Annotated in this window: 55 protein-coding genes, 1 pseudogene and 1 riboswitch (1 of these 57 cut by a window edge); of the genes and pseudogenes, 38 read left to right on the forward strand and 18 right to left on the reverse strand. The window is 69.1% G+C overall.

Going from position 1 to position 57,671, the window contains the following annotated elements:
* The 11 genes from MSZK_RS00465 to MSZK_RS00515 all read left to right on the forward strand — a co-directional run.
* Positions 1-1,084: ABC transporter ATP-binding protein (locus tag MSZK_RS00465; protein ID WP_142389818.1), on the forward strand; the 1,084-nt coding region annotated here is incomplete at its 5' end.
* Positions 1,084-1,953 (forward strand): ABC transporter permease, encoded by an 870-nt coding sequence (locus MSZK_RS00470; protein ID WP_099243708.1) that lies wholly within the window; start codon positions 1,084-1,086, stop codon positions 1,951-1,953. The genes MSZK_RS00465 and MSZK_RS00470, both read left to right, overlap by 1 nt.
* A 12-nt stretch (positions 1,954-1,965) precedes the next feature.
* Positions 1,966-2,970 carry an ABC transporter permease gene (locus MSZK_RS00475; RefSeq protein ID WP_099243710.1) on the forward strand — a complete coding sequence of 335 codons (1,005 nt, stop codon included), beginning with the start codon at positions 1,966-1,968 and terminating at the stop codon, positions 2,968-2,970.
* Positions 2,971-3,612 carry a cysteine hydrolase family protein gene (locus tag MSZK_RS00480; protein ID WP_099243712.1) on the forward strand — a complete coding sequence of 214 codons (642 nt, stop codon included), beginning with the start codon at positions 2,971-2,973 and terminating at the stop codon, positions 3,610-3,612.
* Entirely contained in the window at positions 3,609-5,189 is a 1,581-nt protein-coding gene (locus MSZK_RS00485) for an ABC transporter substrate-binding protein (RefSeq protein ID WP_099243714.1), read from the forward strand. Before MSZK_RS00480 ends, MSZK_RS00485 begins: the two co-directional genes overlap by 4 nt.
* Positions 5,190-5,194: 5 nt before the next feature.
* Positions 5,195-6,028 carry an N-acyl homoserine lactonase family protein gene (locus MSZK_RS00490; protein WP_099243716.1) on the forward strand — a complete coding sequence of 278 codons (834 nt, stop codon included), beginning with the start codon at positions 5,195-5,197 and terminating at the stop codon, positions 6,026-6,028.
* Positions 6,025-7,365, forward strand: a complete 1,341-nt coding sequence (gene allB, locus MSZK_RS00495) for an allantoinase AllB (RefSeq protein WP_099243718.1) — start codon at positions 6,025-6,027, stop codon at positions 7,363-7,365. The genes MSZK_RS00490 and allB overlap by 4 nt, the downstream gene beginning before the upstream one ends.
* Positions 7,362-8,108 carry an aspartate/glutamate racemase family protein gene (locus MSZK_RS00500; protein ID WP_099243720.1) on the forward strand — a complete coding sequence of 249 codons (747 nt, stop codon included), beginning with the start codon at positions 7,362-7,364 and terminating at the stop codon, positions 8,106-8,108. Before allB ends, MSZK_RS00500 begins: the two co-directional genes overlap by 4 nt.
* Positions 8,105-9,130, forward strand: coding sequence for an allantoicase (locus tag MSZK_RS00505; protein ID WP_099243722.1), 1,026 nt, complete (start codon positions 8,105-8,107; stop codon positions 9,128-9,130). Before MSZK_RS00500 ends, MSZK_RS00505 begins: the two co-directional genes overlap by 4 nt.
* Positions 9,112-9,699, forward strand: a complete 588-nt coding sequence (locus MSZK_RS00510) for a hypothetical protein (RefSeq protein ID WP_233211047.1) — start codon at positions 9,112-9,114, stop codon at positions 9,697-9,699. The genes MSZK_RS00505 and MSZK_RS00510 overlap by 19 nt, the downstream gene beginning before the upstream one ends.
* On the forward strand, positions 9,696-10,727 hold the full coding sequence (locus MSZK_RS00515) for an isopenicillin N synthase family oxygenase (protein ID WP_099243724.1): 1,032 nt from the start codon (positions 9,696-9,698) through the stop codon (positions 10,725-10,727). The genes MSZK_RS00510 and MSZK_RS00515 overlap by 4 nt, the downstream gene beginning before the upstream one ends.
* Before the next feature lie 106 nt (positions 10,728-10,833).
* Here MSZK_RS00515 and MSZK_RS00520 read toward each other — a convergent pair whose 3' ends face one another.
* Genes MSZK_RS00520 through malQ form a run of 4 tightly spaced genes read right to left on the reverse strand, consistent with a single transcriptional unit; the run spans position 10,834 to position 14,815 of the window.
* Entirely contained in the window at positions 10,834-11,289 is a 456-nt protein-coding gene (locus MSZK_RS00520; protein WP_099243726.1) for a nuclear transport factor 2 family protein, read from the reverse strand.
* Entirely contained in the window at positions 11,286-12,167 is an 882-nt protein-coding gene (locus MSZK_RS00525) for an LLM class F420-dependent oxidoreductase (RefSeq protein ID WP_099243728.1), read from the reverse strand. Before MSZK_RS00525 ends, MSZK_RS00520 begins: the two co-directional genes overlap by 4 nt.
* A gap of 9 nt (positions 12,168-12,176) precedes the next feature.
* The gene (locus MSZK_RS00530; protein ID WP_099243730.1) at positions 12,177-12,671 is read right to left on the reverse strand and encodes an NUDIX domain-containing protein; all 495 of its coding nucleotides are present in this window, start codon (positions 12,669-12,671) and stop codon (positions 12,177-12,179) included.
* Positions 12,672-12,673: 2 nt separating this feature from the next.
* A complete protein-coding gene (gene malQ / locus MSZK_RS00535; RefSeq protein WP_371411264.1) occupies positions 12,674-14,815 on the reverse strand; it encodes a 4-alpha-glucanotransferase in 2,142 nt (713 codons plus the stop codon).
* A gap of 30 nt (positions 14,816-14,845) precedes the next feature.
* Here malQ and MSZK_RS00540 point away from each other — a divergent pair.
* Positions 14,846-16,043: pseudogene (locus MSZK_RS00540) on the forward strand (MFS transporter).
* Here MSZK_RS00540 and MSZK_RS00545 read toward each other — a convergent pair.
* Positions 16,012-16,335: a multidrug efflux SMR transporter gene (locus MSZK_RS00545; protein WP_099243732.1), complete on the reverse strand. Its 324-nt coding sequence runs from the start codon at positions 16,333-16,335 to the stop codon at positions 16,012-16,014. The pseudogene MSZK_RS00540 and the gene MSZK_RS00545 overlap by 32 nt on opposite strands.
* Positions 16,335-16,670, reverse strand: coding sequence for a multidrug efflux SMR transporter (locus tag MSZK_RS00550; RefSeq protein ID WP_099243838.1), 336 nt, complete (start codon positions 16,668-16,670; stop codon positions 16,335-16,337). Before MSZK_RS00550 ends, MSZK_RS00545 begins: the two co-directional genes overlap by 1 nt.
* Before the next feature lie 161 nt (positions 16,671-16,831).
* Between MSZK_RS00550 and MSZK_RS00555 the strand changes: the two genes are divergently transcribed.
* The 6 genes from MSZK_RS00555 (at position 16,832) to MSZK_RS00580 (ending at position 23,318) form a co-directional block, all read left to right on the forward strand.
* A complete protein-coding gene (locus MSZK_RS00555; protein ID WP_099243734.1) occupies positions 16,832-18,373 on the forward strand; it encodes a carboxylesterase/lipase family protein in 1,542 nt (513 codons plus the stop codon).
* Between the two features lie 137 nt (positions 18,374-18,510).
* Positions 18,511-19,389, forward strand: a complete 879-nt coding sequence (locus tag MSZK_RS00560) for a sterol desaturase family protein (protein ID WP_099243840.1) — start codon at positions 18,511-18,513, stop codon at positions 19,387-19,389.
* A 33-nt stretch (positions 19,390-19,422) separates the two neighbouring features.
* On the forward strand, positions 19,423-19,905 hold the full coding sequence (locus MSZK_RS00565) for a cation:proton antiporter regulatory subunit (protein WP_099243736.1): 483 nt from the start codon (positions 19,423-19,425) through the stop codon (positions 19,903-19,905).
* Positions 19,906-19,910: 5 nt separating this feature from the next.
* Entirely contained in the window at positions 19,911-21,035 is a 1,125-nt protein-coding gene (locus tag MSZK_RS00570) for a cation:proton antiporter (RefSeq protein WP_099243738.1), read from the forward strand.
* A gap of 28 nt (positions 21,036-21,063) precedes the next feature.
* Positions 21,064-22,470, forward strand: a complete 1,407-nt coding sequence (locus MSZK_RS00575; RefSeq protein ID WP_099243740.1) for an FAD-binding oxidoreductase — start codon at positions 21,064-21,066, stop codon at positions 22,468-22,470.
* 152 nt (positions 22,471-22,622) lie between these two features.
* Positions 22,623-23,318 carry a hypothetical protein gene (locus tag MSZK_RS00580; protein WP_099243742.1) on the forward strand — a complete coding sequence of 232 codons (696 nt, stop codon included), beginning with the start codon at positions 22,623-22,625 and terminating at the stop codon, positions 23,316-23,318.
* Here the strand turns inward: MSZK_RS00580 and MSZK_RS00585 are convergent.
* Complete coding sequence (locus tag MSZK_RS00585) at positions 23,315-23,752, reverse strand: nitroreductase family deazaflavin-dependent oxidoreductase (RefSeq protein ID WP_099243744.1); 438 nt, start codon at positions 23,750-23,752, stop codon at positions 23,315-23,317. The two genes, MSZK_RS00580 and MSZK_RS00585, sit on opposite strands and share 4 nt — an antisense overlap.
* A 107-nt stretch (positions 23,753-23,859) precedes the next feature.
* Between MSZK_RS00585 and MSZK_RS00590 the strand changes: the two genes are divergently transcribed.
* From MSZK_RS00590 to MSZK_RS00600, 3 genes are read left to right on the forward strand one after another with little or no spacing between them, the layout of a single operon-like run.
* Positions 23,860-24,552, forward strand: coding sequence for a TetR/AcrR family transcriptional regulator (locus tag MSZK_RS00590; RefSeq protein WP_199203131.1), 693 nt, complete (start codon positions 23,860-23,862; stop codon positions 24,550-24,552).
* Between the two features lie 45 nt (positions 24,553-24,597).
* Positions 24,598-25,089 carry a VOC family protein gene (locus MSZK_RS00595; protein ID WP_099243748.1) on the forward strand — a complete coding sequence of 164 codons (492 nt, stop codon included), beginning with the start codon at positions 24,598-24,600 and terminating at the stop codon, positions 25,087-25,089.
* Positions 25,086-26,555 carry an FAD-binding protein gene (locus tag MSZK_RS00600; RefSeq protein ID WP_099243750.1) on the forward strand — a complete coding sequence of 490 codons (1,470 nt, stop codon included), beginning with the start codon at positions 25,086-25,088 and terminating at the stop codon, positions 26,553-26,555. The genes MSZK_RS00595 and MSZK_RS00600 overlap by 4 nt, the downstream gene beginning before the upstream one ends.
* A gap of 36 nt (positions 26,556-26,591) precedes the next feature.
* Here the strand turns inward: MSZK_RS00600 and MSZK_RS00605 are convergent, their stop codons facing one another.
* Both MSZK_RS00605 and MSZK_RS00610 read right to left on the reverse strand, forming a co-directional pair.
* Positions 26,592-28,484 (reverse strand): ABC transporter ATP-binding protein/permease, encoded by a 1,893-nt coding sequence (locus MSZK_RS00605; protein WP_199203132.1) that lies wholly within the window; start codon positions 28,482-28,484, stop codon positions 26,592-26,594.
* 34 nt (positions 28,485-28,518) lie between these two features.
* A complete protein-coding gene (locus MSZK_RS00610) occupies positions 28,519-30,225 on the reverse strand; it encodes an FAD-dependent monooxygenase (protein ID WP_099243753.1) in 1,707 nt (568 codons plus the stop codon).
* Between the two features lie 128 nt (positions 30,226-30,353).
* On the opposite strand from MSZK_RS00610, the gene secA2 reads away from it, so the two are divergent.
* The 12 genes from secA2 to MSZK_RS00670 all read left to right on the forward strand — a co-directional run bounded on the left by secA2 (position 30,354) and on the right by MSZK_RS00670 (position 42,495).
* On the forward strand, positions 30,354-32,624 hold the full coding sequence (gene secA2 / locus MSZK_RS00615; protein WP_233211051.1) for an accessory Sec system translocase SecA2: 2,271 nt from the start codon (positions 30,354-30,356) through the stop codon (positions 32,622-32,624).
* Between the two features lie 9 nt (positions 32,625-32,633).
* Positions 32,634-33,233: a CDP-alcohol phosphatidyltransferase family protein gene (locus MSZK_RS00620; protein WP_099243755.1), complete on the forward strand. Its 600-nt coding sequence runs from the start codon at positions 32,634-32,636 to the stop codon at positions 33,231-33,233.
* The gene (locus tag MSZK_RS00625; protein WP_099243757.1) at positions 33,220-34,134 is read left to right on the forward strand and encodes a DUF881 domain-containing protein; all 915 of its coding nucleotides are present in this window, start codon (positions 33,220-33,222) and stop codon (positions 34,132-34,134) included. The genes MSZK_RS00620 and MSZK_RS00625 overlap by 14 nt, the downstream gene beginning before the upstream one ends.
* A gap of 13 nt (positions 34,135-34,147) precedes the next feature.
* Positions 34,148-34,480 carry a small basic family protein gene (locus MSZK_RS00630; RefSeq protein ID WP_099243759.1) on the forward strand — a complete coding sequence of 111 codons (333 nt, stop codon included), beginning with the start codon at positions 34,148-34,150 and terminating at the stop codon, positions 34,478-34,480.
* A gap of 1 nt (position 34,481) precedes the next feature.
* Positions 34,482-35,276, forward strand: a complete 795-nt coding sequence (locus tag MSZK_RS00635) for a DUF881 domain-containing protein (protein ID WP_099243761.1) — start codon at positions 34,482-34,484, stop codon at positions 35,274-35,276.
* Between the two features lie 37 nt (positions 35,277-35,313).
* The gene (gene gcvH, locus MSZK_RS00640) at positions 35,314-35,709 is read left to right on the forward strand and encodes a glycine cleavage system protein GcvH (RefSeq protein WP_099243763.1); all 396 of its coding nucleotides are present in this window, start codon (positions 35,314-35,316) and stop codon (positions 35,707-35,709) included.
* 157 nt (positions 35,710-35,866) lie between these two features.
* Complete coding sequence (gene garA / locus MSZK_RS00645; RefSeq protein ID WP_199203134.1) at positions 35,867-36,352, forward strand: glycogen accumulation regulator GarA; 486 nt, start codon at positions 35,867-35,869, stop codon at positions 36,350-36,352.
* Positions 36,352-37,080: a MerR family transcriptional regulator gene (locus MSZK_RS00650; RefSeq protein WP_099243767.1), complete on the forward strand. Its 729-nt coding sequence runs from the start codon at positions 36,352-36,354 to the stop codon at positions 37,078-37,080. Before garA ends, MSZK_RS00650 begins: the two co-directional genes overlap by 1 nt.
* 48 nt (positions 37,081-37,128) lie before the next feature.
* Positions 37,129-37,623, forward strand: a complete 495-nt coding sequence (locus MSZK_RS00655) for a bifunctional nuclease family protein (RefSeq protein ID WP_099243769.1) — start codon at positions 37,129-37,131, stop codon at positions 37,621-37,623.
* Positions 37,624-37,863: 240 nt separating this feature from the next.
* The gene (locus tag MSZK_RS00660; protein WP_099243771.1) at positions 37,864-38,505 is read left to right on the forward strand and encodes a MerR family transcriptional regulator; all 642 of its coding nucleotides are present in this window, start codon (positions 37,864-37,866) and stop codon (positions 38,503-38,505) included.
* Positions 38,506-38,519: 14 nt separating this feature from the next.
* Positions 38,520-38,617, forward strand: a riboswitch (glycine riboswitch).
* Positions 38,618-38,775: 158 nt separating this feature from the next.
* Positions 38,776-41,616, forward strand: coding sequence for an aminomethyl-transferring glycine dehydrogenase (gcvP, locus tag MSZK_RS00665; protein ID WP_099243773.1), 2,841 nt, complete (start codon positions 38,776-38,778; stop codon positions 41,614-41,616).
* Between the two features lie 12 nt (positions 41,617-41,628).
* Positions 41,629-42,495 (forward strand): alpha/beta fold hydrolase, encoded by an 867-nt coding sequence (locus tag MSZK_RS00670; protein ID WP_233211048.1) that lies wholly within the window; start codon positions 41,629-41,631, stop codon positions 42,493-42,495.
* Here the strand turns inward: MSZK_RS00670 and MSZK_RS00675 are convergent.
* The 9 genes from MSZK_RS00675 to MSZK_RS00715 form a co-directional block, all read right to left on the reverse strand.
* A complete protein-coding gene (locus MSZK_RS00675) occupies positions 42,492-44,363 on the reverse strand; it encodes a substrate-binding domain-containing protein (protein WP_099243777.1) in 1,872 nt (623 codons plus the stop codon). The genes MSZK_RS00670 and MSZK_RS00675 overlap by 4 nt on opposite strands.
* A 50-nt stretch (positions 44,364-44,413) precedes the next feature.
* Positions 44,414-46,609, reverse strand: coding sequence for a malate synthase G (locus tag MSZK_RS00680; RefSeq protein ID WP_099243779.1), 2,196 nt, complete (start codon positions 46,607-46,609; stop codon positions 44,414-44,416).
* A 20-nt stretch (positions 46,610-46,629) separates the two neighbouring features.
* On the reverse strand, positions 46,630-47,553 hold the full coding sequence (locus tag MSZK_RS00685; protein ID WP_099243781.1) for a 3-methyladenine DNA glycosylase: 924 nt from the start codon (positions 47,551-47,553) through the stop codon (positions 46,630-46,632).
* Positions 47,546-48,610 (reverse strand): hemolysin family protein, encoded by a 1,065-nt coding sequence (locus MSZK_RS00690; RefSeq protein ID WP_099243784.1) that lies wholly within the window; start codon positions 48,608-48,610, stop codon positions 47,546-47,548. The genes MSZK_RS00685 and MSZK_RS00690 overlap by 8 nt, the downstream gene beginning before the upstream one ends.
* Entirely contained in the window at positions 48,610-49,971 is a 1,362-nt protein-coding gene (locus MSZK_RS00695) for a hemolysin family protein (protein WP_099243786.1), read from the reverse strand. The genes MSZK_RS00690 and MSZK_RS00695 overlap by 1 nt, the downstream gene beginning before the upstream one ends.
* Positions 49,972-50,161: 190 nt before the next feature.
* Positions 50,162-51,598: a GuaB1 family IMP dehydrogenase-related protein gene (locus tag MSZK_RS00700; RefSeq protein WP_099243788.1), complete on the reverse strand. Its 1,437-nt coding sequence runs from the start codon at positions 51,596-51,598 to the stop codon at positions 50,162-50,164.
* Positions 51,599-51,621: 23 nt separating this feature from the next.
* Positions 51,622-53,076 carry an NADP-dependent phosphogluconate dehydrogenase gene (gene gndA, locus MSZK_RS00705; protein ID WP_099243790.1) on the reverse strand — a complete coding sequence of 485 codons (1,455 nt, stop codon included), beginning with the start codon at positions 53,074-53,076 and terminating at the stop codon, positions 51,622-51,624.
* Positions 53,077-53,135: 59 nt separating this feature from the next.
* Positions 53,136-54,062, reverse strand: coding sequence for a M56 family metallopeptidase (locus MSZK_RS00710; protein ID WP_099243792.1), 927 nt, complete (start codon positions 54,060-54,062; stop codon positions 53,136-53,138).
* 14 nt (positions 54,063-54,076) lie between these two features.
* Entirely contained in the window at positions 54,077-54,493 is a 417-nt protein-coding gene (locus MSZK_RS00715) for a BlaI/MecI/CopY family transcriptional regulator (protein ID WP_099243794.1), read from the reverse strand.
* Positions 54,494-54,734: 241 nt separating this feature from the next.
* Here MSZK_RS00715 and MSZK_RS00720 point away from each other — a divergent pair, with 241 nt between their 5' ends.
* The 5 genes from MSZK_RS00720 to MSZK_RS00740 all read left to right on the forward strand — a co-directional run.
* Positions 54,735-55,451, forward strand: a complete 717-nt coding sequence (locus MSZK_RS00720) for an iron reductase (protein WP_099243796.1) — start codon at positions 54,735-54,737, stop codon at positions 55,449-55,451.
* 174 nt (positions 55,452-55,625) lie between these two features.
* A complete protein-coding gene (locus MSZK_RS00725; RefSeq protein ID WP_099243798.1) occupies positions 55,626-56,054 on the forward strand; it encodes a PaaI family thioesterase in 429 nt (142 codons plus the stop codon).
* Between the two features lie 50 nt (positions 56,055-56,104).
* Positions 56,105-56,407, forward strand: coding sequence for an urease subunit gamma (locus tag MSZK_RS00730; protein WP_099243801.1), 303 nt, complete (start codon positions 56,105-56,107; stop codon positions 56,405-56,407).
* A 16-nt stretch (positions 56,408-56,423) separates the two neighbouring features.
* On the forward strand, positions 56,424-56,738 hold the full coding sequence (locus MSZK_RS00735) for an urease subunit beta (RefSeq protein WP_099243844.1): 315 nt from the start codon (positions 56,424-56,426) through the stop codon (positions 56,736-56,738).
* Positions 56,735-57,671: the 5' portion of an urease subunit alpha gene (locus MSZK_RS00740; RefSeq protein WP_099243803.1), read on the forward strand. Its footprint extends 785 nt past the window's final position; only the first 937 of its 1,722 coding nucleotides appear in the window; its start codon is at positions 56,735-56,737; the stop codon falls past the right edge of the window. Before MSZK_RS00735 ends, MSZK_RS00740 begins: the two co-directional genes overlap by 4 nt.

Genomic DNA, 57,671 nt, shown 5'->3' on the forward strand with positions numbered 1-57,671 from the left:
ATGTTCTGTCACGCCACCGGATCCCGTGGCGGTCGCGACCGGCCGGGTCAGCGCGTGCATCATCGCGCCCGAGGAGATGCGCGCAGAATTGTCCGCCGTCGTCGCCGCCGAGACCGAGCCGTTCGCCGACCGTGCCGAGATCGACCGTGCGCAACCCGCCGCCGTCGACGCCCGCACCGTCACCAAGGCGTTCGCCGTGCGCCGGCGCTGGCTCGACCGCTCGGGTAACCAACAGAGCAAACTGCAGGCGCTGCGCGGTGTGTCGCTGACCGTCGCGCACGGTGAATCGGTGGCCCTGGTCGGCGAGAGCGGATCGGGCAAGTCGACCCTGCTGCGGATCATCGCCGGGCTGGAGAAGCCGACCACCGGCGAGGTGGAGCTGGCCGGGACCGAACGCCCGCAGATGGTCTTCCAGGATGCCGGCGCCTCGCTGACCCCGTGGCTGTCGGTCGGGGAACTGATCGGGGAGCGCCTGCGTGGCACGTCGATGTCGCGGGCCGAACGCAAGGACGCCGTCGCCGCCGTGCTCGAGCGGGTCGGGCTGCCACAGGACGTGGTCAAGTCGCGGGCCGGACAGCTCTCCGGTGGTCAGCGGCAGCGGGTGTCACTGGCCCGCGCCACGGTGATCCCGCCGCAGGTGCTGCTGTGCGACGAGCCGACCAGTGCACTCGACGTCTCCCTGGCCGCCTCGGTGCTCAACCTGATCGGCGAACTGCGCCGCAGCCTGGACATGTCGGTGGTGTTCGTGACGCACGACCTGTCGGTCGCGCGGGTGGTCGCCGACCGGATCGCGGTGATGTACCTGGGCCGCATCGTCGAAATCGGTCCCGCCGAGGATGTCATCGGCCGACCGACCCACCCCTACACGCAGGCGCTGGTCGACGCGATCCCCGATCTGGGCCGCGACTGCCGCGTGCTGGCCGGTGAACCGGCCAGCCCGTTGTCCCCGCCGACCGGCTGCGCGTTCCACCCCCGGTGCCCGATCGCGATCGACACGTGCAGCGACATCGACCTCGACGTGCGCCTGGAAGGTATCCCGGGCAGCCCGCACCAGGTCGCCTGCCTGGAACGAAAGGCACGCTGATGGCCATCGCGATTCCCGCCCCTGCGCTGCTGCGTGGCCGCGAGAAGCGGCTGGCGGCACTGCCGAAAGACCGTGCCCTGATCCTGAACTGGCTCGGAGTCTCGCTGATCGTGCTGGTGACCCTGATTGCGATCGCCGTCCCGATCCTGGCCCCGCACGATCCACTGGTCCCGGTCGGCATGCCGCTGCAGGCCCCGGGCAAGGACGGCTTTCTGCTCGGCACCGACAGCGTCGGGCGCGACATCCTCAGCCGGGTGCTGTTCGGTGCGCGGTCCAGTTGGTTCGCCGCGCTGGTGGTGGTCGCCGTCGGGCTGCTGATCGGCGGCGTGATCGGGCTGATCGCCGGGGCGACCGGAGGCTGGCTGGACGCCACCCTGATGCGCATCACCGACGGCTTCCTGTCGCTGCCCGCGCCGGTTCTCGCGATCGCGGTGGTCGCTGCGCTGGGGCCCGGCTTCGTGCACACCCTGATCGCCGTGTCGATCGTGTGGTGGCCGTTCTACGCCAGGCTGGTGCGCGGTGAGATCGCCCGGCTGGCGGCCCGTCCGCACGTCGAGGCCGCGCGGCTGGCCGGAGTGGGACCGATCCGGGTCGCGGTGCGCCACCTGCTGCCCGGGGCGGTGCCCAACGCGCTGGTGGCGGCGAGTCTCGACCTCGGAACGCTCATCCTGACCCTGGCCGCGCTGTCGTTCCTCGGGCTCGGTCAGGCCGCCCCGGCCCCCGAACTCGGTGCCGACGCCGCCCGCAACCTCAGCTACTTCCTGCAGCAGTGGTGGATTCCGGTGATGCCCGGCGTCGGGGTCCTGGTTCTGGCGGTGATCGGCAACATCGCCGGCGACAGCCTGCGCAACCTGATGAAGACGAGCTAGGAGGCCGATCCGATGAAAACCTTCATAGCCTCCCGGCTGGCGGCGACGGTGGCGATCCTGATCGCGCTGACCGCAGTCATGTTTGTGCTGCAACATGTTTCGCCGCTGGATCCGGTCAAGGCCCAGATGGGCGCCCAGGCCTCGGCCTCGGCGGTCGCCGCCCGGCGCGAAGCGCTCGGCCTCAACGATCCGATCTTCACCCAGTTCTGGAACTACCTCACCGCAGCAGTCCAGGGTGACCTCGGCACGTCCTACCGGACCCGCCATCCCGTCGCCTCCGACCTCGGCAGCTTCCTGCCGGCCACGCTGGAATTGGCGCTCTACGGTCTCGTGATCGCCCTGCTGCTGGCCGTGCTGCTGGCGTTCAGCACCACGCTGAAGTGGCGGGGGTCCGCGGTGCTGCGCGGCATCCTGTTCACCGGCGCCTCCGCCCCGATGTTCCTGCTCGGCATCCTCGGGCTGATCGTGTTCTATCAGAAGCTGGGTTGGGTACCGGCCAACGGCCGCACCGGGATCAGCAACCCGCCGACCGGGCCCACCGGCCTGTTGACGATCGACGGGCTGCTCAGTGGGCGCCTCGACGTCGTCACCGACGCACTGCACCACCTCGTCCTGCCCGCCCTGGTGATCGCGCTGGGCCCGGCGGTGGCGATCGGGCGGGTGCTGCGCTCGAGCCTGCTGACCGACATGGACAGCGACTATGCCCGGACAGCACGGGCAAAAGGCTTGTCGGAGACCCGGATCGTAGCCGGTCACGTGTTGCGCAACTGCGTCGGCTCCGCTCTGTCGATGACCGGCTTGCAGATCGGCCTGATGTTCTCCGGCGTCCTGGTCGTCGAGCAGGTGTTCGGCTGGCCGGGCATCGGCCAGTACATCGCCCAGAGCATCCCGGTCGCCGACTTCCCGGCGATCGCCGGAGTGACGCTGATGCTCGGCGCGCTCTACGTCTTCATCAACACGGCCGTGGATCTTCTCCAGGCCGCTGCAGACCCCCGCATCGCAGTTACAGGAGGATAGGTGCCGAAACAGCCACTGATCGTGGGCAATCCGGTTCTGGTTGTCGTCGATATGCAGGAGAGCGGCGGCATGCCCGCCGAGGAGATGGGCATCGCCCACATGCCTGGCTATGACGAACGGATCGAGGTGGCCGAGCGGTTGATCGGCGCCGCCCGCGACGCGGGGATCCCGATCGTGTTCTTCCAGGAGGTGCACCGTCCCAGCGGCGTGGACTTCGGCCGCGAACTCGACGGCACAGAAGGGGTGCACTGCATCGACGGCAAGCCCGGCACCCCGCTGCATCCGCGGCTGCTGCCCGAGCTCGACGGGCCCAACCACGAATTCCACATCGTCAAACGGCGCTACTCCGGTTTCATCGGAACGGAATTCGAGATCGTGCTGTCCGGCCTGAAGGCCTCGACACTGATCCTCGTCGGCGGCCTGACCAACGTGTGCGTGCACTACACGTTCGCCGACGCCCACCAGCGGGACTTCTACGTGCGGGTGGTGTCCGACTGCGTCGGCGGCTCGTCCGTCGACGCCCATCTGGCCGCCCTGGACGCCATGGAATACCTGCAAGCCGGCGCGGTGCGCACCAGCGATGAGATCCTCGCCGCCTTCACCTCACTGACCACCCCCGTCCTCGAAGGAGCCGCCCGATGAAGAAACTCCGTACGATCCTCGCGATCGGCGCCACCGCCGCACTCACCGTAACCGCCTGCGGCGGATCCAATTCGGGCGGCGGAAGCACCCCCAACGCGGCCCCGACCGACAAGGTCCTGCACCTGTCCTTCCTCCAGGATCCGGGCCAGCCGCCGGACCCGGACATCTACTACGCCGGTCAGGGCCTGCTGCTCACCACGAACACCTACGAAGGCCTGCTGCAGTACAAGGGCGGTACCGACAAGGCGGAGCTCCAGCCGCTGCTGGCCACCGAGTGGAAGGCATCGCCGGACAACAAGGTGTTCACCTTCAAGCTGCGCGAGGGGGTGAAATTCCACGACGGGACGCCCTTCACCTCGGCGGCGGTCAAGGCGTCCTTCGACCGCCGGGCTGCGGTGAACCAGGGGCCCGCCTACATGGTCTCCGACGTCGAATCGGTCACCACCCAGGGCGATTACGACGTCACCGTCACGCTCAAGGCGCCGAATTCGGCGTTCCTGGATTACCTGGCCTGCCCATACGGTCCGCGGATGATGAGTCCTGAGGGCCTGCAGAAGAACGGCGGCACTGACCACGCGCAGAGTTATCTGACCACCCACGACCTGGGCACCGGCCCGTACACGCTGACCGCCGCCGAGGTCGGCTCGAAGTACCAGCTGACCGCATTCGGCGACTACTGGGGCGCCAAGCCGTACTTCGAGAAGGTCGAACTGCCGGTGATCACCGATGTCTCGGCGCAGCAGCTGCAGTTCAACAACGGTCAGCTCGCCGCGATCCTGCACGACCTGCCGTCCTCGGCGGTGCAGTCCTATCTGGACAACAAGTCGTTCGCGAATTACTCACTGCCGACCATGATGTCGAACTTCGTCTACATCAATCCCAAGAAGGGGATGATGACCGACGCGAAGAACCGCAACGCCGTCATGCAGGCCATCGATGTCGACGAATTGGTCAAGCAGACCTACTTCGGCCGCGGCAAGAAGGCCGAGCAGATCTACCCGGCGAACATGATGGCCGCTGAATACGGCAAGCAGTCGGTGACCCATGATCCGTCCGTGCTGACTCAGATCGCGGCGGGCCTGCCCGCGGACCAGAAGTCCGTCACCATCGGTTACGACTCGTCGAACCCCGACAACCAGTTGATTTCCAACCTGGTCCAGACGCAGCTGGCGGCGGCGGGACTCAATGCCAAGGTTCAGGCCTACCCGACTTCGGAGATCTATGGGTGGGTCGGCGGCGATGGGCAGGCGGCACCGGAGATCATGACCTATCTCGGATGGCCCGACGCGCCGGCGCCCTACACCTGGGGGCACATCTCCTGGGATGCCGACGGTGGCCTGAACTTCTTCGGCTGCTCGGCCCCGCCGATCACCGACGCGTTGGCCAAGGGGCTACCCACCGGTGACCTCGCGGACTTCTCCACCGCCGGCGAGGAAGCGGTCAAGACCGGTTGCTGGCTGAACATCGCAAATGTCAACGACTTCATGGTGGCTCAGCCCTGGCTCAAGGGTGTCGAGCAGGCGCACGTGGTGACCGACCCGAACACGCTGCGACTGGCCGCGCTGTCGGTAGGCTGAGCCGAATGGTCCTGGGAGACGGGAAAGTTCGCCGGATTGTCCTGCTGACCCTGGGCTGGGAGGAGTTGCCCAAGTCGGTCTCGGTCTACGGTTCGCCACCGGAACTGCGGATGCGTGAACCCGTGCCCGGCGTGCTGCTGCAGACCGACGGCGGCTGGGTGTTGCTCGACACCGGGTTCAACACCGCACTGATCCGCGATCCGGCGCTGTACCGGCGGTTCTTTCCGACCGTCGAGTACATCCCCGTGCTCCCAGGACCCGGCGAACCGATCGAGGAGTCGTTGCACGACATCGGCATCGACGTCGACGACATCCACCTCGTGGCGCTGTCGCACCTGCATCACGACCACGCCGGCGGGGTGAAGTTGTTCGCCGGCAAGGTCCCGATTCATGCGCAGCGTCGCGAGCTGGAGTACGGGTTGTCGAATCATCCTGAGCCGGAACGCAACGCGATCAACCGGATCGATTTCGACGACCCGAACATCGACTGGGTGCTCGCCGACGGTGAAGCCCAGATCGCACCCGGAATCACCGCGATCCCGACCTACGGGCACACCCCGGGGCATCAGAGCTTCGTGGTGGAACTCGATCCGACCGTCGGCGGCGGGGGTTTCGTGTTCGCCTTCGACGCCGCCGACCTGACCGAGAACATCGAGCACGAGCTGCCGATCGGCGGGTTCATCGACGTCGACCCGGCCGACACCGTGGAGCCGATCCGGCGGTTGAAGAGGTTGGCCACCGACAAGGGGTACGAACTGGTGCCCGGCCATGATCCGCACGTCTGGCCGGAGCTGACGCACCGGCTCGAGGAGCGATTCGGACCGGTGCGGCCGCGGTGAGCCGACCCGCTGTCGACCACGTCATTCGCGCCGAGCGCGCGGTGATCGACGGTGTGGTCCGCCCGGCCGCCATCGGACTGTCCGAGGGCATGATCCGGGTGGTCGGGGACCTCGGCACCGATCTGGACTGCACCCGGCAGACCACGCTGGAACCCGGGGTCGTGCTGCTGCCCGGCCTGGTGGACACCCACGTGCACGTCGACGAACCGGGCACCGACTGGGAGGGTTTCGCCACGGCCACCGCGGCGGCGCTGGCCGGCGGTATCACCACCGTGGTGGACATGCCGCTGGACAGCGACCCGGTGACGACCACGCCGGGCGCGCTGGACCTCAAACGATCCGCGGCCGCTGGGCAGTGCCGCGTCGACACCGGGTTCTGGGGCGGCATCGTGCCGGACAACCTGGACTCGATCTGTGAGCTGGCCGGGGTGCTGGGATTCAAGTGCTTCCTGTCCGAATCCGGCAATCCGAACTTCCCCCCGCTGGACCCCGACCAGTTCCGCACCGCGATGAGCGTTGTCGCCGAACTCGATTCGGTGCTGCTGGTGCACGCCGAGAGTGCCCGCGTGCTGGCCGGTTGCCCACCCCCGGCGGGCCGAACCTACAGCGGTTTCCTGCAATCGCGGCCCGACACCGTGGAGTTGGACGCGGTGAAGATCGTGCTCGACGCGGTCGCCGACACCGGCGGGCGGGCCCACATCGTGCACGTGTCCAGCGCGGCGGTGCTGCCGATGATCGCCGACGCCAAGCGTGCCGGGCTGCCGGTCACCGCCGAAACCTGTCCGCACTACCTGACATTCGCCGCCGAGGACATTCCGGACGGCGCCACCGAGTTCGCCGCCTGCCCACCCATCCGCGGTACGGACAACCAGGCACTACTGTGGGCGGGGCTGGCCGACGGCACTCTGGACATGGTCGTGTCCGACCATTCGCCGTGCGCGCAGGAGCACAAGGACCCCGGCGGCGGCGACTTCGGCCGCGCGTTCGGCGGGATCAGCTCGCTGCAGATCGCGTTGCCCGCGCTGTGGACCGAGGCTGCGGCCCGCGGGTTCGGCCTGCCGGACGTGTGCCGGTGGATGGCGCAGGCGCCCGCCGACCTCGCGGGGTGCGGCGACCGCGGGAGGATCGCGCCCGGCCTGCTGGCCGACTTCTGCGTGTTCGATCCGGATACGACATGGGTGGTCCGGGGCAGCGACCTGCACCACCGTCATCCACTCACCCCTTACGAGGGGCGCACCCTGCGCGGAACGGTGCGCCAGACGTGGCGCGGCGGCCGGGTGGCCGACGAGCACAGCCGCGGCCGGTTGCTGGCGGCCGGGATACGGGAGCCGGCGTGAAGATCCTGGTGCTCAACCCCAACACATCGGCGACGATGTCCGCCGAGATCGACGCCGCCGCCCGCCGCGCTGCGGCGCCCGGTACCGAGATCACCACCACGCAGCCAACTTTCGGCGCGGTGGCGATCGACTCCGCGGCGGAGAGCTACCTGTCCGCGGTCGGTGTGATGGACGTGGTCGCCACCCGTCTGGCCGCCGGGACCTTCGACGCCGATGCCGTCGTGCTGGCCGGATTCGGCGAACACGGCAAGGACGCCCTGCAGGAGATGCTCACGGTGCCGGTTCTCGACATCGCCGAATCGGCGGCTCACGTGGCGCACCTGATCGGCCGACGGTTCTCGGTGGTGACGACGCTGGCCCGCTCGATCGCCCCGATCTCCGACCGGCTGCTGCTGGCCGGGTTGTCGGCGCACTGCGCGTCGGTGCGAGCCTGCGGGCTGGGGACCGCGGAGGTGGACGCCGACCCGGGCGCCGCGGTGAAAGCGATCGTCGCCGAGGCCGAACGCGCGGTGACCCAGGACGGCGCCGATGTGATCTGTCTGGGTTGCGCCGGGATGGCAGGAGTGACCGGGGCGATCACCGAGGCGCTGGGGGTTCCCGCCGTCGACGGGGTGGCAGCCGCGGTGGGCCTGGCGCAGATGCTCGTCGGCCTTGGCCTGTCCACCAGCAAGGCCGGGGTCTTCGCGCCGGGACCGGACAACGCGCGCACACAGTGGCCGCTGTCGCAGGCGCTGAGCCGATGACCCTGCCCCGGGACGCCGGCCTGGACCTGGCCTGCCGCGCGGTCGGCGGCAGTGTGGTGGCGGCCAGCGACGAATCGTTCGGGTTCAAGGAACGGCTGATCGAGGCGGCCGAGCCGAACTTCGTACCGGGCACGTTCGACCTGCGCGGTGAGGTGGTGGACGGCTGGGAGACCCGCAGGCACTCACCGCGCGGCGACTGGGTGATCGTGCGGCTCGGGGTACCCGGGCGGGTGCGCAGCATCGACGTCGACACCCGGTTCTTCACCGGCAACCATCCCACCGGCGCCACCGTGTTCGGTGCCACGCTGGCGGCCACCGACGACCCCTGCGACCCGGCCGTCGACTGGCGGGTGCTGGCCGCCCCCACACCGCTGAAAGCCGACGCGCACAACCCGATCGCGGTCAGCGACCCACGCCGCTACACCCACCTGCGACTGGTGATCGCCTCCGACGGCGGGGTGGCGCGGCTGCGGGCGTACGGCGATCCGGTGCCGGATCCGGCGCTCTGGTCGGGGGTCACCGTCGAGGTCTCCGGTGCCGAACAGGGCGGGCGCGTCGAACATTGCAGCGACACGTTCTACTCCGACGCCCGGGCGGTGATCGCCGCCGACCGGCCGCACAACATGGGGGCCGGCTGGGAAGCCCGGCGCCGGCGCGACATCGGGCCCGACACCCACGATGCGGTGACGATCTCGTTCCTGGTGCCGACCGACCTGGACCGCGTCGAGATCGACACCTCGTACTTCGTATTCAACGCCTCACGCGAGGTGTGTGTGCGCGGCACCCGCGACCGGCCGAGCCCCGGGCGGCCTTGGTGGGCGCTGTCTTTCGACGAGATCGTGTTGCCCCGCACCCAGCTCCTCCCGGACGCCAGGCAGGTGTTCGTGGTGGCGGCCGAGCAGATCACCGCGATCCGGGTGCAGGCCTATCCGGACGGCGGTATCGCCCGGGTGCGTGCGCTGGGCCGGCCCACCGAGGCCGGGCTGGCTCAGCTGCGCGAGATGTGGACGGCCGCACTGTGATTCCACAGATCGCCGACTGCCACGGGCTGTGGCGGCGGACCCTACTGATCGAGGCCGACGGGTCCCGCGACACCGAGGCCGACGTGCAATGGCTACAGGGCATCTCGATGTTCGTCGATGTGCGCGGGCCGGGTGCGGGCTTCGCCGGGCGGCTCGGCCAACACGACGACGTCTTCGAGTGGACCAGGCTGGTCGATCTGCAGCCACCCGGGCTACCCGATGCCGGACGGATGAGCTGGGCCGGCGACCTGCTGATCGAAGTCGGCGTGCACGCCGACTACACCGAGCACTGGCAGCGCGAAGCCGCTGCGGCCCTGCCGTGCTGGGGGCTGCTGCTGACGTCGGCTGTGCTTGTGCGCGTGGGGAATCGCTTCGGTTGGGCCTGGCGCAGGGGCGACGAGGCGGACGTATCGATTGGCAAGATCGATGGAACCGACTGGGGGATAACGGTTTCTGCAGATATATCGCGGGTGGGGGAGACGCTGCGGCCCGAGCTGGCCGTAGGACGGCTACGAGTCGACGACGTCGTCTGGGACGTCAAGGAAAGCGAAGGAAGCGTGACACTGTGAGTGGGGCATTTCAGTCGGTACCGGTGATCGACATCAGCGGCTTGCGTTCGGCCGACCGCGCCGATCGGGAACGAGTCGCCGCCGAACTCGGCGCGGCCGCCCGCGAAGTCGGGTTCTTCTACATCTCCGGAACCTCCGTGAGCGAGGAGCTGTTCGACCGGCTGCTGGGCGCCACCAAAGCGTTCTTCGCCCTGCCGATGGACGAGAAGATGAAGTCCTACATCGGGTTGTCGAACTGCCACCGCGGCTACGTGCCGGTCGGCGAGGAGGGCCTCTACGGCGACAAGACCGACCTCAAAGAGGCGTTCGACACCGCGCTGGACCTGCCCGCCGACGACCCCGACCATCTGGCCGGAAATCCGATGCTGGGCCCCAACGTCTGGCCAGACCTGCCCGGCTTCGCCGACACGGTGACCGAGTACTACCAGGCGGTGCTCGGCGTCGGCCAGGATCTGTTGTGGGCGTTCGCGGTCGCACTGGGCGAGGATCCCGACACCTTCACCCGGCACGCCACCAAGACACCGAGCCAACTGCGGCTGATCTACTACCCGCACAACCCGGAGGCGCACGACGTGCAGGGCATCGGGGCGCACACCGACTACGAGTGCTTCACGCTGCTCAAGCCGACCGCCCCGGGCCTCGAGGTGCTCAATGGCGCAGGCGAGTGGATCGACGTGCCGCCGATACCGGGCACCTTCGTCGTCAATGTCGGTGATCTGCTCGAGCTGTGGACCAACGGCGCGTTCGTCGCGACCTCACACCGGGTCCGCAAGGTCTCCGAAGAACGGTATTCGTTCCCGCTGTTCTTCAACGTCGACTACCACACCGTGGTGCAGCCGCTGCCACAGTTCGCCGCCGCCGACGGCCCGCCCCGGGCGGCATTGGTGGCCGGCGAGCATCTGTTCGCCCAGACCGCGCAGACGTTCGCCTACCTGCGGTCGCGGCTGCAGAGCGGTGAGCTGGTGCTGCCCGACGGATCGCTGCAGACCGGCACGTTCGGACAGCAGGCCTTGCAGTCGCGCAACTGACGAACCCGGGGCCGCCGGATACGTTAGGCCCGCCGAGTGTGGGCCTTGTGCACGCATATTCGCCGATATCGGTGCACAAGGCCCACAGTCGAGCCGGGCATCAGTGCTAGCGCAGTCGGCGCGCGGGTCGGGTCTCGATCGCGTCGATCGTCAGCGCGCGTCGCACTATGAGCCAGCCCGACTCCGCACGCACGTATTCGTCGTCGTAGCGCAGGTACCACACCAGATCGGTGACGCCGTCGGCGCGCCGGCTCCAATGATGTGCGGTCGCCCCGATCCGCCCCTGCGCCAGATCGGAACCCGCACCGGGGGAGTACACCTGCGAATCGATGCCATGATGAGTCCGCCCGACACTGGTCGCCGCGCCCAAGGCCTGTGCGATCGCGGCGGGCCCGCGGTGTGAGCGCACCGGAATCAGCACATCCGGCGGCTCGGGTAACACCAGTTCGCCGTCGCCGGCGAACAACCCGACAACGGCCGGCACGTCCTGATCGTCGACGGCCGCCGCATAGTGAGACACCAGATCCGACAACGCCAACCGGTCGGCCACCGAAAGACTCACGGCCGCAGTCCCAGCCGCTGCGCGCACGCCGACAGCATGTCCTTGGCCTCGCCGATGTCGGCGACCGGCGGCATCCCCAGCACCAGCCGGTCGGCACCCACCTCGGCCAGCCGCCCGGCGCGATCCGCGTCGACCTTGGTCACCAGGTGGCCCAGTGACAACTCCAGCGTGTCCGGGTCGCGGCCGGCGTCCTCGGCGGCCATCCGCATCACCTCGATCAGCGTCGCCAGCTCACCGCCGCCCACGCCCAACGGCTGAAAACCGTCGCCCAGCCGCCCGGCACGTCGCGCGGCGGCCCGGCTGTGGCCCCCGATGTGGATCGGTACCCCCTGGGCGGCAACCGGTTTCGGGTAGCACATGGCGTGGTCGAAGTCGTAGAACTCGCCATGGTGGCTCACCCCGTCCGGGTTGTCGGCCCACAGCGCACGCAGCACCCTAATCTGCTCGTCGGCGCGCCGGCCCCGGGTGTCGAAATCCGTTCCGCAGGCTTCGATCTCCTCGCGCAACCACCCCACCCCGACCGACAACCGCAGCCGGCCGCCGGACAGCATGTCGACGGTCGCGGCCCGCTTGGCCAGCATCACCGGGTGATGATTGGGCAACACCAGCACCCCGGTGGCCAGGCCCAGGGTCGTGGTCTGACCGGCCAGAAACGCCAACAGCTCCAGCGGGTCGGGCACCGGGCACTCCGGGGGCACCTCCACCCGCCCGGACGGGTCATAGGGATACACACTGCTGTACTGGGTCACCAGCACGGTGTGCTCGGCCATGATGACCGACTCGAAACCGAGCGCCTCGAGATGGCGGGCGAACTCGCTCATCCACACCGGGTCCGCGGTGACTCCCGCTCCGATGGGTGCGACGACGGCAACCTTCACCCGTCGACGCTAACCCTGCCGCTGTGCGTCCCCGCCGCCCGGTCCCGCCTGATGAGCCACCAACCGATCCACGAACACCACGTGACCCTTGAGCAGTTTGCGGCGCGCCTCGTCCACCGGGAACCAGCCCACCCGGTCCAGTTCGGGAAACTCCTGCAGCCGTCCGGACCCCTTGGGCCATTCCAGCGTGAACGTGTTGCTGTGCGCGTCGGTGACATCCAGGTCGGCCCGAACGGCGAACACCGTCAGCACCTTGCCGCTGGGCTGCTTGACCGCGTCGAACGCGATGCGGGGACCGTCGGGGACCGCAACACCCAACTCCTCGGCGAACTCACGCTGCGCGGCCGCCCAGGGATCCTCGCCGACGTCGTACTCGCCCTTGGGAATCGACCAGGCGCCGTCGTCCTTCCGCGCCCAGAACGGGCCGCCGGGGTGGCCGATCAACACCTCCACACCCGCGTCGGTGACCCGGTAGAGCAGCACTCCGGCGCTGAACGTGGGCATCGCTAGTCCGGGCGGGGTGTGGTGGCGGTGTGCAGCGCCGCGGCCAGCATCTGCGCCCGAGGGTCGGTGAACACGTCCTCCAGCCACATCGGGGCACCATCGGGCCCAGTCAGCGGCACCCGCCAGTTCGGATATTCGTTGGTGGTGCCCGGCTGGTTCTGGGTGCGCCGGTCACCCACCGCGTCGGTCAGCGCCAATGCCAGCAGCCGAGACGGGGTGCGGGCCAGATATCGGTACAGGCCCAACGTGACGTCCTGCTCGCCGGCTTCGGCGCCGAGCAGACCCACCCGGCGCAGTTCGGCCATCCACGCCGCCTGCTCGGCACGATCGTCGGCCAGCTCGTCGTCGGCGGGCCGAGTGAGCAGACCCAGTTCGTCGCGCAGCCGCACGTGCTCGCCCGCCAGATAGCCGGGGGTGGGCGGCAGGTCGTGTGTGGTCACCGACGACAGGCACAGCTCCCGCCACCGCTCGGCCTCCAGCGGGCCGCCGTGACCGTCGCGATCCAGCTCGAACCACAGGATCGAGGTGCCCAGCACCCCGCGTGCCCGCAGGTAGTCACGCACCCACGGCTCGACGGTCCCCAGGTCCTCGCCGACCACCACCGCCCCGGCCCGGTGGGCCTCCAGAGCGACGATGCCGATCATCGCGTCGTGGTTGTAGCGGACATACGTCCCGGTGGTCGGCGCGGCACCCACCGGAATCCACCACAACCGGAACAGCCCGATGATGTGGTCGATGCGGACTCCGCCCGCGTGCCGCAGAATCGCCTCGATGAGCGTCCGAAATGGTTGGTAGCCAAGCTCTTCGAGCTGATCGGGCCGCCACGGCGGCTGTGACCAGTTCTGGCCGAGCTGATTGAACTCGTCCGGTGGCGCACCGGCGGTGACCCCGAGGGCGAGTACATCCTGCAAGGCCCAGGCGTCGGCGCCGTCGGGGTGCACCCCGACCGCCAGGTCGTGCATGACGCCCAGCGCCATCCCGGTCCGGACCGCCTGTGACTGGGTGGCGGCGAGCTGGTCGTCGAGCTGCCACTGCAGCCACCGGTGGAAGTCCACCGCGGCGTCATGCCGCGCGACGTACTCGGCCACCTCGGGGTTGGCCGGGTGTCGCAGCCCGACCGGCCAGTCGTGCCAATTGCCGCCATACTTCTCCGCCAGCGCCGACCAGACGGCGAAGTCTTCGAGCGCCCGGCCCTCGCGTGCCTTGAACGCCTCGAATGCCAGCTGGCGGCCCGCCGACCGGGGCACCCGGTAAATCGCTTTGAGTGCAACACGTTTGGCAGCCCATGCCGCGTCACGGTCGATGGTGTCGACCTTGCCGGCCCGGCCCTGCACCGCGGCGCGCAGTTTCCACACCCGGCCGCGCTTGGGCAGGTAGGCGAACTCCGGAATGGCTTCGACCCGCAGATAGATCGGATTGGTGAACCGCCGCGACGTCGGCAGGTAGGGGGAGGGCTCCATCGGCTGGGCCGGTGCCGCCGCATGTAACGGGTTGACCAGCACGTAGCCGGCTCCGTGTCGGGATCCGGCCCACACCGCCAGATCGGCGAGATCACCGAGATCGCCGATACCCCAGGAGTTCTGCGAACGCACGCTGTAGATCTGGGTGGCCAACCCCCAGGTGCGCCGTGCGCCGAGCCGGGGTGGCAATCCCAGCCAGGCCGGCGTGACGATCAGCGGCGTGCTGGATTCCTGACCGCCCGAACTCACGTGCACCCGGTGATAGCCCAGCGGCAGGTCCGCCGGAAGCACGAAGGTCGCCTCGCCGACGAGCCTGCCGTCCAGTTCGAACGGCGGGGTGAAATTGTCGGCCTGCCTCACCCCGGAGCGGACCGTGCCATCCTCGAGCCGAACCCAGACATGCGCCGGGTCGCCATGGGTGACATGTACCCAGAACGAGGTCTCACTGTCGGACCGGCCGATGATCGTCGGTGGCAGCGGCCGCGACCAGTACCGGAGGTCCTCGGCCGAAAGTGCCGCCGCCCGGCCCTCTTCGGTCCCGGCGTCGACACCGAGTGCGGCCAGGACCGCGATCAGGGTGGCCTCGTCGACCGCCACGAGTCGTCCCGTCCAGTCGTGGTACTCGGTGGCCACACCGAATCGGTGGGCGAGTTCGGCCAGGGACGAGTCAGTCATGGCTGCCATCTTGCTTGGTTCCCCGTAACCTCGCCTCACATGGGCAGCCCGGCACTCGACGTTCGCAACCGACGGGCCCGGGTCGCCACCGCGGCGCTGTTCTTGACCAACGGCGCGCTGTTCGCCAATCTGCTGCCGCGGTATCCGGAGATCAAAGCCGACCTGGGCCTGTCCAACACGGCGTTCGGGCTGGCGGTGGCCGCCTTTTCGGCGGGTGCACTGCTGACCGGTCCGGCCGCGGCGACGCTGATCCGCCGCTACCGCTCCTCGGTGGTCGCGGTTGCGGGCAGTGTGTTGANNNNTGATCGCGGTGTTCGCCCTCGCCGCGGGTCTGGCCCCCACCGGGCCGCTCCTGGCCGCGGCACTGTTCTGTGCCGGGGCGGCCGACTCGGTGACCGATGTCGCGCAGAACGTCCACGGCCTGCGCCTGCAACGCTCCTACGGGCGGTTCATCATCAACTCGCTGCACGCGGTCTGGTCCTCGGGCGCGGTGCTGGGCGGGCTGTTCGGCGCCGGCGCAATCTATCTCGGCATTCCGCGGGCGGTGCAGCTGACGGCCTCCGGCGTGGCGTTCAGCGCGATCTGCCTGGTCGGTTACCGCTTCCTGTTGCCCGGTCCCGACCATGACGCCCCACCTGCGCAGCACGAACTCACCGCCGTCCGCTCGGGCCGTCGAACCTACCTGGTGCTGGCCGCGTTGGTCGCCATCGCGATCGCCGGGGCCGTCATCGAGGACGCCGGCAGTTCGTGGGCCACGCTGTACCTGCGCGATTCGCTGTCGGCGCCGGCCGCGATCGCGGCATTCGGTTTTGTCGCCGTCGTCGGCTTCCAGTTCATCGGCCGGCTGCTCGGCGACCGGATGGTCGACCGGTGGGGACAGCGCGCGGTGGCCCGGGCCGGCGGGTTGACCATCGCCGTGGGGATGGGCATCGCGCTGGCCTTCCCGACCGTGCCGGGCACCATCGCCGGGTTCGCCGCGGCCGGATTCGGTTCGGCCACCCTGGTTCCGGCCGCGATGCACGCCGCCGACGAGCTGCCCGGCCTGCGTCCCGGCACCGGGCTGACGGTGTTGACCTGGCTGATGCGGGTCGGATTCCTGGGCTCGCCGATTCTCGTCGGCGCGATCGCCGACGCGGCCTCGCTGCGGATCGGACTGCTCACCGTGCCCGTGGCCGGGCTGGCGACAGTGCTGCTGGCCCGCGTGCTCAGCGCACGGAGCCGGTCAGCTCGATCGTGAGCACACCGGCGATGATCAGCGCGATGCCGCCCACCATCAGCGGGGTCAGCGGCTCGGCGAACGCCACCCGGGCGATCACCGCGATCAGCGCCACCCCGGCCGCCGACCACACGCCGTACGCGACACCGACCGGCATGCCCAGCGACAGCGTCACCGACAGCAGCGTGAACGACACGAGATACCCGATCGCCATCGGGGCGATCCAGATCTTCTTGCGAAAGCCGTCGGACGCGCGCAACGACAACGTCGCGCACACCTCGACGAGGATCGCGCCCACCAGCGTCAGCCACATCACGGCGGAGCCTGCCGTTCTCGCGAGCCGAGCTCGACCATCAGCACACCGACGATGATCAGGCCGATCCCGATGACGATCGGCCCGGTGAACGGATCGCCGAAGATCACCGCGGCCAGCACCGCCGTCGCCGCCGTCCCCACCGCACCCCACACGCCGTAAGCCACCCCGATCGGCATGCCGGCCCGCAGCACCTGCGCCAGGAAATAGAACGACGCGAGATAGCCGCACACCACGACGACCAGCCACGCCCGATGATCCTGGGAGGCGCGCAGCGACAGGGTTCCGCTGACCTCGACGCAGATGGCGGCCAAGAGCAGCAGCCACTTCCGCACGCCCGGCACCTCCATCGGCTATCAGCCCGGTCAGGATAGCCGGGCGCGACTGTGTCCGCCGTCATGGCGCGGGCTCGGGGTGAGCAGGGTGACGGGGCCGTGACTGTTACCCGTCGGTAGCGTGGACAAGCGATGTCTTTCGCCCCTGCGGAAGGAGAACGATGACAGCGGATGCCAACATTCAGGTCGTGGACCGTCCGGTCGTCGCGACCCGGTTCGGCCCGGTCCGCGGGACCGACGACGGCAAGGTCATGACGTGGAAGGGCCTGCGCTACGCCGCGGCGCCGGTCGGTGACCTGCGCTGGCGCGCCCCGGTGGCGCCGCAGCCGTGGACCGAGGTGGCCGACGCGACGGCCTTCGGGCCGGTGAGCCCGCAGCCGCGCAGCCCCATCCCGATGGGGCTGGGCACCCGCGCCGACGAGGACTGTCTGTTCCTCAATGTCTGGGCGCCCTCGGGGGCGAACGCCGCCGATCCCAAGCCGGTGATGGTGTGGGTGCACGGCGGGGCCTACATCTTCGGCTCCGGCAGCCAGCCGTTGTATGACGGGTCGGTCCTGGCCGCCGGCTCCGACGTCGTCGTGGTGACCATCAACTACCGGCTCGGCGCGCTGGGCTTCCTGGACTTCTCGTCGGCGGGATTCGACAGCAACGTGGCGCTGCGCGACGTGCTGGCCGCGCTGGGCTGGGTGCGCGACAACATCGCCGGCTTCGGCGGTGACCCGGACCGGGTCACGCTGTTCGGGGAGTCCGCCGGCGCCGGGATCGTGACCACCCTGCTGGCCGTACCTGCGGCGGCCGGGCTGTTCTCCCGCGCGATCGCCCAGAGCTCGCCGGCCACCTCGATCTACGACGGCAGCCGGGCGGGCACCGTCGCCGAGCTGCTGCTCGACCGGCTGGGCATGACCGCCGCCGACGCGCATCGGGCCCCCGTGCAGACCCTGATCGACGCATCGATGCACGTCTTCGACCACGTCCCGACCGCGACCCCGGGCCGGCTGGCGTTCGCGCCGACCGTCGACGGTGAGCTGGTCCCCGACTATCCGGTGAGCTTGGCCCGGGCCGGTAAGACCCACCCGGTGCCGTTGTTGATCGGGACCAACAAGGACGAGGCCGCCCTGTTCCGGTTCATGCGCTCCCCGTTGATGCCCATCGCGCCCAAGGCGATTCGCACGATGTTCGACGAGATCGCCGACGACCAGCCGGGTCTGCAGCTGCCCACGGCCGAACAGATCGGCTCGGCATATCCGGCTCGGCGGGCCCGCGCCCGCAGCCTCGGGGTGGCCAGCGACATGGGCTTCCGGATGCCGACGGTGTGGTTCGCCGAAGGGCACAGTGCGGTGGCGCCGGTCTATCTGTACCGATTCGACTGGGCGACACCCATTTTCAAGATGATCCGGCTCGGCGCCGCGCACGCCACCGAGTTGATCTATGTCTGGGGCAACCTCGTCGCCGGGCCGCGTGACGTCACGTTCAAACTCGGCGGGCTCAAGACCGGCGAGGCGGTGTCACACCGGATGCGCACCCGCTGGGCCAACTTCGCGGCCACCGGCACGCCGACCGGGCCGCACGGCGAGCCGCAGTGGGCGCCCTATCGCGCCGACGACCGCGCCACGCTGGTGATCGACCGCGAGGACGAGGTGGTCGACGATCTGGACCGCCAGATCCGGCTGGCCTGGGGCGATCAGGTACTGAGCTTCCGCTGACGGGGCTTCCTGACACGGTGTCTAACAACACCGCGTGATCGCGTTAGACTTCCGAAGCCGGCGCCGCTGAGCCGGCGATATCGGAGGTAGCAGGCGTGGACCGGATCGGGGAGTGGCTGTCGGTTCTCCCACCGCAGATGCGTGAGCCCGTGCTGTTCGCGGTCCCGTTCTTCCTGCTGCTGCTGACCATCGAATGGACTGCCGCCCGCAAGCTCGAACGCCTCGCCGACGACCAGCCGCCCGCCGCGGGGTCCTACCTGGCCCGCGATGCCTGGGCGTCGATCTCGATGGGGCTGGTGTCGGTGGCCACGATGGGCGCCTGGAAGTTTTTGGCCCTGCTCGGCTACGCCGCCCTGTACGCCTACGTCGCACCGTGGCACCTGTCGGCCACCCAGTGGTACACGTGGGTGATCGCGATCGTCGGCGTGGACGTGCTGTTCTACGCCTACCATCGCATCGCCCACCGGGTGCGGCTGATCTGGGCCACCCATCAGGCCCACCACTCCAGCCGGTACTTCAACTTCGCCACCGCGCTGCGCCAGAAGTGGAACAACAGCGGCGAGATCATCATGTGGATGCCGTTGCCGCTGTTGGGTGTTCCGCCGTGGATGGTGTTCACCAGCTTCTCGATCAGCCTGATCTACCAGTTCTGGATCCACACCGAACGCATCGGCAAGCTGCCGCGGGTGGTCGAGTTCGTGTTCAACACGCCGTCGCACCACCGGGTGCATCACGGGATGGACCCGGAGTATCTCGACAAGAACTACGGCGGCATCTTGATCATTTGGGATCGCCTCTTTCGCACCTGGCAGCCCGAGCTGTTCCGGCCGCATTACGGGCTGACCAAGCCGGTGACCACGTTCAACATCTGGAAACTGGAGACCCACGAATACGTGGCGATCGCCCGTGACGTGCGCGCCGCGACCCGCTGGCGCGACCGGCTGGGCTACATCTTCGGCCCGCCCGGTTGGGCTCCCACACCGGCCCCGCAACCGGCCACCGCCACCGCGGCCTAGTCAACACCGGCCCCGTCATCGAGGATGGACCCCATGGAGGTCAAAGAAGTCCTGCTGCCCGGGGTCGGGCTGCGGTATGAGTTCGACAACGCCGACGGCAACCGGATCGGCGTGATCGCCCGTCGCAGCGGCGATTTCGAGGTCGTCATCTATGGCGCCGCCGACCCCGACCAGGCTCGCCCGGTGTTCCGACTCACCGACGAGGAGGCCGACGCGCTGGCTCAGATCCTGGGCGCGCCGCGGCTGGTGGAGCGCTTCGCCGACCTGACCAAGGAAGTGCCCGGCCTGGACGCGGGCCAGGTGGAGATCGTGGCGACCTCACCGTTCGTCGACCGCCCGCTGGGCGACACCAAGGCGCGGACCCGCACCGGCGCATCGATCGTGGCGATCGTGCGTGACGAAGAAGTCCTGGCCTCGCCCGGCCCCGCGGAGGTTCTGCACGCCGACGACGTGCTGGTGGTGATCGGCACCGAGGACGGTATCGCGCGGGTCCGGCGGATCGTCGACCAAGGCTGACGCCCGTGGCCGTCTCGGTGGCGCTCCTCCTCGAACTCGGCGTCATCCTCACGGTCCTGACGATCCTGGGCACCGCGGCGCGCCGGTTCGCGTTGTCGCCGATCCCGCTGTATCTGCTGGCCGGGCTGGCCCTGGGCAACGGCGGTATCGCGCCGGTGCCCGCGGCGGGGGAGTTCGTCTCCACCGGCGCGTCGATCGGCGTGGTGCTGTTGCTGCTCACGCTGGGCCTGGAGTTCTCCATCGGCGAATTCGCCGCCAGCATGCGGCGCCATCTCCCGTCGGCCGGCGTCGACCTGGTGCTCAACGCCACCCCGGGAGCGATCGCCGGGTGGCTGCTGGACCTGAACGTCGTCGGCATTCTGGCGATGGCCGGCATCACGTTCATCTCCTCGTCCGGGGTGATCGCCCGGCTGCTGTCCGACCTGGGCCGGCTGGGTAACCGCGAGACCCCCTCGGTGCTGTCGGTGCTGGTGCTCGAGGACTTCGCGATGGCCGCCTACCTGCCGTTGCTGGCCGTGCTCGCCGCCGGCGGCACCTGGTGGCAGGCGCTGCTGTGGATGGTCGTCGCGATCGTCGGGCTGGGCACCGCGTTCGCCGCGTCCTATCGCTGGGGACATCATGTCGGCCGGCTGATCGCCCACCCGGACAACGAGCAGCTGCTGCTGCGCATCCTGGGGCTGACGCTGATCGTGGCCGCGGTCGCCGAACACCTGCACGCCTCCGCGGCCGTCGGGGCGTTCCTGGTCGGGTTGACGCTGACCGGGGAGACCGCCGAGCGGGCCCGCGCCGTGCTCAGCCCGCTGCGTGACCTGTTCGCGGCGGTGTTCTTCCTGGCCATCGGAATCGCTGTCGACCCGGCCGACCTGGTGCCGATGCTCCCGGCCGCGGTGCTGCTGGCGGCGGTGACCGCGGCGACCAAGGTGGCCACCGGTGTCTACGCGGCCCGCCGCGACGGCGTCGCCCGCCCCGGCCAGCTGCGGGCCGGCACCGCACTGATCGCCCGCGGCGAGTTCTCCCTGGTGATCATCGGGCTGGCCGGCACCTCGGTGGCCGCGATCGGATCGCTCGCCACGCCGTATGTGTTCGTGTTGGCCACCGTCGGGCCTCTGCTGGCCCGATTCGCGAGGTAGCACGCCAGGGTCATGGCACCATGCTGGGGTGCAGACCGTATTCGATCGCCCCGTCGACCCCGATCTCATCGCCCGGGCGCTCGGGTCGTCGTCGTTCGGATCGATGTGGCTGGACATCCCCCGCCCCGAGTATCCGCGGCTCTCGAGCGGCCTGAGCTGCGACCTGCTGGTCGTCGGCGGCGGCTACGCCGGCCTGTGGGCGGCGCTGCATGCCAAGGAGCGCCGGCCGGGCGCCCGGGTGGTGCTGATCGAGGCCGAGCGGGTCGGCTGGGCGGCCTCGGGCCGTAACGGCGGATTCGTCGAGGCCAGCATCACCCACGGTGCCGAGAACGGAAAATCCCGCTGGCCTCAAGAATTCGACCAGCTGGAGAAGCTGGGGCTGGCCAACCTCGACGGCATGCAGGCCGACATCGCGTCCTACGGCATGAACGTCGACTGGGAGCGCACCGGCATGATGAGCGTGGCCACCGAACCCCATCAGGTCGAGTGGTTACGGGAGGCCGCCGAGGACGGCGACGGACGATTCCTGGACCAGACCCAGGTGCGCGCCGAGGTGGACTCCCCGACCTACCGGGCCGGGCTGTTCGCCGCGGACACCTGCGCGATCGTCCATCCCGCGCGGCTGGTCTTCGAGCTCGCCCGGGTCTGCGCCGAGGCCGGGGTCGAGATCTTCGAACACAGTCCCGCGCTGTCGGTGAACCGGGAGCGCAGCGGTGTCCAGGTAGGCACGCGCAGCGGAGTGATCGACGCCGACCAGGTCGTGCTGGCCACCAACGTCTTTCCCAGCCTGCTCAAACGCAACCGGCTGCACACCATCCCGGTGTACGACTACGTGCTGGCCACCGAACCGCTCACCCCGGCTCAGCTGGACCGGATCGGGTGGCGGTCGCGGCAGGGGATCGGCGACAGCGCCAACCAGTTCCACTACTACCGGCTGTCCGCCGACAACCGGATCGTCTGGGGCGGCTACGACGCCATCTACCACTTCGGCCGTCGAGTGGACCCGATGTACGAAGACCGGCCGGACACCTATCGCAGACTGGCCGCACACTTCTTCCTGACGTTCCCGCAACTCGACGACGTCCGGTTCAGCCACCGCTGGGCCGGCGCGATCGACACCAACACCCGGTTCTGCGCGCACTGGGGCCTGGCCGGCCGCGGCCGCATCGCCTATGTCAACGGATTCACCGGCCTCGGCGTCGGGGCGGCCCGATTCGCCGCCGACGTCTGCCTGGATCTGCTCGACGGGCATCCCACCGAGCGCACCGAGCTGGAGATGGTCAACCGCAAACCGTTGCCGTTTCCGCCCGAGCCGGCCGCCAGCATCGGCATCCAGGCCACCCGGTGGTCGCTGAACCGGGCCGACCACAATGCCGGCAAACGCAATCTCTTTCTGCGCACCCTCGACCGACTGGGCCTGGGGTTCGACTCGTAAACCCCGCTTGTAACCCCCTGTGACGGGATTCCTGCGGCGACACGCCGGGTACGTCATAGTTCGTTGGTAACGATTCGAAATCGACGCCGATACACAGTCGAGATATTTTTGCGGCGCGTCCTTGATGTGTCGCCGACCGATCGGGGTGTACAGTGGCGCGTTTTTCCCAGAGAGGTGTTCTCGCCGCTGCGGCGGTGCTGGCCACGGCGGCGGCCCTGGCTCCGGCGGCGCACGCGACCCCCGGCGTGGTCGTCTCACCCGGGATGGAGATCCGCCAGGCCAGTAATGTCTGCACGCTCGGTTACGTCGACCCGGTTGCCCGGATCGCCTATTCGGCCGGGCATTGCCGTGCCGACGGGCCGGTCACCGACCGGGACGGTCACTTCATCGGCATGGTGTCGACCTCGATGGACAACACCCCTGACGGCGCCGTCGTGCGCACCGACCAGGTGATCTCGGACTACGAGGTGATCACCCTGGGCGCCGACGTCGCGGTCAACGACATCCTGCCCGGCGGCCGCCAACTGGTCGCCGAGGCCGCCCCGGCGATGACCGCCGGCCAGCCGGTCTGCCACTTCGGTGTGATCACCGGCGAGAGCTGCGGCTCGATCGAGCGGGTCAACAACGGCTGGTTCACCATGGAGAACGGCGTGGTCAGCCAGAAGGGCGACTCGGGTGGGCCGGTCTACATGCCGATCGACAACAACAAGGCCGTGATCATCGGGCTGTTCAACAGCACCTGGGGCAACCTGCCTGCCGCGGTGTCCTGGGTGGCCACCAGCCAGCAGGTCAGCGCCGACACCGGTGTGGTGAGCGTTGCGGCCGCCGAGGAAGCGGGCGCACGCTAGCCGAGCGCGAACACCGGGATCTTCGGGGCGGCCGCGCGCAGCTGGTCGGCGCTCGAGTCCGGCGTGAGACCGGCAATGTGGCCCTTGACCTCCCAGTACCACCGATCCAGATAGCTCTTCAGCACTGCCGGCTTGGCGTCGTCGGCGACCTCGGTCACCGGGACCGGAGTGTGCCGCCAGCGCGGACCGAGTTCCACGACGCCGGCCGCCCGCGCGTTGCGCGCCCACTGGGTGTTGCCCCGCGGCGAGACCAGGTAGTCGGTGCCGTCCACCCGTAACACGTTGACCACCACGCGCTGCGGCGCGCCGGAGATCCGGCCGCGAACCCGCAGCGCGCGGGTGCCGGCGATGCTGATGCCCGCCTCGGCGAGGCGGCGGATCACCGCGTTGGCGGCGCGGGCGGCGCCGTTGGGACGGTCGTAGTGCTGGTTCATGGCTGATCCTGTTCGGTCGAATTTAGAGAGCATCGCTCTCTAAAGAGAGTGCCAGCCATGTGGGACAAAAACAAGAGCAGTGATCTCTGATGTGCGAGACTCGATGCGTGGGCAAACGGCAGGAGGCACGCCAGCGCATCGAGGCACAGATCATCGAGCTGGGCCGACGCCAACTGGCGACGGTGGGGGCGAGCGGACTCTCGGTGCGGGCGATCGCCCGCGACCTGGGCATGGTGTCGTCGGCGCTGTACCGCTATGTCGCCAGCCGTGACGCCCTGCTGACCCTGCTGCTCGTCGACGCCTACTCCGAGCTGGCCGACGTCGTCGAGCGGGCCCGCGAAGGGGTCGAGGGTGGCTGGCGGGCCGACGTGGCGGCGATCGCCCTCGGGCTGCGGCGGTGGGCGCTCGCCCAGCCGGCCGGCTGGGCGCTGCTGTACGGCAGTCCGGTCCCCGGTTACCACGCGCCCGCCGAACTGACCACGGGGCCGGGCACCCGGGTGATCGGCATGCTGTTCGACGCCGTCGCCACCGGCGTGGCCACCGGGGACATTGCGCTCACCGAACACCATGTCGGACAACCGATGTCGGCGGACCTGGCGCGGGTGCGCGACGAGTTCGGCTTCCCCGGTGACGACGCGCTGGTGATCCGGTGCACGGCGGTCTGGGCGCTGATCGTCGGGGCCGTCAGCCTGGAGATCTTCGGCCAGTACGGCAGCGACACCTTCGCCGATCCCGGCGTGTTGTTCACCGAACAGATCCGGATGGCCATCGACCTGTTGACCGTGAATCCGCAGAACTAGAACACGTTCTAGCCACACCGGCGGGCCGGGGATATCCTCGAACCGATGACTGACCAGACACCTGTCCAGATTGCCTGGGTCACCCGCGATCTCGAGGCCACCGAAGCGGCGTTGACGACGCTGCTCGGAGCCAAGAAATGGGTGCGCATGCCGGGCGTTCACTTCGGCCCCGACACCTGCGTGCACCGCGGCGCACCCGCCGACTACCACGCGGACATCTCGCTGAGCTACGCCGGAGACACCCAGCTGGAACTGATCGCCCCGACCCGCGGTGAGAGCATCTACACCGAGTTCCTCGCCGAAAGCGGTCCCGGCCTGCACCACATCTGCGTGGCCGCGCCGGACCCCGACGCGTTCGAGGCCGCGCTGGTCGCGGCCGAGGCCACGGCTGACGTCGTGGCCCGCGGCGAGATGCCCGGTGGCATGCGGTTTGCCTACGTCTCGGCCGCCACGGCCGGGGTGCCCTACCTCGAACTCGCCTACATCCCCGACGAGATCCGCACGTTCTTCGACTATGTGAAACAGGAGCAGCAATGAGTGGCCTGGACATCCCCGCGACCGTCGACGCCGCGACGGTGTCCGAGTGGTCCGACGACGTCGACGTCGTGGTGATCGGGTTCGGCATCGGCGGCGGGTGCGCGGCGGTCAGTGCGGCCGCCGCCGGAGCCCGGGTCTTGGTGCTGGAACGAGCCGCGGTGGCCGGCGGCACCACCTCGATGGCCGGTGGGCACTTCTATCTCGGCGGCGGAACGGCCGTGCAGCAGGCGACCGGGCACAGCGACAGCGTCGAGGAGATGTACAAATACCTCGTCGCGGTGTCCCGGGATCCCGAGCACGACAAGATCCGCGCCTACTGCGAGGGCAGCGTCGAGCACTTCAACTGGCTCGAGGAACTCGGCGTCGCGTTCGAGCGCAGCTACTACCCGGAGAAAGCGGTCATCCAGCCCAACACCGAGGGCCTGATGTTCACCGGCAACGAGAAGGTATGGCCGTACAAGAACATGGCGGTACCGGCCCCGCGCGGGCACAAGGTTCCGGTTCCCGGTGACACCCAGGGCGCGGCGATGGTGATCGACCTGCTGCTCAAGCGGGCCGCCGAGCTGGGCGTGGAGATCCGCTACGAGACCGGCGCGACCAACCTCGTGGTGGACGGCGCCGACGACGCAGCCGTGGTCGGCGTGTCCTGGAAGCGCTTCGCCGAGACCGGGGCGGTGCGGGCCAAGGCGGTGGTGATCGCCGCAGGCGGGTTCGTGATGAATCCCGACATGGTCGCCGAGTTCACCCCCAAGCTCGCCGAGAAGCCGTTCGTGCTCGGCAACACCTACGACGACGGGCTGGGCATCCGGCTCGGCGAGTCGGTCGGCGGCGCCACCAAACACATGGACCAGATCTTCATCACCGCGCCGGTCTACCCGCCGTCGATCCTGCTGACCGGGATCATCGTCAACAGAGAGGGCAAGCGGTTCGTCACCGAGGACTCCTACCATTCGCGCACATCGGGTTTCGTGATGGACCAGCCCGACAGCGCGGCCTACCTGATCGTCGACGAAGAGCACATGCGCACCCCGGAGATCCCGCTGATCACCTTCATCGACGGATGGGAGACGGTCGAGGAGATGGAAGCCGCGCTGGGCATCCCGACCGGCAACCTCGTCGAGACGCTGACCAACTACAACGAACACGCCGCAAAGGGCGAGGATCCCGAGTTCCACAAGCAGCCGGAATTCCTTGCGCCACAGGACAAGGGCCCATGGGGCGCCTTCGACCTGACCCTGGGCAAGGCGATGTACTCAGGCTTCACCGTCGGCGGGCTGGCCACCGACGTCGACGGCGAGGTGTTGCGGGCCGACGGCAGCGTGATTCCCGGCCTGTACGCGGCGGGGGCATGCGCGTCCAACATCGCCCAGGACGGCAAGGGCTACGCCAGCGGCACTCAGCTGGGGGAGGGCTCGTTCTTCGGTCGCCGGGCCGGAGCGCACGCCGCCGCGACCGCGAAAGCGTAAGCCCCGCAACGTCATCACGCGACGGTCTGACCCGGGTCAGACCGTCGCCGGCTCGTTCCCGTCGACGTGACCCAGCCGCCATTCACCCTCGCCGAGCAGTTCGAGATGCTTGACGTGGTGCTGTTCGACGGTGCTGCGATGGCTGACGCTGACCAGGATGGTGTCGGGCAGTTCGGTCCGGACCATGTCGTAGAGGGCGAACTCCAAACCCTCGTCGAGTGCCGAGGTCGCCTCGTCGAGGAAGACCGCCTTGGGCCGGGTCAGCAACACCCGGGCGAACGCGATGCGCTGCTGCTCACCCGGGGAGAGCACCTTGGCCCAATCCTGGGATTCGTTGAGCCGGATGGTCAGATGCGACAGCGCCACCTTGGTCAGCGCCCGCTGCAGTTCTTCGTCGTCGATCTCCCCGGACGTCGCCGGGTAGGACACCACCGTGCGCAGGTCGCCCAGCGGCACATACGGCATCTGCGACAGGAACATCGTGTCGTCGTCGTCGGGACGGCACAGGGTGCCCGAGGTGAACGGCCACATCTGCGCCAGGCTGCGTAGCAACGTGGTCTTGCCCGCGCCCGAGGGGCCGGTGATGACCAGGGTCTCGCCGGGCTCCAGCCGCAGGTCGATCGGGTCGACCAGCTGGCTGCCGCTGGGGGTGCGGACCTCGACCCGGCGCAGTTCCACCGAGCCGTCCTGACTGGGCAGCGTGGTCAGCTTGGGCAGCTCGCGCGCCTCGGAGTTGGTCTCGACCAGCCCGTGCAGACGGATGATCGCCGCGCGGTAGGAGGCGAACGAGTCGTAGGCGTTACGGAAGAACGACAGCGAATCGTGGATCGAACCGAATGCGCTCGACGACTGGGTGACGTCACCGAGGTCGATCTGACCGGCGAACAGGCGAGGCGCCTGGATCACCAGCGGCAAAGGGTTGATGATCTGGCTCATGGACAGGTTCCAGCCAGTCAGCGCGATCGTGCGATTCACGTACCGGCGGTAGTTGGCGATGATCTCGGCGAACTTGGTCCGCAGCAGGCCCCGCTCGGCGTTCTCACCGCGGTAGAAACCGACCGCCTCGGCGGAGTCGCGCAACCGGACCAGGGCGTAGCGGAACACGGCGTTGGTCAGCTCGTTGCGGAAGCTCAACCGGATCAGCGGGTGGCCGATCCAGAACGCGATGATCGTCGCGAAGGTGACGTAGACCAGCACCACCCAGAACAGCGCGTGCCCCAATGTGATCCCGGCCAGCGTCAGCGGCCCGGACAGGTTCCACAGGATCACGGTGAACGAAACGACGGTGACCAGTGAGTTGATCGCGCCGAACAACAGCGTGCTGGAACTGCCGATCATCGGCTGGTTCGCCGAGGATCCCACCCCGGCGGTGAAGATGTCGATGTCCTGCTGGATGCGCTGATCGGGGTTGTCGATATCGCTGTCGGTGAAGCGGGTCCGGTAGTACGCGTGGTCGTCGAGCCAGTCACACGTGAGCCGGTCGGTGAGCCACACCCGCCAGCGGATGATGAACCGCTGCATCAGGTAGATGTCCAGCATCACCCGGCTGATGTAGATGGTGGCCAGGATGCCGAACAGGATCAGCGCCGCCCAGAAGCCGCTCACACCGGACTGGCGGATCTCCTCATTGCCACCACCGGCGCCCTGGAAGGCGACCTGCAGCGCGGTGAACAGGTCATTGCTGTAATAGCTGAGCAACACGTCGAGGCGCACCGAGATGATGGTCGACAGCAGCAGCACACCCAGCCAGATCCACACCCCGATGCTTTGCCGGCCCTTGAAGTAATCGCCGGTGATCCGCCAGTACTGCCGGCCCCAGACGGTGTACTTGGCCAGCAGGAACAACACGACGAGGGTCAGAGCAGCGCTGATGGCCCATGCTTTGGAAATCCAGATCAAGGACGGGACGAGTTCGTGTCCCCAGTCCATGGATGGGCGGAACTTCTCCAACGCGTTTCTCCTCCTACGGCGGCGTCGCGCACGACGACCGATCCGATGGCTTTCCCGGCGAACCTACCCTTGCATCCTTGCCAAGGCGCGCGTCCGCACCAGATGACGAGCGAAATGTGAGCTTCAGCGCGGCGGTCAGATCCGCCACAGCGGGCGAACGGCGGGCGGCGAAAGAGAGGTAACCGTCGGGCCTGACCACGAAGACCGCGCCCGGTTGCGGCCGGTAGTGGGCGGCGAACTCGCCGGCGCCGTCGCCGAGCAGCGCCAGCTCGGTCGCGGTGGCGTCGGCATCGCGGTGCGCGATCAGGTAGACGTCCATCTGCCCGTGCGCGGCCTCAACAGCGGCGCCCGCCAACTGTTCGGCGGCCGACACGTCCTCGGCCGTCGTACCGGGGCCTGCGTAGATCAGCGTGGTGTGCCTGCGGCGGTCCAGCAGCGTGAACAACCGCACCGGCGCGGTGACCGAGGCCCGGGTCAGCCCCGCGGCGTCGGGTGCGCGCAGACCGCCGCGGGGTGCCTCGGGATCGGCTGCCGCGGGGACGATCGGGCTGCCGGCGTAGTCGATCAGCAACTGGGCTTCTCGCCGCAATACGTAGTCGGGGTCGGTTTCGCCGGTGCCGATGCCCTGCTGGGCGTGCCGCACGGTCCGGCCGACCACTTCTTCCCCGACCGGCCGCCGCTCGGCGTCATAACTGTCCAGCAGGCCGGCCGCCGCGGTGCCTGCCAACTCCAGACCCAGTTTCCAGGCCAGGTTATGGGCGTCCTGGATGCCGGTGTTCATACCCTGCGCACCGGTCGGGGGATGGATGTGAGCGGCGTCGCCGGCGACGAACACCCGGCCGCTGCGATAGCAGCCGACGATGCGGTGGCTGATCCGGAACACCGACGACCAGCGCAACCTCGCCGCGGTGGTGGGTTCCGGCGCCAGCCGGTCCAGGACCGCCTGGATGTGGTGCAGCTCCGGCGCGCGGTCGCCCTGCAGGCCGTGCGCCACGTCATCGCCGGCCGCCTCGGGCGGGCGCAGCTCGTCGGGTACCAGCATCGCCATCCGGTAGCGGCCCCGGCCCGGCAGCGGGATCGCCACCAGCAGGTCGTCGGTGATCCCGTCGGTCTGGTGCATGCTGCGCAGGACGTACCCGCCCGGCACCGACCAGTCGACCTCGACATCGCCGAGCATGTACGGCTCGGCGAACGAGCCACCGTCGAACGACAGTCCCAGTGCCTTGCGCACGGTGCTGTGCGCGCCGTCGGCACCGATCAGGTACTTGGCCCGCACCGTCGCCAGGCCCGGCCCGCCCAGCGTGGCGGTCACCCCGTCGGCGCCCTGCTCGAAGGTCGCCAGCCGGATGCCCGGCTCGACACGTACGCCGAGGGCAGCCAGCTCATCGGTGAGGATGGCTTCGGTGGCGTACTGCGGGATCGCGACGAACCCGAACGGGATGTCGGCGGGCACGCTCATGTCCAGCTGGCCCACCCGGGCGCCGTTGACGTAGATGATCTGCCCGTGCAGGGGGATCGACGCGTTCAGGACCCGGTGCAGCACCCCCATGCCTTCGAAGATTTCCAGCGTACGCGGTTGCACCCCAACGGCTTTCGCATACCGCTGCGGTTCGAGATGGGTGTCGACGATCCGGCAGTGCACGCCCCGGCGAGTCAGCTCGAGCGCCGCGGTCAGTCCGATCGGTCCGGCGCCGGCGATCAGCACGTCCACCTCGGTCATGTCGATGATTATGGCGCGGGAGGCGCTGCTTGGGGCTCGCGCTGCGCCGCCGGTACCGTTGACCCGTGGCGAAAGATCGCAAGAACAGCGCTGCCGGCCCGGGCCGCTTGAGCCGGGGCTTCTGGCGCATGCTGGGGGCCAGCACCGAGAAGACCAAAGCCGAGTCGATGGCCGAGGTCAGCGCCTCGGCCGAGTTCGACGAGAAGGCCAAGGGACTCGACGACGAGCAACTGGCCAAGGCAGCCGAGCTGCTCGAGCTCGGCGATCTGGCCGCCTCCTCGGACGTCCCGCAGTTCCTGGCCATCGCCCGGGAGGCGGCCGAACGGACGACCGGACTGCGCCCCTTCGACGTGCAGCTGCTCGGGGCGCTGCGGATGCTCGCCGGCGACGTGGTCGAGATGGCCACCGGTGAGGGCAAGACCCTCTCGGGCGCCATCGCCGCCGCCGGCTACGCCCTGGCCGGACGCAACGTCCACGTCGTCACCATCAACGACTACCTGGCCCGCCGCGACGCCGAATGGATGAGCCCGCTGATCGAGGCGATGGGACTGACCGTCGGCTGGATCACCGCCGACTCGACGCCCGCAGAGCGGCGGGCCGCCTACATGTGCGACGTCACCTACGCGTCGGTCAACGAGATCGGGTTCGACGTCCTGCGCGACCAGTTGGTCACCGACGTCGCCGACCTGGTGTCGCCCAACCCCGACGTCGCCCTGATCGACGAGGCCGACTCGGTGCTGGTCGACGAGGCGCTGGTGCCGCTGGTGCTGGCCGGCACCACCCACCGCGAGACCCCGAAGGTCGAGATCGTGCGCCTGGTGGGCGGACTGGCAGCCGGAACCGACTACGACACCGACTCCGACAGCCGCAACGTCCACCTCACCGAGGAAGGCGCCAAGAAGCTCGAAGCCGCCCTCGGCGGTATCGACCTCTACTCCGAGGAGCACGTCACCACCACGCTGACCGAGATCAACGTGGCCCTGCACGCGCACGTGCTGCTGCAACGCGACGTGCACTACATCGTCCGCGACGGGGCAGTGCAGCTGATCAACTCCTCCCGCGGCCGCATCGCCTCGCTGCAGCGCTGGCCCGACGGTTTGCAGGCGGCGGTCGAGGCCAAGGAGGGCATCGAGACCACCGAGACCGGCGAGGTGCTCGACACCATCACCGTGCAGGCGCTGATCAACCGGTATCCGACGGTGTGCGGGATGACCGGCACCGCGCTGGCCGCCGGCGAGCAGCTGCGCCAGTTCTACAAGCTGGGGGTGTCGCCGATCCCGCCGAACGCGCCCAACATCCGCGAGGACGCCCCGGACCGCGTCTACATCACCGCGGCGGCCAAGACCGAGGCCATCATGGAGCACATCATCGAGGTGCACGCCACCGGCCAGCCGATCCTGGTCGGCACCCACGACGTCGCCGAGTCCGAGGAGCTGCACGAACGGCTGATCCGGCGCGGGGTGCCCGCCGTCGTACTGAACGCCAAGAACGACGAGGAAGAGGCCGCCGTCATCGCCGAGGCCGGCAAGCTCGGCACGGTCACCGTCTCCACCCAGATGGCCGGGCGCGGCACCGACATCCGGCTCGGCGGGTCGGAAGAAACCGATCACGACAAGGTCGCCGAACTGGGTGGCCTGCACGTCATCGGCACCGGACGGCACCGCACCGAACGACTGGACAACCAGCTGCGCGGGCGCGCCGGGCGGCAGGGCGACCCCGGCTCGTCGGTGTTCTTCGCCAGCTGGGAGGACGACGTCGTCGTCGCCCATCTCGACCCCGGCAAGCTGCCCACCGACGCCGACGACACCGGCCGGATCACCAGCCCCAAGGCCGGATCGCTGCTCGACCACGCCCAGCGGGTGGCTGAGGGCCGGCTGCTCGACGTGCACGCCAACACCTGGCGCTACAACCAGCTGATCGCCCAGCAGCGCGCGATCATCGTCGAACGGCGCAACACCCTGCTGAGTACCGCCGCCGCCCGCAACGAGCTCAAGGACCTGTCCCCGGACCGCTACGAGGAGCTGGCCGAGCGTGCCGGCGAGGAGCGGCTGGAGACGATCTGCCGCCAGATCATGCTGTTCCACCTCGACCGCGGCTGGGCCGATCACCTGGCCTACCTGTCCGACATCCGGGAGAGCATCCATCTGCGGGCGCTGGGCCGGCAGAACCCGCTCGACGAATTCCACCGGATGGCCGTCGACGCATTCGCCAACCTGGCCGCCGACGCGATCGAGGCGGCCCAGCAGACCTTCGAGACCGCCAACATTCTCGACGAGGAGCAGGGCCTGGATCTGTCGAAACTGGCCCGCCCGACCTCGACGTGGACATACATGGTGCACGACAACCCGCTCAACGACGACACCTTGTCCGCGCTGAGTCTGCCCGGGGTTTTCCGTTAGGTTTTGCTCATGACGCAGCAGGGCGATCGGGTACTGACAATCCCGAACGTCCTGTCGGTGATCCGCCTGGCGCTGGTACCGGTGTTCCTGTATCTGCTACTGGCCACCCACGCCTATGGCTGGGCGGTGGCGATCCTGATGTTCAGCGGATTCTCGGACTGGGCCGACGGCAAGATCGCCCGGCTGGTGGCCAACCAGTCCTCCCGGCTCGGCGCCCTGCTCGACCCACTGGTCGACCGGATCTACATGGTGACCGTTCCGCTGGGCCTGGGCTTCGCCGGGGTGGTGCCGTGGTGGCTCGTCGGCACGCTGATCGGCCGTGACCTGCTGTTGGCCGCAACCCTGCCGGTGCTGCGCAGCCGCGGGCTGACCGCGTTGCCGGTCACCTACATCGGCAAGGCCGCCACGTTCGCGTTGATGTCCGGTTTTCCGCTGGTGCTGCTGGGGCAGTGGGATGCGACGTGGAGCCGGGTGATCGGCGCCTGCGGCTGGGGATTCCTGCTCTGGGGCGTGGGGATGTACCTGTGGTCGGCAGTGCTGTACCTGCTGCAGGTCCGCCTGGTGGTGACGACGCTGCCCCGAGTGGGCGCCGGCGATGCCCGCATCTGAGCAGGCGCTGGGCGGCTACGACCCGACAGCCGGCCGCCCGCAACGCCACGAGCAGCGGCCCATGCTGATCCCGCTGCCCGGCCTGCTGCGATCGTTGCTGACCGAACACCTCGATCCCGGATATGCGGCCGCGGCCGCCGAGCGGGCCCGCACCGGGCGCAGCCGCAGGCCGCTCGTCAACCGGGGTTGGCAGGCGCTGGCCGCGCTGTTGATCGCCGCGGTCTTCGCCGGCGCGGTGGCCCAAGCGCGATCCACCGCGCCCGGCGTCAACGCCGCCCAGCAGGTGCTGGCGGCCAGCGTGCGCTCCGCCGAGGGCACCACCGAGCGGCTGACCCGCCGCCGCGACGACCTCGCCGCCCAGGCCGACGACGTCCAGCGCCGCCAACTGCGCGACGACGCCACCGGCCGCGACCTGCTCAGCCGGCTGGACGCGCTGAGCCTGGCAGGGGCCACGACCGCGGTGATCGGTCCTGGCCTGACCGTGACCGTGACCGATCCCGGCATGGGCCGGGGCCTGACCGACGTCGCGGGCCAGCGGGTGCCTGGCAGCCGCCAGGTGATCCTGGACCGCGATCTGCAGCTGGTCGTCAACTCGCTGTGGGCCAGCGGCGCGGAGGCGATCTCGGTCGGCGGGGTGCGGATGGGCCCCAACGTGACGATCCGCCAGGCGGGCGGGGCGATCCTGGTCGACAATCATCCGATCAGCAGCCCGTACACCATTCTGGCGGTGGGACCACCGAACGGGATGCGCGATACCTTCGACCACAGCGGCGGGCTGCAACGGCTGCGACTGCTGGAGGCGTCCTACGGGGTGGGGGTGAGCGTGGCCAACGGCGACGGCTTGTCGTTGCCCGCGGGCGCCGTTCGAGACGTTAAATTTGCCAGGCAGATCGGGCAGTAGGGACATAGGCACAATGATCGGAATCGCCGCACTTGTGGTCGGCATCGTGCTCGGCTTGGTGTTCCACCCCAGCGTGCCCGAGGCGATCCAGCCCTACCTGCCGATCGCCGTCGTCGCCGCGCTGGACGCGGTGTTCGGCGGTCTGCGGGCCTATCTGGAGAAGATCTTCGACCCCAAGGTCTTCGTCGTCTCGTTCGTGTTCAACGTCCTGGTGGCCGCGCTGATCGTCTACGTCGGCGACCAGCTCGGGGTGGGCACCCAGCTCTCGACGGCGATCATCGTCGTGCTCGGCATCCGGATCTTCGGCAACGCCGCCGCCTTGCGGCGCAGGCTGTTCGGGGCGTGAGGTGAGCGACGAGGCCGGCCGGGACACCGGGGAGGACGCGACGGCCGAGCACGGCCGCCACGAATTGCCCGCCACCGCGCCGACGCCGCCGGCCCCGCCTCGGACCCGCACCCAACTGATGTTCGGCGTGCTGGGTGCGCTGCTCTGCCTGGTCCTCGGTGTCGGCATCGCCACCCAGGTCCGCCAGACCGAGTCCGGCGACGCGCTGGACACCGCGCGCCCGGCCGACCTGCTGGTCCTGCTGGGTTCGCTGCAGCAGCGCGAGGCCGCACTGAACACCGAGGTGGCCGAGTTGCAGCGCAATCTCGCGGCGATGCAGACCGCGGGCAGCAGCGACCAGGCCGCGATCCAGAACGCCCAGGCCCGGCTGGCCGCCCTGTCGATCCTGATCGGCACCGTCGGCGCCACCGGGCCGGGGGTGACCATCACCATCGACGACCCCGGACCAGGCGTCGCCCCGGAAACCATGCTCGACGTGATCAACGAATTGCGGGCCGCCGGAGCCGAGGCCATCGAGATCCGGTCCGGGCAGCGCGCCGTCCGGATCGGTGTCGACAGCTGGGTGGTCGGCAGCCCGGGCGCGCTGGAGATCGACGCGCAAACTTTGAGCCCGCCGTATTCTGTTCTCGCCATTGGCGATCCACCCACGCTCGCCGCCGCGATGAACATCCCGGGCGGTGCCGTCGACAGCGTCGAGCGGGTGGGCGGGCAGATGTCGGTGGCCCAGTCCGACCGTGTGGACATCACCACCTTGCGGCAACCGAAAGCCCGCCAATACGCTCAGCCCGTCAAATGAGCAGCCAAAAAAACGAGCGACGACATCGAGGAGCACTGTGAGCGAAATCCCAGCCGACCTGCGCTACACCGCCGAGCACGAGTGGGTGCAGCGCACCGGTGACGACACCGTGCGCGTCGGTATCACCGACTTCGCCCAGTCCTCGCTGGGTGACGTGGTCTACGTCCAGCTTCCCGACGTCGGCGGCGATGTCACCGCCGGTGAATCGTTCGGTGAGGTCGAGTCGACCAAGTCGGTGTCGGATCTGTACGCCCCCGTCTCGGCCAAAGTGATTGCCGTCAACGGCGATCTGGAGGCAAATCCCGGACTGGTCAACTCCGACCCCTACGGTCAGGGGTGGTTGTTGGACTTGCAGGTCGACGGCGATACCCTCGAGCAGGGGTTGGCGGCGTTGCTCGATGCGGACGCCTATCGGGACACCGTGACCGAATGACATTGTTAAGGTGCCTGCCAACCGCCCGATCCGGCGGTGGTGGGCACAGCGACGACCACTGCGCGGTACGGTCGACGTAACTGATGGTTGAGGCGGACCGGCGCCTTGTGCGGGCAACCCGCCAAGTATCGCCACGGCAGCCAGTGAGGAGCAGCGGGTGACGGACAAGGACCAGAACTCTGGGGCAGACCAGGTGTCTGAGGAAGTCACCGTGGAGACGACATCCGTCTTCCGCGCCGACTTCCTCAACGAGCTGGACGCCCCGGCGACGACCACCGGTGAGAGCGCGGTGTCCGGGGTGGAAGGCCTCCCCGTGGGCTCGGCGCTGCTGGTCGTCAAGCGCGGACCGAATGCGGGCTCGCGGTTCCTCCTCGACCAGCCGACCACCTCGGCCGGCCGCCACCCGGACTCCGACATCTTCCTCGATGACGTGACCGTCAGCCGCCGGCACGCCGAGTTCCGGTTGGACGGCAACGAATTCCAGGTCGTCGACGTCGGCAGCCTCAACGGCACCTACGTCAACCGGGAACCGGTCGATTCCGCCACGCTGGCCAACGGCGACGAGGTTCAGATCGGCAAGTTCCGGCTGGTGTTCCTGACCGGGCCGAAGTCCTCCGACGACGAAGGCGGTCCCGGAAGCTAGTGACCGCCCCCGATAGTCCCGCGCTTGCCGGGATGTCTATCGGAGCGGTCCTGGACCTGCTGCGACCGGACTTCCCGGACGTGACGATCTCCAAGATCCGGTTCTTGGAAGCCGAAGGTCTCGTCACGCCGGAGCGCAGTGCGTCGGGGTATCGGCGGTTCACCGCCTACGATTGCGCCCGGTTGCGGTTCATCCTGGTCGCCCAGCGCGACCACTACCTGCCGTTGAAGGTGATCAAGGCCCAGCTGGACGCGCTGCCGGACGGCGAGTTACCCCAGACCGGATCGCCTTACGCCGTACCGCGATTGGTCACGGTGACCGGCGATGCCGCGGACACCGACGACGGCGCACCGACCCAGGTGCGGCTGAGCCGCGAGGACCTGCTGGCGCGATCCGGGGTCGACGAGGAACTGGTGGTCGCGCTGTGCAAGGCCGGCGTGATCACCACCGGACCGGGCGGGCTGTTCGACGAACACTCCGTGGTGATCGCGCAATGTGCGCGGGCGCTGGGGGAGTACGGCGTCGAACCGCGGCACCTGCGGGCGTTCCGGTCGGCGGCCGACCGGCAGTCCGACCTGATCGCCCAGATCGCCGGGCCGGTCGGCAAGGCAGGCAAGACCGGCGCCCGCGATCGCGCCGACGATCTGGCGCGCGAGGTTGCCGCCCTGGCCATCACCTTGCACACGTCGCTGATCAAGTCCGCTGTACGAGACGTTCTCGACCGCTGAGGACTAGACTCCGATTGACGGCGAAACCAGCATGGAGGTCAGACACACATGGGTGAGGTTCGCGTGGTCGGCATCCGTGTCGAGCAGCCCCAGAACCAGCCGGTTTTGCTCCTGCGGGAATCCAATGGCGACCGGTATCTGCCCATCTGGATCGGCCAGCCGGAAGCCAACGCGATCGCACTCGAACAGCAGGGTCACGAGCCCACCCGGCCGCTGACGCACGATCTGATCCGAGATCTGATTGGCGCGCTTGGGCATTCGCTGAAGGAGGTGCGCATCGTGGACCTCCGGGAGGGCACCTTCTTCGCGGACCTGATCTTCGACCGCGACATCAAGGTGTCGGCGCGCCCGTCGGACTCGGTGGCGATCGCACTGCGGATGGGTGTGCCGATCTATGTCGAGGAGGCGGTGCTGGCCGAGGCCGGGCTGCTGATTCCCGACGAGAACGACGAGGAACCCAGCGGCGCGGTCCGCGAGGACGAGGTGGAGAAGTTCAAGGAGTTTCTCGACAGCGTCTCTCCGGACGATTTCAAGGCAACCTGATCGGGTATGCCCGCCACGGCCGGTAAACGCCAAGATCACGGATGCGTCTCACTTGGCCGGGAGCGGTTCGACACGCGCGACGGATGTCGAGGAGCACGCCTTTGGGCAGCCATACTTTGATGGCGACGACGAGCACGACTGCCCGTCGACAAGCGTATGCTCGATGAACTCGGATTTGGGGCTTGCGCAGTTGGTGGAGCGGTCAGCGGGCCATAGGTTCGAACGGCGAGAGGAAGCATCGTGGGCGAGCAGCCACGTCAGGGACAGCTGGACCTTGCTGGCACGACTGGTTCCGAGGGCCGCTTCGAAGCGGAATCGGCGGCCGGCATGCCGGCGGGCGAGCCGATCCAGCCCGGCCTGTTCCCCGACAACTCGGTGCCCGACGAACTGGTCGGCTACCGCGGGCCGAGCGCCTGCCAGATCGCCGGAATCACCTACCGCCAGTTGGACTACTGGGCCCGCACGTCGCTGGTAGTGCCGTCAATCCGCGGCGCGGCCGGCTCCGGCAGCCAGCGGCTGTACTCCTTCAAGGACATCCTGGTCCTCAAGATCGTCAAGCGGCTGCTGGACACCGGCATCTCGCTACACAACATTCGCGTCGCCGTCGATCACCTGCGCCAGCGCGGCGTCCAGGACCTGGCCAACATCACGTTGTTCTCCGACGGCACAACGGTCTACGAGTGCACCTCGGCCGAAGAGGTCGTCGACCTGCTGCAGGGCGGCCAGGGCGTGTTCGGCATCGCGGTCAGCGGTGCGATGCGGGAGCTGTCCGGGGCGATCGCCGACTTCCCGGGCGAGCGCGCCGACGGCGGCGAATCGATCCCGTCACCCGAAGACGAGCTGGCCTCCCGCCGCAAGAGCCGCGACCGCAAGATCGGCTAGAATCGGCGGCGTATCGCCCTCGCGCGGGAGAGCTTCGTGGCCGCCAGTCACGGACGCCGAAGGAGCAACACCTCTCCGTCAACCTCTCAGGCCCCAGGACCGCGCCTGGCCACGATGCCTCTGGAAAGCGGTGACCTCGCGGTCGCCCGCCCATGGGGAAAGGTGCTCGCCGGTGCGCGGTGACGCCGAATCTCTCAGGCGCCCGGTCCGGGTGGACGACAGAGGGGGAGGACGCCGCTGACGGCTGCGCCGTAAGTCAGGAGTGTCCGAGTGTCCGACCCCACGTCCCCCAGGTTCGCCGATCGTCACATCGGACCGGATTCCGATGCCCTCGCCACGATGCTCGACGTGATCGGTGTCGCCTCGCTCGACGAGCTGGCCACCAAGGCGCTGCCGGCGGGCATCCTCGACGCGCTGTCCGACGGGATCGCCCCCGGCCTCGACCAGCTGCCCGCCGCGGTCGGCGAGCACGAGGCGCTGGCCGAACTGCGCGCGCTGGCCGACTCCAACACCATCGCGGTGTCGATGATCGGGCAGGGCTACTACGACACGCTGACCCCGCCGGTGCTGCTGCGCAACATCCTGGAGAACCCGGCCTGGTACACCGCCTACACGCCGTATCAGCCGGAGATCAGCCAGGGCCGACTGGAGGCGCTGCTGAACTTCCAGACCATGATCGGTGATCTCACCGGCCTGGAGGTCGCCAACGCTTCGATGCTCGACGAGGCCACCGCCGCCGCCGAGGCGATGACCCTGATGCACCGCGCGGTGCGGGGTCCGGGTAACCGGCTGGCCGTCGACTCCGATCTGTTCCCCCAGACCGCCGCCATCCTGGCGACCCGCGCCGAGCCGCTGGGTATCGAGATCGTCACCGCCGACCTGCGCGGCGGCCTGCCCGAAGGGGAGTTCTTCGGGGTGATCGCGCAGCTGCCCGGCGCCAGCGGACGGGTGACCGACTGGTCCAAGCTCGTCGACCAAGCGCACGAGCGCGGTGCGCTGGTGGCGCTGGGCGCCGATCTGCTGGCGATGACGCTGATCGCGCCGCCCGGTGAGCTGGGCGCCGACGTCGCCTTCGGCAGCGCCCAGAGATTCGGTGTGCCAATGGGATTCGGCGGTCCGCACGCCGGGTATCTGGCCGTGCACTCGAAGCACGCCCGCCAGCTGCCCGGCCGGTTGGTCGGGGTGTCGGTCGACGCCGACGGGTCGCCGGCCTACCGACTCTCGCTGCAGACCCGCGAACAGCACATCCGCCGCGACAAGGCCACCTCGAACATCTGCACCGCGCAGGTGCTGCTGGCCGTGATGGCCGCGATGTACGCCAGCTACCACGGCCCGGACGGACTGACCGGGATCGCCCGCCGGGTGCACGGACACGCCCGCTCGCTGGCCGCCGGGCTGAGCGCCGCGGGTGTCGACGTGGTGCATGACAGTTTCTTCGACACCGTGCTGGCGCAGGTGCCGAACCGGGCCGCTGCGGTGCAGGCCGAGGCCAAGGGGCGCGGCATCAACATCTGGCGGGTGGACGCCGACCACGTGTCGATCTCATGCGACGAGGCGACCACCGACGCCCACGTCGCCGCAGTTCTCGAGGCATTCGGCGCAACCCCGGCCGGGGATTATGCGGGGCCCGAGATCGATTCGCGGACAAGCGAATTCCTCACCCATCCGGCCTTCCACCGGTACCGCACCGAGACCGAGATGATGCGGTATCTGCGCACGCTGGCCGACAAGGACATCGCGCTGGACCGCAGCATGATCCCGCTGGGCTCCTGCACGATGAAGCTCAACGCGGCCGCCGAGATGGAATCGATCACCTGGCCGGAGTTCGGCCGGCAGCACCCGTTCGCCCCGGCCGGCGACACCCCTGGGCTGCGCAAGCTGATCGCCGACCTGCAGAGCTGGCTGACCGCTGTCACCGGGTATGACGCGATCTCGTTGCAGCCCAACGCCGGATCGCAGGGTGAGTACGCCGGCCTGCTGGCCATCCGCGACTATCACGTGGGCCGAGGCGAGCGCGGGCGCGACGTGTGCCTGATCCCGTCGAGCGCGCACGGCACCAACGCCGCGTCGGCGGCGATGGTCGGCATGCGGGTGGTCGTGGTCGCCTGCCGCGAGAACGGTGACGTGGACCTCGATGACCTGCGGGCCAAGGTGGCCGAGCACGCCGACCGGCTGGCGGCGTTGATGATCACCTATCCGTCCACGCACGGCGTGTACGAGCACGACATCGCCGACGTCTGCGCCGCGGTGCACGACGCCGGCGGGCAGGTCTACATCGACGGCGCCAACCTCAACGCGCTGGTGGGCCTGGCCCGTCCGGGCAAGTTCGGCGGCGATGTCAGCCACCTGAACCTGCACAAGACGTTCTGCATCCCGCACGGCGGCGGCGGACCCGGTGTCGGGCCGGTGGCGGTGCGCTCACATCTGGCACCGTTCCTGCCGGGCCACCCGCTGGCCGAAGAACTGCCCAAGGGCCATCCGGTGTCGGCAGCCCCGTACGGGTCGGCGTCGATCCTGCCGATCACGTGGGCCTACATCCGGATGATGGGCGGCGACGGGCTGCGTGATGCGACGCTGACGGCGATCGCGTCGGCCAACTACATCGCCCGCCGTCTCGACGAGTACTACCCGGTGCTCTACACCGGCGAGAACGGCATGGTGGCCCACGAGTGCATCCTCGATCTGCGAGGCATCACCAAGGCCACCGGCGTCACCGTCGACGATGTGGCCAAACGGTTGGCGGACTTCGGTTTCCACGCCCCGACCATGAGCTTCCCGGTCGCGGGCACGCTGATGGTGGAGCCGACCGAGAGCGAAAGCCTGGCCGAGGTGAACGCGTTCTGCGACGCGATGATCGCGATCCGGGCCGAGATCGACAAGGTTGGCTCCGGTCAGTGGCCCGCCGACGACAACCCGCTGCACAACGCGCCGCACACCGCCGAATGCCTGCTCGTCGACGAGTGGACCCATCCCTACACCCGCGAGGAGGCGGCCTACCCGCTGGGCAAGGCGTTCCGCCCGAAGGTGTGGGTGCCGGTACGCCGCATCGACGGTGCCTACGGCGACCGCAACCTGGTGTGCTCGTGCCCGCCGGTGGAGGCCTTCGCCTGATAGCGTCGCACCGTGCTGCCTGACAGCGTTCGCCAGTGGCAAGCCGGTGGCAGGATGCTGTCCACCGCCGCGGGGTCGGTGTTCGTCCGATCGAAACCCGGTACGGGCCCGGCAGTGCTGCTGTTGCACGGCTTTCCGTCCAGCTCCTACGACTACCGCGACGTGACGCAGCGGCTCGGGGACCGGGCCTGGCTGACCCTGGATTTCCTGGGTTTCGGGCTGTCGGACAAGCCGCGGCCGCACCGCTACAGCCTGCTGGAACAAGCCGACATCGTGGCCGCGGTGGTCGCCGACGTGGCACCCGGTCCGGTGGTGCTGCTCGCCCATGACATGGGAACCTCGGTGGCCACCGAACTGCTGGCCCGCGACATCGCCGGCACGCTGCCCTTCGAGCTGCAGCGCGCGGTCCTCACCAACGGCAGCGTGATCATCGAGCGGGCCAGTCTGCGCCGCAGCCAGAAGATTCTGCGCGGGCCGTTCGGACCGATCCTCGCCCGGCTGACCAACGAGCGCGGCTTCGTGCGCGGGTTCGCCGAGTTGTTCAGTGCCCAGCACCCGCTGACCGACGACGAAGCCCGCGCCCAGTGGGCATTGATGGCCCGCGACGACGGCCAGCGCATCCTGCACCTGCTGTGCGCCTACCTCAACGAACGGGTGCGGTTCGCGGCGCGCTGGCACGGCGCCGTCCGAGACTGGGGCAAGCCGCTGGGTTTCCTGTGGGCCACCGGCGATCCGGTCGCCACCACCAACGTGCTGGCCGGTCTGCGCGAACTGCGGCCGGCGGCCGAGGTGATCGAGCTGCCCGGGATCGGGCACTACCCGCAGATCGAGGTGCCCGACGAGTTCACCGCGGGCGCGCGCAGGCTGCTACAGATCTAGGACAGCAGGTTCGTCAGCGCCGCCGCCAGGTCCGGGGACGCCGACGTGGCGACGTTCTGATACGTGCCGCCGGAGGCCTGGGCCACCGCCTCCCACGTGGCGCGGTCGGAGTCGTCGCCGAAGTCGATGACGTTGATCGCCACCGGTTTGGCCGGGTCGACGGCCGACTTGACGTAGGACACCAGCCCGGGGCCGTCCAGCGTCTGATCGGTGTGCGGGCCCTGGGTGATCACCAGCACCGAATTGGCCTGTCCCTGGCGGAAGTTGGCCAGCGCCTCGGCGTAGGTCAGCCGCAGCGTGGTGAACGACACCGCGCCGCTGCCGGACGGCGCCAAGCCGCCCAGGGTGTTGGTCAGCGCGGCCGACCGGGGCTGGCCGTCGAGCGGGTCGGTCAGCAGTCCCATCGGCACCGCCGATTTGCCCTCGACCCCGTTGAACGTCCACAACCCCACCGCGGCGTTCGGCGGCAGTGCACCGATCCGGTTGGTCAACGCGCCGACCACGTTGGCAAGCCGCGACTTTCCGCCCTCGTCGGCGCTCATCGCCTGGTCGAGCATGATCGTGGTGGCCGACCCGGTGGCGGGGCTGGACACCGCGGCGGCCAGGGTGGCCCGCACCGAGTCGTCGTCGATGGTCAGCGGCGTGCCCAGTGGCGGGAAGCTGACGACGTCGTTGGCCGGCGGGGTGGTGCCCTCGGCCCGGAACCCGGCCTTCGCCAGGGCGGTCAGCTGTTCGGGTTTGCGCATGAACCGGGCGAATTCGCTAGCGGCGCTGACCTGTTCGCCGGACAGCCAGGTTCCCGACAGGAGCACGGTGGGGTAGTCGGCGACCGCCACCGGGCCGGTGGGCAGCCATTCGGTGACGCCCTTGGCCTCGGGTGCCGTGGCCCGGCCGAACAGCTGCTGTTCGGTGGTCGCGACGGCGTGCACCGGGGCGCCGGCCGGATCGGCCCCGCTCAGCAGGGCCTGCCACGCCGCGTCGGCCGAGCTGTCGGGCAGCTCGGGCTGGCCGGCGACCAGGGCGTTGACCGCACCCAGTCCGGCGGTGGCCGGAGCGCCCGCCGGGGCCGACGATGCCGCGACGGCCTCGGCGGTCAGGTAGGTGGCGTCCGCGTTGCCGCGCGTCGGCAGCGCCAGCCGCAGCGACCCCCAGCCGGGCAGGTTCAGCCCGTCCAGCGCCGTGGGATTGTTCTGCAGGCCCGGCAATGCCGACCAATTCTGCTGGGCCAGCGCGTCTTTGAGCTGTGACCGCATCGCGAAGACGACCGGCGAGCTGACCAGTGAACGGGTGTCGCTGACCACCTCTTTGCCGGCCGCGGCCTGCAGTCGGGCTGCGGCGATGGAGCTGGCCGGGATCCACAGCGCCGGTCGCTCGCCGAGGTCACCGGGCCAGTTGGAGACGAACCCTTCGACCACGCGATCCGAATCCGCGGCCGTGACCACCATCTTCACGCAGCGATCGCCCACCGGCGTCACCACCGCGTTGAAACTGTCGGCGAACTTCGTGACGTCCGGGGCGATCGATGGGTCGGCGACCACCGCGACGTTGACCGTGCCCTCCAGGCATTTCTGGGCGGCATCGGTCGAGCGGTGGGAGAGCGCGTCGCCGAAGAAACGCCACAGGATCACCGCCCCGACGACCACCACCACGGTGATCAGGGCGGCGATCACGCCGATGCTCACGCCCCGGCGACCGGTCTCGCTGCGATGGCCTCCTTCGAAGGCCGCGATCCGGCGCCGCGCGGTGTCAGTCAGCGGCGACGGCGCATAGCCGCCGTCGTCTACCCCGGTGTCAGGCTCAGGCTGGTCGGCAGGCTCGTCCCGTTCGCCGAAGGAATCCCCGGGACCCGGTTTACTGTGCCTGCCCATGGCGGTGTCTGATCCTCTTTCGTCTCAACGGTCGTGGGGTACGGCTGGGGTCAGGCGCCGGTGCCGGCCTTGTACTCCCGGCGACGCCGATGCAGGATCGGCTCGGTGTAGCCGTTGGGCTGGGCCGCGCCGGCCAGGATCAACTCCTGGGCGGCCTGGAACGCGATGCTGTTGTCCGGGTCGGTCGCCATCGGCTTGAAGTCCGGATCAGAGGCGTTCTGCGCGTCGACCACGGCGGCCATCCGGCGCAGGCTCGCACGCACGTCGTCCTCGGTGATCACGCCGTGCCGCAGCCAGTTCGCCAGCAGCTGGCTGGAAATCCTCAGCGTGGCACGGTCTTCCATCAGTGCGACATCGTGGATGTCGGGCACCTTCGAACAGCCCACGCCGGCGTCGACCCAGCGCACCACGTACCCCAGGATCGACTGGCAGTTGTTGTCGACTTCTTCGTGGATCTCCTCCGGGGACCACGCCAGCTCGGCGGCCAACGGGATGGTCAGCAGCTCGTCGATGCTGGTGCGGGTCTGGCCGGCGAGCTCCTTGTGCACCTCGTAGACGTCGACGTAGTGATAGTGCATCGCGTGCAGGGTCGCCGCCGTCGGCGAGGGCACCCACGCCGTGGTGGCCCCGGCCTTGGGCTGGCCGATCTTCTGGGACACCATGTCGGCCATCAGATCGGTCATGGCCCACATGCCCTTGCCGATCTGCGCCCGGCCGGAGAACCCGGTCGCCAAGCCGACGTCGACGTTCTGGTCCTCGTAGGCCAGGATCCACGGCTGCGTCTTCATCGCACCCTTGCGGATCATCGGGCCGGCTTCCATCGACGTGTGGATCTCGTCGCCGGTGCGGTCCAGGAAGCCGGTGTTGATGAACGCCACCCGGTCGGCGGCGGCCTTGACGCACGCCTTCAGGTTGGCCGAGGTGCGGCGCTCCTCGTCCATGATGCCGACCTTGATGGTGTTCTGCGGCAGGCCCAGCACGTCTTCGACCCGGCTGAACAGCTCGCAGGTGAAGGCGACCTCGTCCGGGCCGTGCATCTTCGGCTTGACGATGTAGATCGAGCCGGTGCGGCTGTTCTGGCGGGGGCTGCCGTCCTCGGCCTTGAGCCCGTGCATGGCGATCAGGCTGGTGAACAGCGCGTCCTGGATACCTTCGGGCACCTCGGCACCGTCGGCACCGTCGTTGTCGAAGACGATCGCGTCGTTGGTCATCAGGTGTCCGACATTGCGGACGAACAGCAGGCTGCGGCCGGGGAGAGTCAGCTCTCCGTCGCCCGGAGTCTTGTAGGTGCGGTCGTCGTTGAGCACCCGGGTGAACGTCTTGCCGCCCTTGCTGACCTCTTCGGCCAGATCGCCCTTGTTCAGGCCCAGCCAGTTGCGGTAGCCCAGCACCTTGTCCTCGGCATCGACGGCGGCCACCGAGTCCTCGAAGTCCATGATCGTGGTGATCGCCGACTCCAGCACGACGTCCTTGATACCGGCCGAGTCGGTCTTGCCGATCGGGGACTCGGGATCGATCAGGACCTCGATGTGCAGCCCGTTGTTGACCAGCAGCACCGACCATGCGGGCTCGCCCAGCTCGCCGGTGTAGCCGACGAACTTCTCCGGGCTGGCGAGCTGGGTGGACTCGTCGCCCAGCGCGATCTCCAGGACTCCGTCGCCGACGCTGATGCCGGTCGCGTCGGCCCAGGAGCCCGACGCCAGCGGAGCGGCCTTGTCGAGGAAGTCCCGGGCGTAGGCGATCACCTTGTCGCCGCGGACCCGGCTGTAACTGGTGCCCGGTTCGGCGCCACCCTCGGTGCTGATCACGTCGGTGCCGTAGAGGGCGTCGTACAGCGAACCCCAGCGGGCGTTCGCGGCGTTGAGCGCGAAGCGGGCGTTGAGGATCGGAACCACCAGCTGCGGGCCCGCGGTGGTGGTGATCTCGTCGTCGACGCCGGAGGTGGTGATGGTGAAGTCGGCCGGCTCGGGCAGCAGATAGCCGATGTCGCGCAAGAACTGCTGGTACTCGCCGGCGTCGATACCGCCGATGATGCGCTGCCGGTGCCACTTGTCGATCTGGGCCTGCAGTTCGTCGCGGCGGGCGAGCAGATCCTGGTTTTGCGGCGTCAGGTCGGCAACGACCTTGTCCACGCCGGACCAGAAGCTGTCGGGGTCGATCCCGGTGCCTGGCAGCGCCTCGTTGGTGATGAAGTCGTACAACGCCTGCGCCACACGCAGGTTGCCCACGGGCACTCGTTCGGTCATCTGTCCTCCCTCACGACAAATCAATTCATATTACCCGCAGGTAGGACCCCCTCCGACACGCTGTCGTAGGCGACGGCCGCCACACCGTCGCCCAACAGCCGTTCGCACCACAGCAGCAACGCTGCCCGCAATGGTGCCGCGCGCTCACTGACAACTCCCTGGCAGCGTACGTATTCCGCTCGTCCGGCGGGTTCCTCGACCGGGATCGGCTCAAACCCCAGCGCGGTCAGGTCGTAGGGGCTGGCCCGCATGTCGAGCTCGCGCGCCTCGGCGGCCAGCTCCAGACAGTCCACCAGCAGTTCGGAGTCGACCAGCGGGCCGAGCTTGTAGCACCATTTGTACAAATCCATGTTCGCGTGCAGGCAGCCGGGTTGCTCCCAGTCGCGCTGGCCGGCGCGGGTGGGCACGCCGCGGTTGCGCGGCGCGGCCGCGGCGGTGAAGAACCGGTAGGCGTCGAAGTGCGTGCAGCGCAGCGGCATCGATTCGACGACGGCGTCGGTGCCGGCCGGACCCAGCCGCAGCGGCACCCGGCCGTGGCGGACCGCGTCGGTGCGGTACACCATGGCCCATTCGTGCAGGCCGAAGCAGCCGAACTGCGGGGTGCGCGCCGCGGTCGCGCGCAGCAGGCCGGCGACGAATGCCACCGTGTCGCGGCGCGATCGCAGATAGTCGGCACCGACGGTGACCCCGTCGCCGGTCTGCACGTAGCCGGCCCGGTCCAGGTAGTCGCGGGCGGACGGCCCGGCCAGCACCGCGCCGTAGCCGGGATGCCAGATGCGCAGTTGCCGGGGCCGCAGGCTGTAGTAGGTGAACAGGAAATCCCACACCGGGTGGGCTTCCCCGCGCCGGGCGCGACGGTCGTGCGGGCCGGTGAAGGCCTCCACCCGGGCCCGGTGCGCGGCAGCCCTGGCCGTCCAGTCAGCGTGGCCCAGCAGCTCAGGCACGATGCATTCCGTCGCGCACGGTCCCGATGAGGTCCTCGACCAGGTCCTCCAGGGCAACCATCGCGCAGACCGACTCCGAGCCCGCGCCGCCCTCGGTGACCAGTGCCAGATGGCTGTTGTCGCGGCGCAGCTGCGACAACGCGTCCGGCAGCGGCATGTCCGCGGGGACCCGGGGTAGGGGCCGCACCACCGCGACGTCCAGCACCGAATCCGGATCGTCGATCTGGCTCAGCACATCTTTGATGTGCAGGTAGCCGATCAGGGTGCCGTCGCCGCCGTCGACCGGGAACCGGGAGTAGCCCGTCTCGCGCAGCGCCTGCTCCACGGCGCTGACCGTCGGCCCGCGGCCCGGTGCGGCCACCGGGATCGCGCGGATCTCGCGGAGCGGAACAGCCACGTCGTTGACCACCCGGTTGCGGATCTGCAGCGCGCGGGTCAGCCGCATGTGCTCCTCGGGATCGAGCAGACCCTCGGAGCGGGATTCGGCGATCATCTCGGCGAGTTCCACGGTGGACACCGTGACGTCGAGCTCGTCTTTGGCCTCGATGCCGAACACGTGCAGGGTGGCGTTGGCCGCCCAGTTGTAGAAGCCGATGAACGGCCGGGCGATCCGCACGTAGACCAGGTAGAACGGGATCACCAGCATGGCCGTCTTCTCCGGTCCGGCGATCGCGATGTTCTTGGGCACCATCTCGCCGAGCAGCACGTGCAGGGTCACCACCACCGCCAGCGCCACCACGAACGACACCGTGTGCAGCACCGCGTCCGGCACCCCGACCAGGTCGAAGGGCTTCTCGAGCAGGTGGGCGACGGCCGGTTCGCCCACCCGGCCCAGCAGGATCGAACACACCGTGATGCCCAGCTGCGCGCCGGCCAGCATCAGCGAGAGCTGCTCGCCGGCCCGCAACACCGTGACCGCGCTGCGCTTGCCCTGTTCGGCCATGGTTTCCAGCCGGTCGCGGCGCGCCGAGATCAGCGCGAACTCCGAGCCGACGAAGAAGGCGTTGGCGGCCAGCAGCGCGATCGTCAGCAGGACGCCCAGGATGTCGCCGCCCATCAGCGCTCCCCGTCCCCGTCGGCGGGCGCCACCAGCTGGGTCAGCACCAGCTGATCGATGCGCCGGCCGTCCATCTCGACGACGGTGGCACGCCAGCGCACCGGATCGTCGAACGATCCGTCCGGGTCGAAGGCCGACAGCTCGACCGATTCGCCCACCTCGGGGATGTGACCGAGCTTCTCCAGCACCAGCCCGCCGATGGTCTCGTACTCGCCTTCGGGTGCCCGGAAGCCGGTCGCCTCGGCCACTTCGTCGATCCGCAGCAGGCCCGACACCCGCCAGCCCAGGCCGGACTTCTGGAAATCGGGCGTGGCGTCGTCGTGCTCGTCTCGGACGTCGCCGACGATCTCCTCGATCAGATCCTCGACGGTGACCATGCCCGCGGTGCCGCCGTATTCGTCGACCACCATCGCGGTCTGCAGACCGTGGGCACGCAGCTGCGCCATCAGCGCATCACCGTCCAGGGTGGACGGCACGGTGGGCACCGGGATGGCCAGCGACACCAGCCGGGTGGTGGAGCGCTGCGCGGCGGGCAGGCTGAACACCTGCTTGACGTGGACGATCCCGATGGTGTCGTCGAGGTCGCCGTTGACGATGGGGAAACGGGAGAACCCGGTGTTGAACGAGGCCGCCACCAGATCGCTGACGGTGTCGTCGGCCTCCAGCGTCTCGATCTCGGTGCGCGGGGTCATGAACTCCTCGGCGATCCGCGAGCCGAACTGCAGCGAGCGGTTGACCAGCGCCGCGGTGTCCTCGTCGAGCGAGCCGTGCTCGGCCGAGCTGCGTACCAGCGCGCCGAGTTCCTCCGGTGATCGCGCGGAGCGCAGTTCCTCGGCGGGTTCGATGCCCAGCCGGCGTAGGATCCAGTTGGCGGTCCCGTTGGTGGCCTTGATCGCCGGTGTCATCACGGTGGAGAACATCAGCTGGAATCCGGCCGTGGCCCGCGCGGTCGGCACCGGCCGGGCCACCGCCAGGTTCTTGGGCACCAGCTCGCCGAAGACCATCGACAGCGAGGTGGCGATCAGGATGGCCAGCACCAGGGCGATTCCCGGCACCGCGCGCTCCGGCACGTGCAGCAGGTCGAGCACCGGGTCGAACAACCGCGCCAGCACCGGTTCGGCGAGGTAGCCGGTGGCCAGGGTGGTGATCGAGATGCCGAGCTGGGCACCGGACAGCTGGAACGACAGCGTGCGGTGAGCCCGTTGGACGAACTCGTCGCGGCGGTCACCGGCGCGGGCGTTGGCGTCGACGGTGCTGCGTTCCAGGGCGGTCAGCGAGAACTCGGCGGCCACGAACAACGCCGTTCCGAACGTCAGCACGACGATCGCCAACAGGCTCAGCGCGGTGTAGAGGGCAGTCATGAGCGGGTGGGGCGGCCGGGCCACATGCCCGGCCGGCTAGAAGAAGGTTCGGCCTCGGCCTCGTCTGCGGGGCGCTCGCCCCAGGCAGCCCGATCCGCGGGGACCTCGATGGGTGCCTGCGGCACAGGTTCCCTTTCCTCGGGGAGCAGAACAAGTCCCTATGGTAGCGGCTAGGCCGACGGTGACCGGCTCACCAGCCGGTGGGCAGCGGGTGCCCTTCGGCGAACCCGGCCGCCGACTGCACCCCGAGCACCACCCGTTCGTGCAGTTCGGCGATGGTGGCGGCGCCGACGTAGGTGCAGGTGCTGCGCACTCCGGAGGTGATGTGGTCGAGCAGGTCCTCGACGCCACCGCGGTCGGGGTCCAGCGCCATCCGCGAGGTCGAGATGCCCTCCTCGAACAGCGCCTTGCGGGCCCGGTCGAACGCGCTGTCGGCGCTGGTGCGGGCGGCCACCGCCCGCTTGGAGGCCATCCCGTAGCTCTCCTTGTACGGCCGGCCGTCCCGGTCGCGCATCAGGTCGCCGGGCGATTCGTAGGTGCCGGCGAACCACGAGCCGATCATCACGTTGGACGCGCCTGCCGCCAGGGCCAGCGCGACGTCGCGGGGGTGCCGAACCCCGCCGTCGGCCCACACGTGAGCACCGAGTTCCCTTGCCGTAGAGGAACATTCGAGCACAGCGGAGAACTGCGGACGGCCGACCCCGGTCATCATCCTGGTGGTACACATCGCGCCGGGGCCGACACCCACCTTGACGATCGAGGCGCCGGCGCCGATCAGGTCGCGGGCGCCGTCTGCGGAGACGACGTTCCCGGCCGCCAGCGGGACACCGAGGTCCAGCGACGACACCGCCTTGATCGCCTCCAGCATCTTGAGCTGGTGGCCGTGGGCGGTGTCGACCACCAGCACGTCGACCCCGGCCTCGGCCAGCGCCTGCGCCTTGGCGGCCACGTCACCGTTGATGCCGACCGCCGCGGCGATCCGCAGCCGGCCGGCCGCGTCGACGGCGGGGGTGTAGATGCCCGCGCGGATCGCACCGATCCGGGTCAACACCCCGGCCAGCGTGCCGTCGGCCTCGGTGAGCACCGCGACGTCCACCGGCGCGTGCTCCAGCAGCTCGAACACCTGGCGGGGTTCGGTGTGCACCGGCGCGGTGACGAAGTCGGTGACCGCGATGTCGCGCACCCGGGCGAACCGGTCCACACCGACGGTGCCGGCCTCGGTGACCAGGCCGACCGGCCGGCCCTCGAACACCACCACCGCGGCGCCATGGGCACGCTTGTGGATCAGCGCGACCGCGTCGGAGACCGAATCGTCGGGGGCCAGGACCACGGGTGTGTCGGCCACCAGGTCCCGGCTCTTGATGAAGTCGACCGTCTGCTTGACGGCATCGATCGGCAGGTCCTGGGGCAGCACCACGATCCCGCCGCGGCGGGCGACCGTCTCGGCCATCCGCCGCCCCGCCACTGCGGTCATGTTCGCCACGACCACCGGGATCGTGGTGCCGGTGCCGTCGGAGGTGGACAGGTCGACGTCGAACCGGGACGCGACGTCGGATCGGTTGGGGACGATGAAGACGTCGTCGTAGGTCAGGTCGTACGGAGGCTGCTGGCCGTCGAGAAAGCGCACGTACCTGAGGGTACTGCCCGGGCTCAGGCCTGTACTTCGCTGCGGTCGCCGCTCCACAGCGTGTGGAAGCGGGCGGCCGGGTCGGCGTCGGTGCGGCCGTAGGTGTGCGCACCGAAGAAGTCGCGCAGGCCCTGGGTCAGTGCTGCGGGTAACCGCTCGGTGCGCAGCGCGTCGTAGTAGGACAGCGCCGAGGCGAAACCGGGGACCGGGATGCCCAGCTCGGTGGCCTTCACGACGACCCGGCGCCAGCTGTCGATACCCGCCTCGACCGCATCGCGGAAGTACGGAGCAGCGATCAGCGTGGCGAGTTCGGCGTTCTCGTCGTACGCCTCCTTGATCCGGTTGAGGAACTTGGCCCGGATGATGCAGCCGCCGCGCCAAATGGTGGCCATGTCGCCGAGGGTGATGCCCCAGTTGTATTCGGCGCTGCCGGCCTGGATCTGGTTGAAGCCCTGGGCGTAGGCGATGATCTTCGACGCGTAGAGCGCCTTGCTGACGTCATCGATGAACTGCGCTGCGTCCGTGGGTCGTTCACCCAGCTCGCCGGAGGCCAGGCCAGTGGTCGCCTTGCGCTGGGGCACCGAGCCCGACAGCGCGCGGGCGAACACTGCCTCGGCGATTCCGGTCACCGGCACCCCGAGGTCCAGCGCCGACTTGACCGTCCAGCGGCCGGTGCCCTTCTGCTCGGCCTCGTCGACGATCACGTCGACCAGCGGCTTACCGGTTTTCGCATCGGTCTGGCGCAGCACCTCGGCGGTGATCTCGATCAGGTAGCTGTCCAGATCGCCGTTGTTCCATTCGGCGAAGATCTCGGCGATCTCGGGTGCGGTCTTGCCCAGCCCGTCGCGCAGCAGCTGGTAGGCCTCGCCGATGAGCTGCATGTCGGAGTATTCGATGCCGTTGTGCACCATCTTGACGAAGTGTCCGGCACCGTCGGGGCCGATGTGGGTGCAGCACGGCACCCCGTCGACATGGGCGGAGATCTCTTCGAGCAGCGGGCCGAGCGACGTGTAGGACTCGGCCGGACCACCCGGCATGATCGACGGGCCCTTCAGCGCACCTTCCTCACCACCGGAGATGCCGGCGCCGACGAAGTGCAGTCCGCGCTCGCGGACTGCCTTCTCGCGGCGGATGGTGTCGGTGTACAGCGCGTTGCCGCCGTCGATGATGATGTCGCCCGGCTCGAAGACCTCGCAGAGTTCGTTGATCACGGCGTCGGTCGGGTCACCGGCCTTGACCATGATCAGCGCCCGGCGCGGCTTCTCCAGCGCGGCGGCGAATTCGGCCATCGTCTCGGTGCGCACGAAGTTGCCCTCGGAACCGTGCTCGGCGAGCACGGCATCGGTCTTGGCGACCGACCGATTGTGCAAGGCGACGGTATACCCGTGGTGAGCGAAGTTTCGGGCGATGTTGGAGCCCATCACCGCCATTCCGGTAACGCCGATCTGTGCAGTACCGTCCGTCTGCGATGAGCTCATCTCGCGCCTTTCAGTTGTGTGGATTATGTTGTGGCACTGGGTCTTACGGGTTCAGCGGGTCACGACAGGAACAGCCGGTGCAGTTCGGTCAGCCATGGCATCGCGACCGCGAAGGTCGGCACCACCAGCACCGCGGCGGCGGCGGCGTAGGCGGCCAGCGCGAGCAGCAGGCTGTTGGGACGCCCGCCGAGCCGCCGCACCCGGATCAGCGTGGTCGGACCGCCTGCGGCCAACGCGCCCTTCGGGGTGGGCCCGGACGCGCACGTCACCAGGGCGCGGGCCAGGGGAGTGGGGCCGGCGGTACGCACCGCGGCGTCGTCGGCGAGCAACTCGACCAGCAGGCGCACCGCGGCCAGCGCGCTGCCGCTGCGGACGAAGCGGGGGAAGGCGGTGTGCACGGCGACGAAGGCCTCGAGCACCAGATCGTGCCGGGCCCGCAGGTGGGCACGTTCGTGGCTCAGGATCGCCACCAGTTCGGCCTCGGTCAGCGCCGACAGCGTGCCTTCGCTGAGCACCACCCGGCTGCGCACGCCGGGCAGGCAGTAGGCCAGCGGTTCGGCGACGTCGAGCACCCGCAGCCCGCTCATGCCCTGCCACGGGTCGCCGAGCAGATCGACCACCATCCGGTGGTGTGCCCGGCGGCGCCGGGTGGCCACGGCAACCTGCACGCCCGCGACCAGCAGTCGGGCACCGATTACCAGGGTGACCGCGAACACCGAGACATATGCCAGCCACAGGGGCCAGCCGAGGGCGTCGATTTCGCTGGTGATCGTGGCGGTGGGCCGGCCGTCGGGACCGGGGACGAACAGCCGGCTCGCGATGGCCAGGCCGGCACTGAAGGCCGACAGCACGGCGGCCACCGCGATCGACTGCCAGAGCACGATTGCCGCCCGCGGAGCACGCATGGTCCACGAGGCTCTGGCAAGCAGCGCGGGCACGGGACCAACCAGCAGCAAGGCGAGGATGGTGAAGGCCAGCGCGGACACGCTGACAGTGTCCCTCAGGCGCCGGGCGAACCGCCAGCGGGCCAGGTGGAACGGTGCCTGGATTCCAATTCGGCCAGCGCGCGGCGCAATGCGTCCGCCTCGTCCACGCCCACCCGCTCGACGAACTGCACCAGCGCGGCCTGTCGGCCACCGGAATCGGATGCCTGATCCAGGGCATCGACCATCAGGCCCGCGACCAGTTCGTCGCGACCGTGCACCGGTGCGTATTGGTGGGCCCGGTCGTCGCGGATCTGGGAGACCAAATTCTTGCGTGCCAGCCGCTGGAGAACGGTCATCACCGTGGTGTAGGCCAGATCGCGCTCGGCACAGAGCGCCTCGTGGACCTGGCGCACCGTCAGCGGCTCACCAGCGGCCCACAGGTGGTCCATCACCGCGCGTTCAAGTTCGCCGAGACGAGTCAACTTGGGCATATCCGTTCATTCCGTAGCAGTGGACCAAGAGTACTCCCGGTTACTACCGGGCGTCGTATCCAACTTTTCGGTTCAACTCCCGACGACGCCCGCGGTGTTCCCGCAGTCGACGCCGGAACGCATACCCGCAGGCCACTGGGTTCACCAGCGGGCACGCCTGTGACTGCATTCACATTAGGCAAGGCTTACTTTGTTCCTCAGTTTTTGGTTAGGCTTCCCTAACTCTAGCCGAGGAGGTGTCGTGACCACAGCCGTGGTTGATCCGTTGATCGACGGGATGACGATTCGCCGCATCCTGCCCCTGCACGAATCCAGCAGCCGGCTGCGCGACCTGAGCCCGGATTCCCCCCGGGTGCACGGCGTTGCGGTGATGGCGGATGTTTCTCGGCGCCGATGGTGGCCGCTGGACTCCGCGACGACGGGCCGGCTGGCCGAGATGTTCGACGCCGCGGTGGCCGAATTGGGCGACCGTCGCGCGGTGGCCCAGCAGTTGGCGGCGACCTTCACCCATGCGGTTCTGGGCCGGGCGGTCACGCTGTTCGTGCTCGAGGGCCGGGCGTGGGATACCGGGCCGGGGAACCTGTGGATGCACGTCGACTCCGAAGGCACGATCGACTGGACAGCGGTGGTCGACCCCACGCTGCGGGTGTTGCCCGACGACCCGGCGACGGCCGACGTCGTCCGGCTGCCCAATGAACTCGCGCTGGCGACCTGGATGGCACACCGAAGCCACCGGTCGCTGGAGCCGATTTTCGAGTGCCTGCACTCGCTGAGCCACGGGTCGCTCACCCCGGCGGCGATGTGGCAGATGGTCGGCTCGGCGATCATCATCACCGCCACGCAGGTGCCCCTGCTCACCGGAAGCGGCGAGCTCGTCTGCATGCGTCGTGGGCAGGCAGTCCTCGACGCGCTGAGCGGCTTCGGGCTCCCGGTGCGCGCGCTACGCCGCACGGGGTAACCCTTGTAAGTTAGGCAAGCCTTGCCTAGTGTTGTGGGCGGGACGAGACGAACGGACCGCGCCGGAGTCCTGAGGGCTGCAGAGACCCCCGGTCCATCCCGAGGACGGGCCCCGCGTGAGCTACGCGGGGCCCGTCCCTCATCGCGGCGACACGGCTGGTGTAGACACAGATGCGTGCAATCAGAGCCATCGCCGACCGACCAGATCGCCTTCTCCGCCCCGTTCGACAACGAACTCGGGCTGATCTTCACCGAACTGACTCCGGACGGCGCCAAGGCACACCTGCACGTGCAGCCCAAGCTGCTGCAGCCGATGGGCATCGTGCACGGCGGCGTCTACTGCTCGATGATCGAGTCGATGGCCAGTACGTCCGCCTTCGTCTGGCTGGCGGCCAACGGCGGCGGCAACGTCGTCGGCGTGAACAACAACACCGATTTCCTGAGGGCGATCTCCGACGGCACGGTCTACGGCGTCACCGAGCCCGTGCACCGTGGCCGGCGCCAGCAGCTGTGGCTGGTGACCATCCGTGACGACAAGGACCGGCTCATCGCCCGCGGTCAGGTGCGTCTGCAGAACCTGGAAGCCGAGCCGCCGCAGGCATAGGGCGCTCGCCGACCTGCTGATCGCGTCCTGCCATGGCAGGATCGCGCACTATGCGACTGACACCGCATGAGACCGACCGGCTGTTGATCTCGTACGCCGCCGACCTCGCCCGCCGCAGGCAGGGGCGCGGGCTGCGACTCAACCATCCCGAGGCGGTGGCCCTCATCACCGACCACGTACTCGAAGGCGCGCGCGACGGCCGCACCGTCGCCGAACTGATGGTCAGCGGACGTTCGGTGCTCACCCGCGACGAGGTGATGGAGGGCGTGCCCGAGATGCTGCACGACGTTCAGGTCGAAGCGACCTTTCCGGACGGCACCAAACTGGTCACCGTTCACCACCCCATCGCGTGAGGCAATGAAGGACAGCATGATTCCCGGAGAGGTATTCCTCGGCGAGGGCGATATCGAGATCAACGCGGGCGCCCCGCGCGTCGAGCTGGAGATCGTCAACACCGGTGACCGGCCGGTACAGGTCGGCAGCCATGTGCACCTGCCGCAGGCGAACGCCGCGCTGTCGTTCGACCGCGCCGCCGCCTACGGGCACCGTTTCGACATCCCGGCAGGAACCGCGGTGCGATTCGAACCCGGTGTGGCGCAGCGCGTTCGGCTGGTGCCGATGGCCGGAACCCGTGAGGTGCACGGCCTGAGCCTGACTCCACCCGGAAAGCTGGACGTGCGATGACCGCGCTGTCCCGGGCACGCTATGCCGCACTGTTCGGCCCGACCACCGGTGACCGGGTCCGGCTCGCCGACACCGATCTGATCGTCGAGATCACCGAGGACCGCAGCGGCGGGCCGGGACTGGCCGGCGACGAAGCGGTGTTCGGTGGCGGAAAGGTGCTGCGCGAATCGATGGGCCAGGGCCGCGCCACCCGGGCACACGGCGCACCCGACACCGTCATCACCGGCGCGTTGATCATCGACTACTGGGGAATCATCAAGGCGGACATCGGAATCCGGGACGGTCGTATCGTCGCGATCGGCAAGGCCGGCAATCCCGACATCATGTCGGGGGTTCATCCGGATCTCGTGGTCGGCCCGTCGACCGAGATCATCGCCGGCAACGGCCGCATCGTCACCGCCGGTGCCATCGATTCTCACGTGCACCTGATCTGCCCGCAGATCATGGACGAGGCCATTGGCAGTGGCATCACCACGATCGTGGCGGGCGGCACCGGGCCTGCCGAAGGCTCCAAGGCCACCACCGTGACCCCAGGCTCCTGGCACCTGGCCCGGATGCTGGAATCGCTCGACTCGTGGCCGCTGAACGTCGCCCTGCTGGGCAAGGGCAACACCGTCAGCGCCGAGGCGATGTGGGAGCAGTTGCGTTCGGGGGCAGCGGGATTCAAGCTGCACGAGGACTGGGGTACCACGCCCGCGGCGATCGACGCCTGCCTGACCGTCGCCGAAGCCGCCGGCGTGCAGGTCAACATCCACACCGACACCCTCAACGAGATGGGCTTCGTCGAGGACACCCTGGCCGCGATCAAGGGCCGCAACATCCACGCGTATCACACCGAGGGCGCCGGCGGCGGGCACGCGCCCGACATCATCACCGTCGCCGCCGAATCGAACGTGCTGCCCAGTTCCACCAACCCGACCCGGCCGCACACCG

This window comes from Mycobacterium sp. shizuoka-1 (genome assembly GCF_002723835.1).
Classification (GTDB): Bacteria; Actinomycetota; Actinomycetes; order Mycobacteriales; family Mycobacteriaceae; genus Mycobacterium.

Excerpts from the sequence above, each read along its gene's own strand:
- MSZK_RS00675 (WP_099243777.1), bottom strand. The coding sequence starts at position 44,363 with ATGGGCAGGCACAGTAAACCGGGTCCCGGGGATTCCTTCGGCGAACGG.
- MSZK_RS00655 (WP_099243769.1), top strand. The coding sequence starts at position 37,129 with ATGGGTGAGGTTCGCGTGGTCGGCATCCGTGTCGAGCAGCCCCAGAAC.
- MSZK_RS00695 (WP_099243786.1), bottom strand. The coding sequence starts at position 49,971 with ATGACTGCCCTCTACACCGCGCTGAGCCTGTTGGCGATCGTCGTGCTG.
- MSZK_RS00620 (WP_099243755.1), top strand. The coding sequence starts at position 32,634 with ATGACGCAGCAGGGCGATCGGGTACTGACAATCCCGAACGTCCTGTCG.
- MSZK_RS00610 (WP_099243753.1), bottom strand. The coding sequence starts at position 30,225 with ATGACCGAGGTGGACGTGCTGATCGCCGGCGCCGGACCGATCGGACTG.
- MSZK_RS00485 (WP_099243714.1), top strand. The coding sequence starts at position 3,609 with ATGAAGAAACTCCGTACGATCCTCGCGATCGGCGCCACCGCCGCACTC.
- MSZK_RS00605 (WP_199203132.1), bottom strand. The coding sequence starts at position 28,484 with ATGGACTGGGGACACGAACTCGTCCCGTCCTTGATCTGGATTTCCAAA.
- MSZK_RS00490 (WP_099243716.1), top strand. The coding sequence starts at position 5,195 with ATGGTCCTGGGAGACGGGAAAGTTCGCCGGATTGTCCTGCTGACCCTG.
- MSZK_RS00715 (WP_099243794.1), bottom strand. The coding sequence starts at position 54,493 with ATGCCCAAGTTGACTCGTCTCGGCGAACTTGAACGCGCGGTGATGGAC.
- MSZK_RS00630 (WP_099243759.1), top strand. The coding sequence starts at position 34,148 with ATGATCGGAATCGCCGCACTTGTGGTCGGCATCGTGCTCGGCTTGGTG.
- MSZK_RS00560 (WP_099243840.1), top strand. The coding sequence starts at position 18,511 with ATGCGTGAGCCCGTGCTGTTCGCGGTCCCGTTCTTCCTGCTGCTGCTG.
- malQ (WP_371411264.1), bottom strand. The coding sequence starts at position 14,815 with ATGGCAGCCATGACTGACTCGTCCCTGGCCGAACTCGCCCACCGATTC.
- secA2 (WP_233211051.1), top strand. The coding sequence starts at position 30,354 with ATGCTGGGGGCCAGCACCGAGAAGACCAAAGCCGAGTCGATGGCCGAG.
- MSZK_RS00690 (WP_099243784.1), bottom strand. The coding sequence starts at position 48,610 with ATGGGCGGCGACATCCTGGGCGTCCTGCTGACGATCGCGCTGCTGGCC.
- MSZK_RS00555 (WP_099243734.1), top strand. The coding sequence starts at position 16,832 with ATGACAGCGGATGCCAACATTCAGGTCGTGGACCGTCCGGTCGTCGCG.
- MSZK_RS00600 (WP_099243750.1), top strand. The coding sequence starts at position 25,086 with ATGAGTGGCCTGGACATCCCCGCGACCGTCGACGCCGCGACGGTGTCC.
- MSZK_RS00470 (WP_099243708.1), top strand. The coding sequence starts at position 1,084 with ATGGCCATCGCGATTCCCGCCCCTGCGCTGCTGCGTGGCCGCGAGAAG.
- MSZK_RS00735 (WP_099243844.1), top strand. The coding sequence starts at position 56,424 with ATGATTCCCGGAGAGGTATTCCTCGGCGAGGGCGATATCGAGATCAAC.
- gndA (WP_099243790.1), bottom strand. The coding sequence starts at position 53,076 with ATGAGCTCATCGCAGACGGACGGTACTGCACAGATCGGCGTTACCGGA.
- MSZK_RS00585 (WP_099243744.1), bottom strand. The coding sequence starts at position 23,752 with ATGAACCAGCACTACGACCGTCCCAACGGCGCCGCCCGCGCCGCCAAC.
- MSZK_RS00505 (WP_099243722.1), top strand. The coding sequence starts at position 8,105 with ATGACCCTGCCCCGGGACGCCGGCCTGGACCTGGCCTGCCGCGCGGTC.
- MSZK_RS00545 (WP_099243732.1), bottom strand. The coding sequence starts at position 16,335 with ATGTGGCTGACGCTGGTGGGCGCGATCCTCGTCGAGGTGTGCGCGACG.
- MSZK_RS00565 (WP_099243736.1), top strand. The coding sequence starts at position 19,423 with ATGGAGGTCAAAGAAGTCCTGCTGCCCGGGGTCGGGCTGCGGTATGAG.
- MSZK_RS00730 (WP_099243801.1), top strand. The coding sequence starts at position 56,105 with ATGCGACTGACACCGCATGAGACCGACCGGCTGTTGATCTCGTACGCC.
- MSZK_RS00680 (WP_099243779.1), bottom strand. The coding sequence starts at position 46,609 with ATGACCGAACGAGTGCCCGTGGGCAACCTGCGTGTGGCGCAGGCGTTG.
- MSZK_RS00475 (WP_099243710.1), top strand. The coding sequence starts at position 1,966 with ATGAAAACCTTCATAGCCTCCCGGCTGGCGGCGACGGTGGCGATCCTG.
- MSZK_RS00595 (WP_099243748.1), top strand. The coding sequence starts at position 24,598 with ATGACTGACCAGACACCTGTCCAGATTGCCTGGGTCACCCGCGATCTC.
- MSZK_RS00625 (WP_099243757.1), top strand. The coding sequence starts at position 33,220 with ATGCCCGCATCTGAGCAGGCGCTGGGCGGCTACGACCCGACAGCCGGC.
- MSZK_RS00530 (WP_099243730.1), bottom strand. The coding sequence starts at position 12,671 with ATGCCCACGTTCAGCGCCGGAGTGCTGCTCTACCGGGTCACCGACGCG.